The sequence below is a fragment of the uncultured Pigmentiphaga sp. genome, from assembly GCF_937950555.1.
In the GTDB taxonomy this organism is placed as follows: Bacteria; Pseudomonadota; Gammaproteobacteria; order Burkholderiales; family Burkholderiaceae_B; genus Pigmentiphaga.
Genome location: NZ_CALFCW010000065.1, coordinates 1 through 56736 on the forward strand (window position 1 = coordinate 1; position 56736 = coordinate 56736).

A 56736-nucleotide genomic window follows, 5' to 3' on the forward strand; every position below is an offset into this window, starting at 1 on the left:
GCGGCTGACGGCGCGCAAGTCCATCAAGGGGCGCGAAGATGCGACCCAGGCCGAACGCCGTTTGGCCGCGCATACGCGATGTTCGCGCCCAAGGGCACGCCCCAAGCCGTGGTCGACCGCATCAACCAGGCCGTCGCCCAGGCCGTGGTCGAACCCGACGTACGCAAGCAGTTCGATACCTTCGGCTTCGAGGCTTGGCCGGCGTCAGCCTCGGACCTCGCCCAGGCCATGCAAGGCGATACGCTGCGTTTCGACTCAGTGGTTAAGCAGGCAGCCATTTCTCTCGACTAGCCCCAAACAGGAAATGCCATGATGTCTCGTCCCTATCGCATCGGCCAGATCGTCCCAAGCTCCAATACCACCATGGAGACGGAAATCCCCGCCATGCTGCGCGCCCGCGAAGCCGTCCGGCCTGAGCGCTTCACCTTCCATTCGAGCCGGATGCGCATGCACAAGGTCGTCAAGGAAGAACTCGAGGCCATGAACCGCGAAGGCCTGCGTTGCGCGGCAGAGCTGGCTGATGCGCGGGTCGACGTCATGAGCACCGCCTGCCTTGTCGCCATCATGGCGATGGGCCCGGGCTACCACCGCCAGACCGAAAGCGAGCTGGCGGAGGTGGCCCGCGCCAATGGCTGCAGTGCGCCGGTCATGACCTCGGCCGGCGCGCTGATCGAGGGGTTGCAGGAGCTGGGGGCCCGGCGCATCTCGTTGATGGCGCCGTACATGCGGCCTCTGACGGAGCTCGTGGTTCAATACATTGAAAGCGAGGGCATTGAGGTCGTGGATGCCATGAGCTTTGAGATCCCGGACAACCTCGAAGTGGGGCTGCGCGACCCCATGCAATTGGTGCGGGACGTCGAGCGCCTGGATACTCGCAACGTCGATGCCGTCGTGCTATCGGCGTGCGTGCAAATGCCTTCCTTGCCTGCGATCCAGCCGGTGCAGGATCGCCTCGGCATCCCCGTCATATCGACCGCCGTCTGTACGGTTCGCGCCATGCTCGATCGCTTGGGGCTGGAGCCGGTCGTGCCGGGTGCCGGCGCGCTATTGGGCGGGATTTCTCGCTGACGCAAGCGGGGCTCTACCCTGCAACTTCGCAAGTTTGTGAGCGCCAACTTCCCCGCGACAAATTGAATGCGAATTCAACCGAATATTTCAGGCGCGTGACGCCGGCGCGGTTTTGACACTGCCCATGGCCACTGCCATAATCGACCGTTGATCCAAGACTTGGGCGCACCCCCCTCGGGGGAGGGGCCGCTCTTCATAATCCTTAGGGCTTCAAGCACTGGTTTGAAGCCCTTTTGCTTTCCTGCGGGGGAGTTTACATTTGCACACCTCCGTGGCTACTTTGAGCAGATGTGTCCTTGCCATGGGGCTAGAATTCGTCAACGGACCGGCGTCCCCGCAGGGCGTCGAGTGAAACGGTGTTCCTGGTGAATTTATCTGAAGCAATCGTCGACATAACCGCTGCTTTTCGCGATCGTTATTTCTGGACCGCCTTGGGGTGGCAGGATATCCGCACCCGATACAGGCGGTCGTCCCTAGGCCCCCTTTGGATTACCATCAGCACGGCCGTCACGGTGGCCGCGATGGGGCCCTTGTATGGGGCGCTGTTCGCACGTTCCCCGGGTGAGTTCATTCCCCATCTCGCGTTGGGGCTGATATTTTGGGCATTCATGTCGGGAAGCATCAACGAGTTTTGCGATGCCTTCTCCGGGTCGGCCCATTATCTGAAGCAGGTCAAATTACCGCTGACGATTTTCGTGCTGAGGGTAATTTATCGTCAGTTCATTATCCTCGGGCACAACATATTGATTTATCCGGTGGTCATGGTGCTCCTGGGTAAATCCGTCAACCTCAATATATTTTGGGCGATTCCTGGGTTGTTATTGGTATCGGTGAATTTATTGTGGATCGGATTGGTGGTCGCGATATTCTGCACGCGATATCGCGACATGCATCCCGTCGTGGGCAGCGTCATGTCCCTGATGTTTTTCATCACCCCGATTGTCTGGCAGGTCGACCAATTGCCGCCCGGCCGGGCCCATTTGGCGGACTTGAATCCCTTGACCATTTTGCTCGAGTTAATGCGCCAGCCCATCCTCGGAGGCGTTCCCGCCCCCATGTATTGGGCGGTGGCCGCGATCGCAGCCGTGGCGGGAAGTGTGTTCGCCGTCGCGTTGCTGGCCCGGTTCCGGCACCGCGTGGCTTATTGGCTGTAACTGCTATGCATATTCGCCTGAACAACGTATCGGTGCGCTTCCCCATCTATGACGCCAAGCAGCGTTCATTCAAGCAAACGGTCTTGAACGTGGCGACGGGCGGGCGCATCCTCGAGTCCTCGCGGGGCCCCGCCCAAGTCGAGGCCCTCAAGGACATCAGCCTGGATATCAAGGAGGGCGATCGCGTCGCCCTGCTGGGGCACAACGGCTCGGGCAAGACGACGCTGTTGCGCGTGCTTGCGGGTGTCTATGCACCCGTCCAGGGAACGATTTCCGTGCGCGGGAAGGTGACGAGCCTGCTCGACTCCATGCTCGGGATGGACGGAGACGCCACCGGTTTCGAGAACATCAAGCTTCGCGCCCTATTCCTAGGGATTAAGCCAAACGAGATCAACCGCTTGGTCGACGACATCGTCGAGTTCAGTGAGTTGGGCGATTTCCTCAACCTTCCCGTCCGGGCATACTCCAGCGGAATGGTGCTGCGGCTCGCCTTCGCAATTTCGACCAGCGTGCGTCCGGAGATCCTGCTCATGGACGAATGGATTAGCGTCGGCGACGAGCGCTTCAGGCAGAAAGCCGCGGAGCGGCTCGAGAGCTTCGTCAATGATGCGGGCATTCTCGTCATGGCGACGCATGACATGGAGCTGGCCAATAAGATCTGCGACAAAGTCGTCCGCCTGGAGCATGGCCGTATCGTAGAGGCGCCCGAGAGTATCGTGCCCCGTCAGATGGACGCCGTTTCATGAAGCATTTTCTCATCGTAGGGGCCGGATTTTCCGGAGCCGTCATTGCGCGGGAACTGGCGCAGGCCGGGCACCGTGCCACCGTCATCGACCAGCGCGATCACGTGGCGGGTAACTGTCACTCCGCCCGGGACGAGGAAACCGGGGTGATGGTGCACGTCTATGGACCCCATATTTTTCATACGGACAACGAGCGCGTATGGCAATACATCAACCGTTATGGCGAGATGATGCCCTACGTCAACCGTGTAAAGGCCATCTCCCAGGGCCGGGTGTATCTGCTGCCCATCAACCTGCACACGATCAATCAATTCTTCGGCAAGACGCTGTCGCCGCGCGAAGCCAAGGTGTTCCTGGAGAGCCAGGCCGATCTATCCATCGAATCGCCCCAAACCTTCGAGGAGCAGGCCTTGCGCTTCGTTGGGCGGGAACTGTACGAGGCCTTTTTCAAAGGCTATACGCTCAAGCAATGGGGCGTGCCGCCTTCCGAGCTGCCGGCCAGCATCCTCAAGCGCCTGCCCGTGCGTTTCAATTACGACGACAATTACTTCTCGCATCGCTACCAGGGCATGCCGAGGAATGGCTACACGGAAATCGTCCAGGCCATCCTCGACCATCCCGGCATCGAGGTTCGCTTGAAGACGCCCTTCGAGCCGTCGATGCGGCAGGACGCCGACCACGTGTTCTGGACCGGGCCGCTGGATGCATGGTTCGGCTTCAGCCTGGGGCGGCTGGGCTACCGTACGCTGGATTTCGAAGTGATTCGGGGCGAAGGCGATCTCCAGGGGACTGCCGTCATCAACTACTGTGATGCCGAGGTCCCCTATACGAGGATTTCCGAGCACAAGCACTTCTCGCCCTGGGAGCAACACGAAAAAAGCATCGCTTATCGCGAGTACAGCCGGTCTTGCTCGGAGCGCGACATCCCCTATTATCCGATCCGCCTGGTCAAGGACAAGGCGCTGCTCGAACGGTATGTGCAACGCGCGCGCATGGAACGGGGCGTGACCTTCGTTGGTCGGCTCGGGACGTATCGCTACCTCGACATGGACGTCACGATAAAAGAGGCGCTCGAAGTCGCCGAAGCCGCCAAGGCGGCGCTGCATGAAGGACGCACCCCCGAAGCCTTCTACGTCAACCCTCTCGATTGATCCATGCGAGTCTGCGCGGTAGTCGTCACCTATAACCGAAAGACCCTCCTGCTGCGCTGCCTGCGGGCCTTGCTGGAGCAGAGCGTGCCGCCGCAAGAGATAGTCGTCATCGATAACGCGAGCACCGACGGCACGCGCGCCGCGCTCGAGGAAAGCGGCCTGTTGGACCGTCCCGGCTTCGAGCTCATCACGCTGCCCAGCAATGAGGGTGGGGCTGGTGGCTTCCATCACGGCATGGCCGCCGCGCTGGCCAGGAAAAGCGATCTTGCATGGCTGATGGACGATGACGGCCATCCTGCGGCGGACTGCCTGGAGAAGCTGCTCCAGGCCGCGCCCTCCCATGACCTCTGGGGCCCCGTGGTCATCGACGAAGCGCAGCCGGAGCGCCTGTGTTTCCCCCTGCGCATGCCGGGCTCTGCCAAGGTCCTGCGCTCGGCGGAGAGCGTCCGGGAGGCCGCCGCCGGCGGGCTCTTGCCCGGCGTGGTGATGCCCTTCAACGGGGTCCTGGTCCGGCGGGAATTGGTCGAACGCATCGGGCTGCCCCGCAAGGAGTTCTTCATCTGGGGCGACGATATCGAATACGTGATGCGCGCCTCCCGAGCCGGGGCGCGCATTGCCACGGTAGCGCAGGCGCAGTTTTTCCACCCCAGGCAGGATGAGCTGGGCGCGCCCATGTTCTTCGGCCTCCTGCATTTCAACAACACCCGGTCGGCGCTCAAACATTACTGCCTGTGCCGGAACAATACCGTTAACCTGTTGACGTACCGGGGGCCGCTGCACGCGCTCGCCTTCGCTGCGAAAACGATCTGGTTCTACACCTTTTCCCGCCCCAGCCTAGCCCGGCTGCGCCTTAGCTTCCGGGCCATGGCCGACGGCTGGCGTGGGGATTTCTCGGGTCATCGTCGTTTTATCGAGTGATTGCATTGAAAAGCCTCGCTGTCGTTGTCGTTACGCATAACCGCCAGGAACTCCTGGCACGCTGCCTGGACGGGCTGGCGCGCCAGACCGTGCCGCCGGGCGCCGTTTACGTGATCGACAATGCGTCGACGGACGGGACGGCGCAACTGCTGTCCGGGCGGTCTGACCTGCCGCTCCATGTCACGCGCAGCGCCGAGAACCTGGGCGGGGCGGGCGGGTTTGCGCTCGGCGTCCAGCTGGCGCACGAAGCCGGGTGGGAATGGATCTGGCTGATGGACGACGACGTCGTTCCGGAGCCAGAGTGCGCCCAGCGGCTGATCGAGCGCGGGGATCCCGCGATGATCGCCGTGCGCACGAGGCCGAACGGAGACCTGGTCGAGCGTTCCGCCATCAAGTTCGATTTGAGAAACCCGTTCGTGGTCCACAGCAAGACGCGTTCGGTCGAGCAGGCCTTCCGCGTGCGCTCGCAGATGCCGCCCGTGCTCGAGGTGGAGAACGTCGCATTCGAGGGGTTCATGGTGCACCGTTCCGTCGTCGACGTCGTGGGGTATCCGGATGCGCGCTATTTCATCTTCTACGACGACGTCGATTATGCGCTCCGCATCCGGCGTGCTGGTTATCGGATCTTCGCGGTGCGCGACGCAGTGATGGTCCGGCAGCTCGAGTTCGTGCAGCAGCATGCCTTGGATTCCTGGAAGGGTTTTTATATGTTCCGGAACCTGTTCGTCGTGTATTTCCGGTACGGCGAGAACGCCCTGGTGCGGCTCAAGCCCTATCTGCTTACGTCCGCCTTGATGTTGATCGGTCTAGCGACGCGCAAGGGGCGAGCGCGGTGCAGCATGTTGCTGTCCGCGTTGAAATCCGCGCGCCTGTTCGACCGCCAACCGCCCCCCGGTGTGTTCCTGTAGGAATGCACATCGTCCATCCGCTCATCGCCGACAGCTTCCAATGAAAACCTCTGTACTCGTCACTGGAGGGGCTGGCTACATCGGCTCCCATACGCTCGTGGAATTTCTCGCGGCCGGGTACCACCCGATCGTGCTGGACAATTTTTGCAATAGTTCGCCCGGAGTGCTGCGCCGGGTCGAAGCGTTGACTGGGCGTTCCGTCACTTGGCGCGAGGGCGATGTCCGAGACGCAAGTGTGCTCGATGCCCTGTTCTCGCTCGCGCGGGAGCAGGGGGCGCCAGTGGAGTGCGTCGTGCATTTCGCGGGCCTGAAGGCTGTCGGAGAGTCGGTGGCCAAGCCCCTGGACTACTACGACAATAACGTATACGGAAGCATCGTCCTGCTGCAGGCGATGGAGCGGGCCCAGGTCAGGCGCATCGTGTTCAGCTCGTCTGCCACGGTGTACGGGGAACCCAGGTCCTTGCCGTACACGGAGGACCATCCGCTGGCCCCCACCAATCCGTACGGGCGGACCAAGGCCATGGTCGAAGCGATGCTCGCCGATTGGTGCGCGGCGGACCCAGGCAGGACGGCCGTAAACCTGCGCTATTTCAACCCCATCGGCGCCCACGCCAGCGGGCAGATAGGGGAGTCGCCGCGTGGCACGCCCAATAACCTCTTCCCGTACATCACCCAGGTTGCCATAGGAAAGCGCGAGAAGCTGTTGGTGTTCGGGAATGACTATCCGACGCCTGACGGAACCGGGGTCCGGGATTATCTGCACGTGTCGGACCTGGCGGATGGCCACGTGAAGGCCGTCGAATACGCGCGCCGGGCGAGGCCGGGGTGTTTTGCCTTCAACCTGGGGACAGGCAGGGGGACGAGCGTGCTCGAACTGGTCAAGGCGTTCGAATCGACCACGGGCCGGACCGTGCCGTACGAAATCCTCGGCCGCCGGCCCGGGGACGTCGCGCAAATGTGGGCCGATCCCTCGGCTGCGAACGAGCTGCTCGGCTGGCGTGCCAGCCGCAGTATTGAAGATATGTGTCGTGATGGGTGGCGCTGGCAGTCGCAGAATCCCGACGGTTATGTGTAACGCGCCTTGCCCGAAATCTGGAGAATCATGAGCGAACAAGTAGTCAATGACAGGCGTCCGTCCGGTCGCGCAGACCCGCCTCTCATTTCGTGGATCGTTCCCGTATTCAATACGGAGAACCTGCTAGTCGAGACGCTCGACTCCATCGCCGCGGATGGGCAGCCAGACATTGAAATCATCATCGTCGACGACGGCAGCACGGACGCAAGCCCGGCCAGGATCGCCGACTGGATGCGGAACAGTACCGTGCCGACCCTGCACGTCCGGCAGGAGAACGCCGGCTTGTCCGCCGCCCGCATGACGGGCGTGAAGTACGCCAGCGGCAAATTCATCGGGTTTTGCGACAGCGACGATCTGGTCGAGGCGTCCTGCTACAGAAAGCTGGCGCTGTTGGCCGAGCGCGCGGGATGCGACGTGGCCGTGTGCCGCTCAATGGTTTTCGACAGCGTATCGCACGTGGTGCACGACTTTTACGACGCGCCCATATGGGACCAGGTCTTACAAGGACGCTCGTGCGTCGTCACCAGCGCGCGGCGCGATCCCCAAGTGTTCCGCTTCGAACCGAATGCAAATACCCGGTTGCTGCGGCGCGAGTTCATGCTCGAGAAACGCATCGAGTTTCCCCTCGGGTTGCATTTCGAGGATTTTCCCGTGCACGTCGAAGTCCTGGCCGCAGCCGGAAAAATCCTGTTGCTGGATTCCACCGGTTACTTCTACCGCGTCAACCGGCCGGGAAAAATCACGGACCAAAAAAGCGAGCGGCGCTTTGACATCCTCAAGGCGGTAGCGCTGGGCTTTGAGGCCATGGAGAAGTACCGCGTCGACGAAGCGGGCCGGGCGTACATCGCGATCATGGCGGCCCGCATGACCTACTGGTGCGGAAAAAATACGCTGAACAAGGCGCGCCGGCGCTTTTTCCGGGCGGCATGCGAGCAAATGGCCGCGGCCATCGATGCCAGTGCGGCGCGCTATTGCATGAAGAATGGCATCGACCGCAGGGAGGCGATACTCGTCTCCGCTTTCCGCGCGAAAGCGGCCCGCTTCCTCACTGCGTATTCGTCCGAACGGCCCACGGCCAAGTTTTGGGCGCTGGGACTCCTGTTCAGCTGGAGGCACGGCCGGAAGCTTAGGCGTACCCTCGCGCGCGCCGTCCTCGCCAGGGTCGCCCGCCGCACGGGGCGCTTGAGCCCTGCATTTTGAGCCGGAGGACGGACTATGTTGCGATCCGCTGAATCGAACAGGCTCAAAGCCTTGTTGAATGGCCCCTTGCTATCCAAGTATCTGGAGGAAGACCTCTCTCGCCTGCATTCCGGCCATCACGGCGTGGGTTTTCGCGTCGCGCGGCCTGGTGCCGCCATTTTGCTGGTCGGCGCCCGGTCCGGCGCGGAGATCGTGCATCTGCTGACGGCTTCGCCCACCGCCACGATCGTGGTGGTCGAGCCGAACGGATACCTGAAAAATGAGCTCGATGCCTGCCTGGCAAACGTCAAGGGGCTCCGCTGGCGCGAGCGGGTGATGTTTTACCCATCGACGGACGAACTCGAGGCATCGCCCTTGCAGGCGTTTTCCTTGGTCCGGGTCGACGCCGCGCTGTTCGATGCCGCCGGCCTGGTGCGCTTGCTCGGGCGGTTCCGCATTGATCACTTGTGCGGCGATTTCGATCCTCTGGACGCAGATCCGCTCGATGTGTACCGGCAGTGCCGCGGCCGGGTCGGGAGCCTGCACTGGCGCGTCGCCGGCCGGGCCGATCCCATTGCCTGGTGCGGGGACGCACCGGCATACGAGGTCTCGGTGGTCGTGCCTGCCTACAAGGTGTTGCCCTGGATCGATCGATGCCTGCAGTCGCTCGTGGACCAGACATTGGCGTCTTTGGAAATCATCGCCGTCGATGACGGATCGCCTGACGCGACCGGCGCCCGCCTGGACGAGTGGGCAGAGAAATACCCTGGCCGGGTCAAGGTATTGCACAAACCCAATGGGGGTTGCGCCAGCGCTCGCAATGCCGGTGCCCGCATCGCCCAGGGCGAATACGTTGCCTTCGTCGACGGCGACGACTGGGTCGATACGGAAATGTTCGAGGCGCTTTACCGCTCGGCGGTGCTCAATGCCGCCGACGTCGCGCAGTGCGGCTATATCGAGGCGTACGAAGATTCCGGGCGCCAGGAGCTGTATTCCACTGCCTGGGGGGGGAGGTCAGGCGGCGGGACCCATGGCTTGGTGGACGACGTCACTTCCTACCTGGCGGTCAAGCCGACCATCTGGCGCCGGATCTACCGCAGGGAATTCCTGGCCGGGAACGGCATCGAGTTCCCCGAGCACATCCCGCGGTTCGACGATTTGCCGTTCCAGTTCGAGGTGTTGTCGCGCGTCAAGCGCATGTCGGTGATCCCGGAGTGCTATTACTACTATAGGCAGGAGCGCGACGGGCAGGACATCGCCGTCAGGGACGAACGGCTGTTCGTGCATTTCCCGATCTTCGAGTGGCTGAACGACAAGGTCGGCGCCTGGGCGGACGCCAAGGTGGAGCGGCAGCTCCTGAGGTGCAAGATCAACACCCACCTGTGGGCCTTGAGCCGCATCGACCGAAAATTGTTCCTGCGGTACTTCGCCGCGGCGCTCAAGGACATCTACCGCCACGGCGTGCATTTCAGGATGTCGGGCGTCGCGCGCTTCCTGAAGGGCTTCGTCCTAGCATGCATGCGGGCCGTCGCGCAGATGGCAGGCGCCGGTGGGCGCCCCGCGCGGGGCTGAGCGCATCATCGGGGCAGGCATCAACCGGATTCGCCTGCCTGCGGCTTCTCCCGCCTAACCAGGCGTACCGCCCACTGGGTGAAATCGTCGACGAACAGGAACACCACTGGTATCACCAGGAGGCTCAGGAAGGTCGAGGTGATCAAGCCGCCCAACACCGCGATCGCCATGGGCGAGCGGAAGCTCGGGTCGGCCGCGCCGTAGCCGATGGCGATGGGCAGCATGCCGGCGCCCATCGCCATGGTCGTCATGATGATGGGGCGTGCCCGCTTGTGGCACGCGTCCAGCAGCGCATCCCAACGGCTCATCCCAGGCACTGCGGGTCGGGCGTCGGTGGCAGGGTGGCCGCGGCGTGCGAGCAGCGCATATTCCACCAAGAGAATGGAGTTCTTCGTGGCGATGCCCATCAACATCACCAGGCCGATCAGCGACGGCATGGAGAAGCTTTTGTTGGCGATCAGCAGGCCGACGAAGGCGCCCCCGAGCGATAGCGGCAGGGCGGCGAGGATGGTCACGGGGTGCAGGAAGTGCTTGAAGAGCAGGACCAGCACGATATAAATGCACAGCACGCCCGTGAGCATGGCCAGGCCGAAGCTTTGGAACAGCTCGCCCATGATTTCGGCGTCGCCCACGGTGGCTTGGCGCACGCCGGCGGGTAGGTTCCGGATGGCAGGTAGCTCCGCGACACGCTTGGCGACCTCGCCGAGGTCGATGCCCGCGAGTTCGATCTCGAAATTGATGTTGCGCGAGCGGTCGTAGCGGTCGATGACGGCGGGGCCTGCGGAGAATGATAGGTCGGCCACTTGCCCTAGCATGACGGGGCCGCGCGCGCCTGGAACGGAGAGGCGCTCCAGCACGGAAAGGTCGGTGCGCGCCGCCTCGTCGAGGCGGACCACGATGGGCACCTGGCGTTGCGAGAGGTTGAGCTTGGGCAGCGAGATGTCGTAGTCGCCCACCGTGGCGATGCGCAAGGTGTCGGCAATGGCGCTGCTTGTGATGCCCAAGTCCGCGGCGCGCGCGAAATCGGGCCGGACCGCGATCTCCGGCCGGATCAGGCTGGCTGTGGAGGCGATGTTGCCGACACCGGGGATGGTGCGCAGCTCTTTGGCGACGGCGAGGGCGGCTTCATTCAGCGCGTCGGGGTCATCGCCAGTCAAGACCAGTACGTATTTGTTATGGCCGCCTCCGAGGCCGACGCGGGTGCGGATGCCAGGGACTTCCTGCAGCGTCGCGCGGATCTGCTCTTCGATCTGCTGTTTCTCGGGGCGTTCGGAGCGCGGATCGAGTTGAATCGTGAGCGTGGCCTTGCGGACTTCGGCCGCTCCGCTCATCGCGAAGGGGTCGCCGCCCGCGGCGCCACCGCCGATGGTGGTGTAGACGCTGCGCACGTGGGGGACGCGGACCAGGCGTTGCCGAACCAGTTCGGCGGCTTCCAGGGTCTGGGCCAGCGTCGAGCCGGGCGTCAGCTCGATGGCGACCTGGGTCTGCGAGTTGTCGTCGGCGGGCATGAACCCCGCAGGCAACAGCGGAATCATGGCGACGGACAAGATGAAGAACAGCGCGGCGCCCAGCATGGTGAGCCAGCGGTGCCGCATGCAGGCGGCCACCCAGCGCATGTAGGTCTTCAGCCAGCGCGGCTCCTTGCCCGGCTCGACTGCGGGCTTGAGCAGGTAGGCCGCCATCATGGGGGTGAGGACCCGGGCGACGACGAGCGAGGCGAACACCGCCAGTGCAGCCGTCCATCCGAATTGCTTGAAGAACCGCCCGGCAATGCCACTCATGAAGGCCGTGGGCAGGAATACCGCGATGAGGGTGAAGGTAGTGGCGATCACGGCGAGCCCGATTTCGTCCGCCGCCTCCATGGCGGCCTGGAACGGGGTCTTGCCCATGCGCAGGTGGCGCACGATGTTTTCGACTTCAACGATGGCATCGTCCACCAAAATGCCAACCACCAGCGACAAGGCAAGCAGCGTGACCAGGTTGATCGAGAACCCGAAGAAATACATGCCGGCGAAGGCGGGTATGACCGACAGGGGCAGCGCGATGGCGGAGATCAGCGTGGCGCGCCAGTCGCGCAGGAACAGCCAGACGACCAATACCGCCAGCAGCGCACCCTCATAGAGCAGGCGCATGGAGCCTTCGTAATCTTCTTCTACGGGCGTGACGAAGTTGAAGGACTCATTGATCTCCAGGTCAGCGCGTTGGGCCTTGAGTTCGTCGAGCGCCCGGTACACGCCTTCGGCCACGTCCAGTTCGCTTGCCCCGCGGCTGCGGGAGACTTCGAAGCCCACCACGGGTTTGCCGTCGAGCAGCGCGGCGGAACGGCGCTCGGCGATGGTGTCGCTGACGGTCGCGACGTCGGCCAGGCGGATGGCGCGGCCGTCGCTCAGTACCAGGCGCAGGTCGGCCAGCTCTTCCGCGCTGCGGACGTTCGCGAGCGTACGCACGGGCTGTTCGGCATCGCCAATGTCCGTGCGTCCGCCCGAGCTCTCGAGCTGTACTTGCCGCAATTGGCGCGAGATGTCGGCGGCCGAGGCGCCCAGCGCTTGCAGGCGTTGCGGATCGAGGGAGACTCGCACTTCGCGCGTGACCCCGCCCACCCGGTTGACGGCGCCGACGCCGGGGACGGCCAACAGCCTGCGCGCGACCTCGTTGTCGACGAACCAGGAAAGCGCCTCGTCGTCCATGCTGGCAGCGCGCACCGTGAAGGCGAGGACGGGTTGTCCGGCGAGGTCGACCTTGTTGATGACGGGATCGCGCAGGTCGGCGGGCATGTCGGCCCGCACGCGGGAAACGGCCGAGCGGACATCATCGACCGCTTCCTGTAGCGGCTTTTCCAACTGAAACTCGGCGGTGAGGGTGACGGTGCCGTCTTGGATCTTCGTGTAGAGGTGCTTGAGGCCCTGCAGTGTCGCGATGGAGTTTTCCAGCTTGCGTGCGACGTCGTTTTCCAACTGCCCGGGAGAGGCGCCCGGCAGGGCGGCCGTGACCATCACCATGGGCAGGTCGATGTCGGGGAAGTTCTGCACCTTCATGGCATGAAAAGACATCATGCCGGCAAAGGTGAGCAACACGAACAGCATGACCGCTGGGATGGGGTTGCGGATGGACCAGGTCGATACATTCATCGCGGCGTTCCCTCTTTCAGCGGGCGAGGGAGGGTGCTGGCGGGGCGGGCGCATCGACCACGCGCACCAAGTCTCCGTCGGTCAAGAAGCCAGCGCCGCGCACGACGATGCGTGCATCGGGCTGCAAGCCCTCCAGGATCTCGACGCGGTCGCCATCGCGCCGGCCGGTGCGGACCTTGCGTTGGGCGACCCGGTTGTCCGGGCCCACCACGAATACGTAGTTGAATGCCTCCCGCATGACCACGGACTGCTGAGGTACGGTCAACGCCGGCGCGCTGCCGAGATCGAAGTCGCCCCGCGCGAACATGCCGGCCTTGGCCGCGGAGCGGGCGGCATCAGTACCGGGCAGGTCGACGTAGACCAGGGTATTGCGGGTCTGGGGATCGACGGTGGGGCCGATCGCCCTGACTTTGCCTTGCAGTCGTTCGCCGCTGGCCGCCATGACGCTCACGGGGCCGCCCACGCGGATGCGCCCGACTTCGGCAGACGTGACCTCGGCGCGCCACTCGAGGCGGCCCTGCCGGATCATGCGGAAGAGTTCGGTGCCCGGGGTCACGACAGCGCCGACCGTGGCGGTGCGGGCAGAGATCACCCCGTGGTCCGGCGCCCGCACTTCGGTGAACTTCAGCCGCAGTTCCTGCGCGGCAAGCGCGGCGCGCGCCGATTCCACGCGCGCTTGGGCCGTCTGGCCGGCGGTCAGGTATTGCTGGATCTGGGCTTCGCTCAGTGCGCCGGACGATTGCAGCGAGCGCGCGCGCTCGGCATTGGCCTGCGCTTCGGCGGCACTGGCCCTCGCCTCCTCGAGCGCCGCCCGCGCTTGCGCGATGTCGGCTCTCACAGTCTCGGCGGCGAACGTTGCGAGCACTTGTCCCGCCTTGACCGTGTCGCCCACGTTCACCCTGACCTCCTGCAGCCGCAGCCCACCGATCTCGGCGCCTATGCTGGCTTCCTGCCATGCCATGATGTTGCCGTTGGCGTGCAAGGAGATGCGCAGCGGCTGCGTGACGGGCGTTTCGACGGTGACGGTCAGCGCCGGGCGGGGCGTCGGCGCCTCGGCCTTGTCGGCAGCTCGCGGGGCGAGCGCGACGCCGGTCAAGCCGGCGCCGAGCAGGGCGGCGGCGATCAGGATGCGTAGCGGCATGGACAGGGTCATGGTCTTGGTCTTGCTGGTCTTGGCCTCGGGCGCCGTCGGCAGCCCGGGCGGGTTATCGTCGTCGGTGGATCGGGTCGGGATGCGTCAGGATGGGTCGGCGGCCGGGGCGGAGGTGGTGGGCGCGGCATCCTGCAGAACAGGATCACCTTGCCGCCATCCGCCGCCTGCCGCCCGGTAGAGGGTGATCCAGGCCGCCATCCGCTCGCGTTCGAGCGCCGACAGCGCCATGCGGGCGTTCAACAGCATGCGGCGCGACTCCTCGAGCTCCAGCAGGCTCGCGAATCCGCTGCGGTGTCGTTGCTCCATCGCTTCGAACGAAGCCTGATAGCCTTCCACCGCTACCTGGGCGTCGGCGGCGCGAGCGGCCGTGCCGTGCAGATTGACCAGGGCCTCCTCCACTTCGCGTATCGCCTGGCGGGCGGTGGCGCGGTACTGCATGACCGCCTCTTCGTAGCGCGCGTGCGCCGATTCGACGTCGGCGCGCAGGCGGCCGCCATCGAGCAGGGGGAGCGTCACGCCCAGCGGCCCGATGGACCAGGTGTTGACGTCCATTTCTATGCCCCGGGCCGCGAACGATGCGACGCCGATGCTGCCGTTCAAGGTCAGCCGCGGATAGCGCCTGGCCTGGGTACTTCCGACTTCGGCCGCGGCGGCGGCCACGTTGCGATCGGCATTGAACAAGTCTGGCCGTTGCGCCAGCACGGCTGCCGGGAGGCGGTCGATGGCGAACAGGGTGTCGGGCGGGCGCCGCGTCGGCTGCTGCGCGACCCGGGAGCGAACCTCGTCCTCGTCGAGGGCAGTGAGCGCGACCAGCGCCTTGATGCTGATGTCGCATACGGCCCGCTGCTGCACGACCCGCGCGGCTGCCTCGGCGCTGCTGGCGCGCGTCAGCGCGGCGTTGGCGCTCGACTGGAAACCCGCGCGCAGTGCAAGCTCAGTCAGGCGGTGGGTCTGCGCGCGCGAGGCGGCGTCCTGTTCCAGGATGGCAAGGTCGCGCTGGCACGCACGCAAATTGTTCAATTCGTGCGCTACCTCCGCCGCGACCGAAATGCGAGCTTCATGCCATTGCGCCTGCGCGCCCTCGAGCCTTGCCTGGGCGGCGTCGCGGGCGGCACGGTTGGCTCCGAACAAGTCGATTTCCCACGATGCCTGCACCGCAGCCTGGTGTTGCGTGGCGACCCCGCCCGCGATCTGGGAGAACCCGCGGCTGCTCTGGGCATTGGCTTCGACGGCAGGGCCTAGCGCCGCCGCGGCCGCAGTGCGGGCCGCCCGCGCCTGTACGAAGCGAGAGCGGGCGGCCGCGAGAGTCGGACTGGCGGCTTGGGCGGCGTCGATCAAGCCAGGCAATGCCGGGTCCCCGGTCTGCCGCCACCAGTCGAGCAGTTGGTGGGCATCTGATTGATGTGGCAAGGTTTGACGGGTTTCTGCCGCCGTCGGCAGCGGGGCCTTCCAACTTGGCGGAGCCGTCAGAGGCACCGTCGCTGCTGGAGACTGCAAAGCGCAGCCGGTCGGCAGCAGCACCGCGAGGATCGGACCTGTCACGGCATGAAGGAGGAAACGCGGGGCACGGTGGTCAAGCATGCTGAAGGGGGCGGTTGGATCGCTAACTTTTGCCCACGCAGGTGACAGCCGTGGACGATCCGTTAGCGTAATCGAAAATCTTCATTACGCTGTGCTCCGGCATCGCTACCTTACTAATAGGGATGTTTATTGCGTAACAGATGTTCTGGATGACGAGGCACCGAGGCTCGCATGCGGGTGAGCCGGCCAATCGCTAACTAGTCGGGCGGTCTGGAAAGTACGCTGCGACGACTTTCTGTGTTTCATGCAATGGGACGCGTGCTGCCTCTTATTATGAGGAACGGGTCCAATAGCTGGTCTGCGGTCAGGTGTGAAGTTGAATGCTCCCCAGCGTTGAGCCGCTCGAGCAGGTGAAGCCCTACGCCCTTTCCCAATTCTCGAACTGGAAGCCCGATGGTTGTTAGTCCGGGGCCCCACCAGGAGTGCCACGCATGATCGCCAAAGCCGACGACCGACAAATCGTTCGGTACGTCTACTCCCATTTTGGACAGCGCTGAGACGGCATGGGCAGTTATTCTTGATCCACCCAATACGAGAGCGGAGGGCTTCCTCTCGCTAATTAAGTTCGCAACCAAGGTGTCTACTTCCTTCGCGTCAGGCGTCGTCGTAAACATTAGAGAATTGTCGGGTGCCAAGCCAAAGTCAGCATATGCCCGTCGATAACCAGCCAGGCGACCCTGGCCCGTAGTGAGGTGCGGACTACTTCCGAGGTACGCAATGTGTCGGTGCCCCAACGACAATAGATGGGTGACCGCAATTCTTATGCCGTCAAAGTCGTTGAAGCACAGGCGACTTCCTGGGATGGAATCGATCCTTCGGATTGCCTGAACGACCGGTTGGTGGCGCAGGAGTGCCAGCGATTCCGGTAGCGGGTTGGCTGTGGGAACGATCACCACCCCCGCTACTTTTGCCCCTACCAAGGCGCGCAGCTGGGCGCGCTCACGCTCAGGGTCGTCCTGAGACAAAGCCAGTACGAGCTGAAGTCCCTGTTGATTGCAGCAGTCTGCCACCTCCTGCGCGATGGTGATTAAGTCATTGTCTTCCACGTTGGGTACGACGAACCCTACGAGACGACTCTTATTCGTTCTCATCGCTTGGGCGTTGGAGTTGGGCACGTAGCCCAACTCCAACGCCACTCTCTTAATCCGCTCGCGCATTTCCGTGCTTATGCGGGGATTGTCTTCGAGAGCGCGGGTAACGGTCGAGTGCGCGACTCCGACGATTCGGGCTATGTCCTTAATAGTGATACGCATTCGACGTCCTCCCTATCCCTCCTATCTTAATTGATCAGGTGCACGCCATAGTTTTTTTTCATGTGCAAACGTTTGCGCAAAAACTAGAATGAGACGGGAATCGAAGGGAAGGGGGAAAACGTGTCGACAATAAATATCAGAGGGGTTGAGCTGAGCTACGCAGTCTTCGGGGACCAGGGCAGATGGCTGGCTTTGTCCCCGGGAGGGCGCCGGGGCATGACAGAGCTCATCCCCTTGGCCGAAAGACTTGCCGAGCAGCAACTGAGGGTATTGCTCCACGATAGGCGAAACTGCGGCGGTTCCGAGGTAGAGATCTCCGGGGACGACGCTGAATATGAAATATGGGCTGATGATCTCTACCAGCTTCTCAACGAACTCGAAATCGGCCCGGTAGCCGTGGGGGGGAGTTCGTCGGGAGCGAGGCTCGCGATCTCGTTAGCGTTACGGCATCCCGAGGTTGTCTCCGCATTAGTCTTGTGGCGGCTGACCGGAGGTCGGCATGCGTGTAAGAGACTCGGGGAGAAGTACTACAGAAAATATATAGATCTTGCCCGGACCGGGGGCATGATTGCCGTGTGCGAAAGCGAAGATTTTGCCGAAACCATTGCGTCTCGGCCATTAAATCGCTCCAAGCTCCTTGGCATGCCGGTTGGGCGGTTCATCGAGATTATGGAGAAGTGGGCAGCGTATTTCGATGCGGCAATCGACCATCCGCTGATTGGAGCCACCGATAGCGAGCTCAAACGGCTTCGAATGCCAGCGCTCATAGTGCCGGGAAATGACGAAACCCATCCTAGATGGGTGGGGGAAAAAGTCGCCGGCCTTCTCCCTTGTGCCACGTTAAGGACTTTGTCTCTCCCGGACCGAAGCGTGGATGTCAGCCCCGAGGAGGAGTGGCAAGAGCAAGAGGCAGAGATCGCGCGACTTATCACCACCTTTCTCAGGAGTGGAGAGGGCAATAACAGTCATACAAAGTGAGGAGATTCGAATGCATCACACTTATAGACGGGTGGTCACAGGCCACGATGTGGATGGCCGCGCGGTAGTCATGATCGACGAGTTAAAGCACGAAATCCCGGACAGACGACCAGGAGTCGGGGCGCAAGTGATTTGGTCGACGGTCGGGTTCCCCGTCGACAACGAAGAGAGCGGAGACCTCGCGTTGCGAGAAGTGGCCACGAGTGAAACCAATGGAACGATCTTTAGATTGGTTTCGTATGCGCCGGGAGCCGCACCGCGGAATCATCGAACCGAGAGTATCGACTATGCGGTCGTATTGTCGGGAGAAATTGACATGGAACTGGACGGCGTCACGGTCCATTTATCAGCAGGGGATTTACTTGTTCAAAGGGGGACGATTCATAACTGGGTCAATCGCGGAAAAGAAAATTGCGTGATCGCTTTCGTGCTAATCGGGGCGAAGCCGGTAAACGCTGGTGGAAAATCATTGACCGCGATCGGTTGAAAGCTATGGGGGAGAGGGGCAATGAACATAAAAAATATTCGTACGGCATTGGCATTCGTGGCAGTCGTGATCGGTTTCCCCGGTTTGGTTAATGCAAACCCGTATCCCGAACGGCCAGTTCGAATCGTCGTTCCTTTTGGCACCGGGGCACCGGATACTGTGGCCCGCATGGTGGCACAGCAGCTCAGCGTCCAGATGAAGCAACCGTTCGTGGTAGAAAATCGACCTGGCGCTAACGGAATCGTTGGAAGTGAGGCGGTCGCGAGAGCGGTCCCCGACGGTTATACGCTCATGGTCATTTCAGCGGCGTTTACCATTAATCCGAGCGTCTATAAGAAGCTGCCGTTCGACACGAAGCGCGATTTCGTCCCGGTTAGCCAACTTTTTTCGACCGAAGCCCTCATCCTAGCTGTGCGGTCTACTTTACCGGTCAATAGTGTGGCCGAGCTGATTAAGCTGGCCAAACAACCCGACAGCCGCTTGTCATATGGTACGCCTGGCGTGGGAAATTCTTTGCACTTGGTGGGAGAGCTGTTCAACCAGCGGGCAGGCACGAACATCGTCGCTGTGCCGTACAAAGGATTGGGACCGGCGATGAACGATTTGATTAGCGGTCAGATCGATGTAATGTTCTTGACGCCTCCTCTCGCGGTACCGCATATACGCGCAGGCAAACTCAAAGCGCTGGCTTACACTCATCCGACCCGGGCTTCCTTCTTGCCCGACGTTCCTACCATGGCCGAGTCCGGATTGTCTGGGATGGAATACAACGGCGGTTGGTATGGGTTGGTTGCTCCTGCCGGTACACCGAAAGAGGTCATCGAGCGCTTGAACAAAGAGATAAGTACAGCACTGGCAAACCCGGCTATTGTTCACCAGGCCGAGAAGCTGAACATGACTCCGGTAGGCAGCACCGCCGTGGAGTTTGGGGCATTCATGAAAAGCCAGTTCGGCAAGTTCGAAGAGATTGCAAGGAAGGCCAATATTCAGGTCGATTAACGACGGTGGGGCGAGACACCGCAACGCCCTCCTGAAACAAAAAACCGGACCGTTGCCGGTCCGGTGCTGCAAGGCGCCCAGGGGGTTCCAGGCGCCGTTGCGGGGTGCGTCAGGTGCGACGCTTTAGAACATGTGGCGCAGGCCTACGCCGAATTGGCGCGTCGTCCGGTCATTCGCGGCGGAGGTGCCGTAGTTGCCGACGTTGTCCACGTTGCTAAAGAACGCGTAAGCGTTGGTGCGACGCGACAAGGGGTAGGTGTAGCCGACGCTAAAGCCTTCGATGTCCCAGTCTTTGGCTTTCTGGTACGAACCGAACAGCGAGCCGGGTCCGACGGGAGCCGAGGCGCCGACCATGTACGAGAGGGTCTTCTCCGCCAGGACGCCGTTCCAGCCCGGGACGTCGCCCACGTTGACGGCGACCTTGCGCTGGTCGGCGACCGCAGCGTGCAGCTTGACGACGCCGAAGTCGTAGGTGCCGCCCAGCTGGGTCGAGCGCCCGACGCCGCCGCCGGTAGCCGGTTCGACCTGGTCATAGGTCAGGGCGACTTCGACCGGGCCGTTGGCGTAGCGCAGGCCCGAGGTGATGGCGCGGTTGTTGGTGCCGGCGACCGGGGTTTCGCTGGACGAGCGGTTGAAGCTGTATCCGACCGCAGCCTGGAAGCCGTTCCAGGTCGGCGTGAAGTACATCACGCTATTGCTGTTGCGGACTTGGTTGGCTGCGATGAAGGTCGAGCCCATGCCCGCTTGGCGGAAGGTCGTGCCGAAGGGGTCGATGTTGGTGAAGAATTGCGACCCGAGGATGAATTGGCGGCCGAAGCGGATTTCACCCAAGGTGGCGGACGACAGTCCTACCCACGATTGGCGGTTGAACAGGCCGGATTGGCTGGTGGTGCCGTCGTCGGCGTTGATGCCGGCTTCCAGCAGGAAATTGGCTTTCAGCCCGTTGCCGAGGTCTTCCGAGCCGCGCAGGCCAAAGCGCGAATCGCTTTGCAGCCCGCTGTCGAGGGCGTTACGGGCTTTCAGTCCTTCCGTCTTGGTGTACAGATAGCCCATGTCCATGACGCCATACAGGGTGACGGAGCTTTGAGCGTGCGCAGCGCTCGTCATTCCAGCCGTGCCAGCCAGGATGGCGGCAGTGATCAACGTTTTTTTCATTGATACATCTCCAAGAATGAGCTGGCGTCCGCAGCAAGCGGTTGGGTGCGAAGGCGCGGATGGAATGCGCGGGTCCATCGTCGGGTCCCGCTGGCTGCGGGGAAGCCAGTGCTTCCCGGTGGGAAGGTGACCCTATTGCAGCAGAAACTAGGGTTAACACCAATAGTTTGCCCAGGTTAATACTCGGGTTTTTACTAATTCTTACCTGAATTGTTGCTTTTATGCAAAAGTCCCGGCTCCCAAGTGAGTGAGGCGGGACTTTGACGCGGAAACGAGGGCAATGACCCCCGGGCCTGGCATGGCCTAGAACTTATGCTGCAGGCCGAGGGCGAATTCACGCTTGTCGCCCGTCGCCGTGGAGCCCGGGCGGGCAACGACATCGTTGTACTGGTTCAGGAGGGCGTATAGCGTGGTGCGCTTGGAGACCTGATAGTTGTAGCCGAGCGCATACCCGTCGATTGCCGTGTCCCGGCGGCCGTTGTTGACGTTGGCGTGGTCGTTGCGCTGGTACGCGGCAAAGAGTTTGTGCGCGCCGAAGGGGACGGTTACGCCGACCAGGTAGGAGTTCTCTTTCTTGGCTGCTGAGAGGAAGCCGGAGTTCTGCAGGCGTCCATAGCCGGCATGGAGTTTGGCTGGACCGAAGTCGTAGGTGGCGCCGACCTGGAGGTTCTTGATGTCCGCGCCGGCGGCACCGGCCCCCGGAGGCTGGTCGGCAGCGTTCTTTTGTTCATAGGTCAGCACGGCGAGCAAGGGTCCGCTCTGGTAGCGCATGCCCAGCGAGTAGACCGGATTGTCGGCGTCGTTGCCTGCGGTTTCGGCGCCCGATGCGTGGAAGCTGTACCCCGCTCCGAACTGAAATCCGCCGAAGGAGGGTGAAAGATAGAAGGCGCTGTTGCTGACGCGGTCGTCGATGCCACCGACGTTGAAAATGGTTTTGCTCTGGGCCTGGGAATAGGCATTGCCGAAGGGGTTGATTGCGCCGCGGAACCAGTTGAAGCCCAGCGTCTCCTGGCGGCCCAAGCGGATTTCGCCGAAGCTGCCCGACAGGCCCGCCCAGGCCGCCCGGTCAAAGAGTTGGCCGGATGCACTTTGGATGCCGGTGTCGGCCTTGAAGCCGCTTTCCAGCTGGAAGTTGGTTTTCAGTCCGTTGCCGAGATCTTCCACGCCACGTAGGCCAAAGCGAGAACTGCCGGCTACGCCGCTTTCCAAGCCGTTGGTGGAGGATTGCCCGTCTTGCTTGCTGTGCATGAACCCCATGTCGACGATGCCGTACAGGGTGACGCTCTGGGCATGAGCGGTGCCGGTGAAGGCAGCCAGCGCCGCAGCTGCGAAGAGTGGGTATTTCAATTGCGTACTCCAAAGGGGAAGGGGAATGGGCACGCAAGAGTGCTTGGTGCCCGGGCGAGAGGATGCCGGTCCAAGATGAGAGGAAAATGACAGCGCCGGCCCGGCGTTGCAGCCGCGCAATGGGCGGATTGCCTATACTTGAAGGCTGTCCTGAGTCGTTGTCCGGTTCCGTGCCGGATCGGAGGTTGTATGTCGGAAACGGTGTCCTTTCGTCGCGCTTCGTTGCTGGACCGGGTGCTCTCCGAGGCTGACCGCGCACTGCGCGTGCTTGCCGGCTCGGTCTCGGCGCGGCGCCCCAATCCTGCGGGGCCAGCGCCCGTAGCCGAAGAGGGCGCGGGGGAGGGCGGGCTGACCGAAGGTGAACGCCGGCATGCCGCAGGCTTGATGCGAGTCAATCACGTGGGGGAGATCTGTGCCCAGGCCTTGTATCGCGGCCAGGCGCTGGTGGCCGACAAGCCCGGTACGCGGGAGGTGTTCTTGAGGGCGGCGACGGAGGAAACGGATCACCTCGCCTGGCTCGACGAGCGCCTCAAGGAACTGCGCTCGCGCCCCAGCCTGCTGAATCCCTTGTGGTACGCCGGCGCTTTCGGCTTGGGCGTCCTGGCCGGCAAGGCTGGTGACGCGTGGAATTTGGGCTTCATGGCCGAAACCGAAAGGCAGGTGGAGCGCCACCTGGACGGTCACCTGGGAACATTGCCCGCCAATGATGTGCGCTCGCGCGCCATCGTCGAGCAGATGGCCGAAGATGAGCGGCAACATCGCGTGACGGCGGAGCAGCATGGCGGGAAGTCGCTTCCGGCGCCGGTGCGCGCTGCCATGCGGTGTGGCGCCAAGGTCATGACGTCCACCGCCTATTACATTTGAGGTGGTCAGGCGGCCTCGACGATCTCCACTGACCAACTGAGCTCGGCCGTTTTTTCCAGCATCGCCGATGCCGAGCAGTACTTTTCATGGGAAAGCTTCACCGCCCGTTCCACCGCCGCCGGCGGGAGATTCTTGCCGGTCACGGTGAAAGCGAAATGAATCTTGGTGAAGACTTTGGGGTCGGTTTCCGCGCGTTCGGCCTGTAATTTGACGGTGCAGCCCTGCACGGCGTGGCGGCCCCGCTTGAGGATGAGCACCACGTCGTAGGCCGTGCAGCCCCCGGTGCCGGCGAGGACGAGCTCCATGGGGCGCGGCGCCAGGTTATTGCCGCCCCCTTCAGGTGCGCCATCCATGACGGCCACGTGGCCGCTGCCGGTTTGGGCAGTGAAGAGCATGCCTTGGGGGCCGCCCCAGCTTACGGTGCATTCCATCTCGTTCCTCGTGCTGCGAAAGTGTCCAATCCCGCGATGATAGCGGGAAGCCAGGGAGGGCATGTACCCGGCTTTGCGATGCTGCGATCGCAAAAGAACAGCCCGGAAATACGGTCGAGCTTGCCGCAGCGGGCGAGCCCAGCTGCTTCCTGGCCGAATTCGGGACTAGGGGCGGCGAATGGTAGAAGGCAAGTGCTTGATTCATATGAATATTTTTTTCTGGCCGAGCATCCGTTTTTGTACCTAAGCAACAACCCTTAGAGTTCTTGCGACGCACAAAAGAAGATTGCTATAATTCACTTAACGGATGCCGCTTTGTATGCCGACACGGCCTCGGGCCCCTCGGCATCGTCGGATAGCACCGCAAAGCGCATCTACCGGTGTCTCCTCCACCCTCCTCCTTTGGTGGATTTGCCCGAAGCCTACAAGGCTTCGGGCTTTTTTTTGCCCATTTCCTGGCAGGTCGCCAGCGTGAGGCGTCCGGCGCGCCAGCGTCTTCGCGTGCCAGGCGGCGCACACCCACCCAAGTGGCATCGGCCCACCATGGGCCTGGGGATATGTGTTTCGCCGTTCCCCGGGGGAGGCGACGTCGCGTTCGCATGTTGCTATGCGTCAAATCGGGCGATAAACCCGCTTTAGTTCTTGAGAAACTCGCCGGGCGGTTGGCTGGTTTGCGGGCCTAGGTGTCTCTTTCAAGCAACGAAACGGAGGTAACTTACTGATCGGTAATGAATTTTGTCTGTTGAAATTCATCACCACATTGTGGTGTTTTTCGGCAAAAAGTTCTTGCAACGCACAAAACGCCTGTCTATAATTCACTCAACGGATGTCGCTTTGTATGTCGACACGGCCCCGGGCCCCTCGGCATCGTCGGATAGCACCGCAAAGCGCATCTACTGGTGTCTCCTCCACCCTCCTCCTTTGGTGGATTTGCCCGAAGCCTACAGGCTTCGGGCTTTTTTTTGCCTCGGCGGCCTGGCCGGGCGGCCTATTGCAGCCATCGGCCGGACGGCGCTAGCGCATCATCGTTCCGCCTCCGGAGGGGCTGCCCATCCCCCCGGCGCTTCCTCCCTGCATGAGTTCCCCATAGCGCTGCATCAGCGCGGGGTCTTGTTGGATGGCGGCATTGATGGAGTTGAATTCCTGGACGGTCAGGCCTTCGCTCCAAATAGCCTGGGCCTTGCGGCCGTTGGATTCGTCGAAGGTGGCCAGGGTGGCCTGCCCAGATGCGGCGCTCATGCCCGAACTCGCACCGGAAGTCGCGGCACCTCCGGATGCCTGGGGCGAGATGGCATTCACTTTTTTCGCTGCATTGGCGAAGCGCTGCAGTTGATCGGGCGTGACCGACTGGGGAGTGGCGCTCGCCTGCGGGCTGGGGGCGACGTCGCGTTGAGGGGTGCCGCATGCAGCCAGGCCGGCGGCCAGGGCGGCGGCGCTCACTATCGACTTAATGGTGGCGTTCATGGTGATGATCTCCCTATTTAGGCGTAATGCCAGGACGGCTTAGTGTCTCTCACCACCGCTATTCGAGTTTTTTCTTATGTGTTCATGTTTATCAAAGCTTGAGGCGGGCGCCCGGTGGTGGGCGTTTCGGCGGCGGGAGCCAGGAATTTGGTTACAGCTGCGCGGTCGGGTGGAGGCGAGCGCCCAGCCGGCGTCAGCCAGCATGTCGCAGGAAGCCTTTGACTGGCTCGCGGGTTTCGGGCTAACATAGCAGGCTGACCCTTTCACACGGGCAAGTGACAATGCTTAGGTGAAGGGCAGAACGCTGCCAGGAGAGCGCGTACTAGGAAGCATCCGATGGCGATTGATGCCCAATCGGTCGGTGCGCATGGCATTTCCGGCATTTGCAAATTTTGCGCCGTCAGCTTTTTTGCGGCGCGCCGTCACAGAGATCCCTCATGAAGACCTTCGTTGCGAAACCGCAAGAAGTGACGCGTGACTGGTACGTGATTGACGCCAAGGGCAAAGTCCTAGGTCGTGTGGCCAGCGAAGTCGCACGCCGTTTGCGCGGTAAACACAAGCCTGAATTCACGCCTCACGTCGATACCGGCGATTACATCGTCATCATCAATGCCGCCGACATCGTCGTCACCGGCAACAAGGCGCAGGACAAGCGCTACTACCGTCACTCGGGCTATCCCGGCGGTATCACCGAAACCACGTTCCTGAAGATGCAGCAGCGTTTTCCTGGTCGTGCGCTCCAGAAGGCCGTCAAGGGCATGCTGCCCAAGGGTCCGCTGGGCTACGCCATGATCAAGAAGCTGAAGGTGTATGCGGGACCGGAACATCCCCACACCGCTCAGCAGCCCAAGCTGCTGGAAATCTGAGGAGCCGCGCATGATCGGTAACTGGAATTACGGAACCGGCCGCCGCAAGACTTCGGTGGCCCGTGTGTTCCTGAAAAAAGGCTCGGGCAAGATCATCGTCAACGGCAAGCCCGTGGACGAGTACTTCGCGCGCGAAACGGGTCGCATGATCGTTCGCCAGCCGCTGGAACTGACCGGCCATCTGGAGTCCTTCGACTTTCACATCAACGTCCACGGCGGCGGTGTGAACGGACAAGCCGGCGCCGTGCGCCATGGCATTACCCGCGCGTTGATCGACTATGATCCGACGCTCAAGCCTGCACTGTCGCAAGCTGGCTTCGTCACCCGCGATGCCCGCGAAGTCGAACGCAAGAAGGTCGGTCTGCACAAGGCGCGTCGTCGCAAGCAGTTCAGCAAGCGCTGATCGGCTTCGATCTTCCTCGTCCCCGGTTGCCCCGGGGAAGGGCAAAAAAGGCCGCAGCGATGCGGCCTTTTTTTCGTCCCCGCTTTCCATTTTCGGTCGGAGTTCGCCTGACCGGCGGCGCCGAGCGGGGGTAACATCAACGGGTTATATTTTCGAACGGACAATTTTTCCCTGGCCGGGCGGCCGGAAGCGGCGCGTGTCACCGCCTACCGGTCGATACGCACCGCACCAGGGAGGAGATTCTGATGAGCAAGACAGAGGCGGGTTCCGCCAAGATCAAGATAGGCATCGTCGGCGGCACGGGCTATACGGGCGTGGAACTCCTGCGCCTCCTGTCGCAGCATCCGAACGCGGAGCTGGTCGCCATCACCTCCCGCAAGGAAGACGGCATGCCCGTGGCCGACATGTTCTCTAACCTCCGCGGCAAGGTGGATTTGGCGTTTTCGTCGCCGGACAAGGCGCCGCTCGCGGACTGCGACGTGGTGTTCTTCGCCACGCCCCACGGCGTGGCCATGGCGCAGGCTCGAGAGTTGCTCGCCGCGGGCGCCAAGATCATCGACCTGGCAGCGGATTTTCGCCTTCAGGACACCGCTGCGTTCGAGAAGTGGTATCGCATGCCGCATGCTTGCCCGGACGTGCTGCGCGAGTCGGTGTACGGCCTGCCCGAGCTCAACCGCGAGAAGATCCGCGGCGCACGCGTGGTCGGCAACCCCGGGTGCTATCCCACCACCGTGCTTCTCGGACTGGCGCCCCTGCTCGAAGGCAAGGCCGGCTCGTCGTCGCCGCTCATTGACGCCAGCACGCTGATTGCCGATTGCAAGTCCGGCGTCACGGGCGCGGGCCGCAAGGCGGAGCTGCACATCCTGTTTTCGGAAGCGAGCGACAATTTCAAGGCGTACGGCGTGTCGGGCCACCGGCATCATCCGGAGATCGTGGAGCACCTGCAGGCGCTGCATGGCGGGCCCGTGGGCCTGACCTTCGTGCCGCACCTCACGCCCATGGTGCGCGGCATGCATTCGACGCTCTACGCCCGCATCGACCCCAAGGCGCGAGAGGTCGACTTCCAGAAACTGTACGAAGAGCGCTACGCCAATGAGCCCTTCGTCGACGTCATGCCTGCCGGCAGCACCCCGGAAACCCGCTCCGTGCGGGCCTCCAACATGATCCGCATCGCCGTGCACCGGCCTGGCAACGGCGACCAGCTCGTCATCCTCGTGGCGCAGGACAACTTGGTCAAGGGGGCGTCCGGCCAGGCCGTGCAGAACATGAACATCATGTTCGGGTTGCCCGAGGATGCGGGCCTCGGGCATGTCGCCGTGCTGCCTTGATGAAGCGCCGGCCAATTTTTCCCGCCCTCGTGCCGCGTCGGCTGCGGCGCGACACGACCTCCGATGTGACGCGGCTGGCCCGCGGCTCGCCGGGGCGCCTGGCGGGATTGTTGTTGCTCCTCGCCCTCGGCGCGGCGTTGGGTACCAGCCTGTACGAGTCGGCCCGGCGACTCATCGGCGGCGCCCCGCCAGTGTCGGCGTCGGAGGTGGCCCAACTGCGTGCGGAGAACCAGCGGCTGATCGCGGACAACGAGCGCCTGCAGGGCAGCTTGGCCGCAGCGGAGAGCCGCCTGGCGATTGAGCGGGCGGCCAAGGACCAACTGGCGGCCGATTTGAGGGCGGCGCACAAGGAAATGGGGGACTTGCGCAATGACCTGGCCTTTTTCGACCAGCTCATCCCCATGGACCCCCGCCAAGCCCAAGTCAGTATCCGGTCGGCCGAGCTCGAACGCCAAGGCGACGGACTGCGTTACCGCGTCTTGTTGATGCGCGCGGGCAGGCCGTCCGGCGAATTCAAGGGGCGGTTGCAGTTCTCCGCATCGGGCACGCGTGGCGGCGTGGAGACGACCATGGACCTGCGGCCCTTCGTGATGACGGACGACGGGGAGGCGGGCGAGGCCGCGTCTCCCAGGCCGGATCCTCTCGCGCTGCGGTTCCGCCAGTACCAGAGGGCCGAAGGGACGCTCGAAGTGCCCGACGGCTTCGAGGTGCGCAGCGTCACGGTGCGCGTGGTCGAGGGCGGCGTGGTACGCTCGCAAAGCACGGTCAAATTGCCGGCATGACGTGCAGGCCGAGGCCTTGAACGTTTGCGGATTACCGCCATCTAACCCCTAGAGCCTGCCGGCTCCGCCCGCGAGTATCCCTGTCACCGCCAGGGTTGAAATCGAGCGCCAACGGCGGTTGAATTACCTATTAACCCAAGATCTACAGTCAATCGGCGCATACGCGGTGCCAGGCCACCAGCCGGCGCGTATGCAAGGAGCAGTCATGAACGCAGCAGTCGAACAAGCCACCCTCGAAGCCCCTCCCACCCCGCTCGTGTTTACCGATGCGGCGGCCGCCAAGGTCAAGGAGCTGATCGACGAGGAGGGCAATCCAGCGCTCAAGTTGCGCGTTTTCGTACAGGGCGGCGGCTGTTCCGGCTTCCAGTACGGGTTCACCTTCGACGAAGAAGTGAACGAGGACGACACCCAACTGGAGAAGAACGGCGTACAGCTGTTGATCGACGCCATGAGCTACCAGTACCTGGTGGGCGCGGAAATCGACTACAAGGAAGGCCTGGAAGGCGCCCAGTTCGTCATCAAGAACCCGAACGCCACCGCCACGTGCGGCTGCGGCTCGTCGTTCTCGGTCTAAACGCCGAACCGTCGTCTTTTCTTTACTCCGAGCGCCCTCGCGCAAGCCAGGGCGCTTTTCGTTTGTCCACGGCCGTCGGCCGGCATTCGTTTCATGGCTCTCATCGCACTGACCGACATCGAACTGGCATATGGCCACGTTCCCCTGCTCCACCAGGCCAACTTCTCCGTCGAGGCTGGCGAGCGGGTGGGATTGATCGGCCGCAACGGTACCGGCAAGTCGTCCCTGCTCAAATTGCTCGACGGGCGCATCCAGCCCGACGATGGACTGATCTCGCGCCAGGACGGCCTGAAAATCGCCACCGTGGAGCAGGAGCCCATCTTCGATGAGTCGGGCACGGTGTTCGACGCGGTCAGCGAAGGGTTGGCCAAGGGGCGCGACCTGTTGCGCGCCTACCAGCGGTTGACCCACGAGCTGGCGGAGAACCCGGCAGGACCCCGGCACGACGCCCTGATGGCCCGCTTGCAAGGCCTTCAGGCGGAGCTGGAGGCGCACGACGGCTGGACTGTGCAGGCTAGGGTAGAGGCTACCCTAGCCAAGCTGAACCTGCCGGCCGATGCACCGGTGGCAGGGCTATCGGGCGGCACGCGCAAGCGGGTCGCTCTGGCGCGCGCATTACTCGGCGATCCCGATCTCCTGTTGTTGGACGAACCGACGAACCATCTCGATTTCGAAGCCATCGCGTGGCTCGAAGAGCTGCTCAAGGCGTTCCCCGGCAGCGTGGTCTTCATTACCCACGATCGCCGCTTCCTGGACGCGGTGGCCACGCGCATCGTAGAACTGGACCGCGGCGCATTGACGAGTTTTCCGGGATCGTTCTCCGCTTACCAGGCGCGCAAGGCGGAGATGCTGGAGGCCGAGCGCCTCGAGCACGCGCGTTTCGACAAGCTGCTCGCGCAGGAGGAGGCGTGGATACGCAAGGGGGTCGAAGCGCGCCGCACGCGCAGCGTCGGACGCGTCAAGCGGCTGGAGCAGCTGCGCCTGCAGCGCGCCGAACGCCGCGAGCGAATGGGCAAGGTCACGATAGATGTGGCCGAGGGGCAGCGTTCGGGCAAGCTGGTCGCTGAGTTGACGAATGTCTCGAAATCCTTTGGCGAAAAGACCGTGATCCGCTCGTTCTCGACCACCGTACTCCGGGGCGACCGCATCGGCATCATCGGCCCCAACGGCGCGGGCAAGACCACGCTGCTCAAATTGATCCTGGGCGAGCTGGCCCCCGACTCCGGCACGGTGCGGCAGGGGACCAACCTGGCCGTGGCCTACTTTGACCAAATGCGCAGCCAATTGGACGACGACATGGCCTTGGCCGACGTCATCAGCCCTGGCAGCGAATGGATCGAGATCAGCGGCCAGCGCAAGCACGTGATGAGCTATTTGGGAGACTTCCTGTTTCCGCCCGAGCGAGCCCGTTCGCCCGTCAAGAGCCTCTCCGGCGGCGAACGGGCTCGCCTGCTGCTGGCGCGATTGTTCGCCCGCCCTGCAAACGTCCTGGTGCTCGACGAGCCGACCAACGACCTGGACATCGAAACCTTGGAACTGCTCGAAGAGCTGCTCCAGGACTACCCGGGCACGGTGTTTCTCGTGAGCCACGACCGCATGTTCCTCGACAACGTCGTGACGCAGACCATCGCCTACGAGGGAAATGCGCAATGGCGCGACTACGTCGGGGGCTACGAGGATTGGGCCGCGCAGCGTGCGCGGGCGCAGGAGGCGCAGTTGCGCGCGGGCGCAGCCAAGTCGCGCGAACCGGCCAAGGGAAAAAAGGAAGCGCCAGGCGAGGCCGCGGCGGGAAATGCCGGCGGTGCGGCGGCGCCGGCCAAGCCTGCCGGCCGATCTCGCCTCAGCTCCTGGGAAGCGAGGGAGCTCGAAGGGCTGCCCGACGTCATTGCCGCGCTCGAGGCTGAACAACAGAAGCTTACTGATCGTCTCGCCGATGGCCGCATCTATCGCGACAACCCGGAAGAGGCGATCGCCGTCCAGCAGCGCATCGCCGAAATCGAAGAAGAATTGATGGCCAAGCTGGAGCGTTGGGAGCTGCTGGAAAGCAAGCGTAGTTGACCGCGGTGTGGCACAGCAACTGCCGGGGCCCGTGCCACGGCGGACGGTGCTCAGGCGGGGTAGTAAGCGCCTAATACCCGGGGGCCGGCGGCCCCCGTCACGGCCGGAAGATTGCCGGCCAGGCCTTCCACGTGCCGGTATGCGAGCCAGGCGAAGGCCAGCGCTTCCATTTGCTGGGCCGGCACGTTCGCATCGTCCGTGGGGGCGACCGGGCAGGGAAGCGCCGCCGCCAGCGCACGCATCAATCCCACGTTGCGGGCGCCGCCACCGCATACCCATACCTTCTCGCAGCCGGGCTGTTGCCTGCGGATTTCCCGGGCGACCGTTTCGACCGTCAATGACTGGAGGGTGGCTTGCACGTCGGCAGCCAGCAGCGGGCCATGCGCCGCCTGCCAGGCATCCAGGCGGCTGTCCAGCCAAGCCTCGTTGAACAGGTCCCGGCCGGTCGACTTGGGAGGCGGAGCGGCCAGCCACGGTTCGGAGGCGATGAGCTCCGACAGCAAGGCGGGTTGGGGGGTGCCGGAGGCGGCGAACCGCCCGTCGCGGTCGTACGGCTGTCCGGTATGGCGCGCGCACCACGCATCCAGCAGCAGGTTGGCCGGCCCGGTGTCGTAACCGACGACGCCGTCGGGCGACAGGAAGGTCACGTTGGCGATGCCCCCCAGGTTGAGGACGGCTTGAGGCGTTGCGGTGCCGAACACTGCCGCGTGGAAGGCGGGGGCGAGCGGCGCGCCTTGGCCCCCGGCGGCCAGGTCGCGGCTGCGCAGGTCGGCGACGACAGCGATGCCCGTCAATTCGGCAAGCCGGGCGGGAGCGTTCAATTGCACGGTATAGCCCGCGTCAGGCCGGTGCCGCACGGTCTGGCCGTGGGCGCCGATGGCGCGTATCTGGGCTGCCGCCAGGCCGGTCTGGGCAAGGAGTTCTGCCACCACCTTGGCGTAGAGTTCCGCCAGTTCGAGGGCCGCCAGGGACATGCGGTGGACTTCGTCGAAGCCCGGCCGGTTGAGCGCCAGCAGGCTCGCCCTCAGTTCGGCGGGCATGCCGACGTCCGCATGCCCGAGGATGCGGGGCGCGGTGCCGGAAAAGTCCGCCGCCACGCCGTCCACGCCATCCAGACTGGTGCCCGACATCAGTCCGATGTAGAGGCCCGTCCGGGGCATGGCTGCTACTGGCTCGCGAGCGCGACGTCGTCGGAAGGCGCGTCGTCGTTCGCCAGTCGGGCCAGGAGCTCCATCTGGTGGCGCAGCGGTTCGGTGTGCTTCTTGAACAGCGCGAGGCCGCGGGCGTTGAGGTCCGGCGCCGGGGGCAGGGCGACGGTGAGCGGATCCACCGGCTTGCCGGCGATGCGGAACTCATAGTGCAGGTGGGGGCCGGTGGCCCAGCCGGTCGAGCCCACGCGCCCGATGAATTGGCCCTGCGAGACGCGCGAACCCTTGGTGAGGCCAGGAGCGAAGGAGCTCATGTGCGCGTAAAGCGTGGAATATTGGCCGTGGTGGCGGATGATCACGACGTTGCCGTAGCCGTTTTGGCGGCCGATGAACTCGATCGTGCCATCTGCGGTGCTGCGGATGGGCGTGCCGTGCGGCGCGCCATAATCCACGCCCTTGTGCTCGCGCCAGGTCTTGAAGATGGGATGCAGGCGGCGGGAGAAGCCGGACGTGACGCGGGTGAACTCCATGGGCGAGCGCAGGAACGCCTTGCGCAGGCTCTTGCCCTCGAACGTGTAGTAGCCGCCTTCCGTGCCGGGCTGCTGGTCGAACCACACGGCCTGGTGGGCCGTTCCTTTGTTGACGAATTCGAGCGCGAGCACCCGGCCGGCCTGCACGTAGTTGCCTTGGTGGGTATAAACCTCGTAGACCACGTTGAAATAGTCGCCGCGCCGCAGGTCGCGATGGAAATCGATCTCGCCCGAAAGAATCTCGGCAATTTGGGTGGCGACGCTGTCGGGGATGTTGGCGGCGTCGGTGGCGCCGAACAGCGAGCTGTGGATCTGGCCGTGGGCGACCCGGGTCTGGCGCTCCGTGTCGAGTTGAACTTCCTTCGCGGAGATGCCTTCCGCCGTGCGTTCGATCTGCAGCAGGCGCGAAACCACCTTGCCATTGACTTCGGCGCCCGGGGTGTGGACATAGCGCAGCCAGCGGACTTCGCCCTGCGCGTTGGTCGATGCCTGGACGATGCGGCCGGGATAGAGCTGGTAGAGGCTGCGGGCGTCAGGCGACTTGCGTACGAAGGCCTCGAACTCGGGATCGTCCACGCCCAGCCGGTTCAGGAGGGATGCGACGGAGTCGCCCCGCTGCACGCGCTCTTCGCGGATGAAATCGGGGGCTTCGGCTTCCTGTTGGGTGACTTGCTCGGCGAGGTCCGGCAATTCCAGCGACTCGACTATCCGGGATGTCGGTAGCAGGGCCGCGTCCGGCGCCAGGGGCGCCACGCCGATCGCGCCGGCAGTCACGAACAGCCCGGCGGCACCGACGCCGATGACGATGCGGCGCTTGAGCGGAGACGAGGTGAGGGTGTAGGTGGCGGGATGGGAGGTGATGCGGGAGAGTACTTGGTGCACCGCTGCGGCAATGCGCTTGAGCATCGCCCCGGCGATGCCGGAAAACTTACGATTCATGCGTCCTGGCCCCTGGGGTCGGTTGGGCTAGAATTGCTCCAGGGCACGGCCCCGAAGCGCGGCGTGTTCCAGCCCTGATTCGTTGTACTGCCGCAACGCGATAAGCGCGGCACGAAGAAAACCCTCAGTTCGATACGCGCGAACCGCAACTCTCTTTGTAACAACGGGATGGGCCGGAGATTGGCCGAGTATATAGAAAGTCCCGCGGCCCTGCCAATACGATTATTTACAATCTACATACTTTTCCGAACAGTTCCCGCCATGGCTGAAACGAAATCGAGCGACCCGTCCGTATCTCTCCCCAGTGCGCCGGAGTCGAGGCAGACATATCCGGTTACACCCGAGGTCGAGCGGGATCTCGCCATCGTCAAGCGTGGCTGTGATGAACTGCTGGTGGAAGCAGAGTTCGCGCAAAAGCTGGCGCGCAGCCGCGCAACGGGTGTTCCGCTGCGCATCAAGCTGGGCCTGGATCCGACGGCACCCGACATCCACCTCGGCCATACGGTGGTGCTGAACAAGATGCGCCAGTTGCAGGAGCTCGGCCATACCGTCATCTTCCTGATCGGCGATTTCACGTCCATGATCGGGGACCCGAGCGGGCGCAATGCCACCCGCCCGCCGCTCACGCGCGAGCAGATCGAGGCCAATGCGCAGACCTACTACGCCCAGGCCAGCCTGGTATTGGATCCGGCCCGCACCGAAGTCCGCTATAACTCGGAGTGGTGCGACCCCCTCGGGGCGCGCGGCATGATCCAGCTGGCCTCGCGCTATACCGTCGCCCGCATGCTCGAGCGGGAAGATTTCACCAAGCGCTTCAAGAACGGCGTGCCGATCTCCGTCCACGAGTTTCTCTATCCGCTGATGCAGGGCTACGACTCCGTGGCGCTGCGGGCGGACCTCGAGCTGGGTGGCACGGACCAGAAATTCAACCTCCTGGTGGGGCGCGAGCTGCAGAAAGAATACGGCCAGGAGCCCCAGTGCATCCTGACCATGCCGTTGCTGGAGGGGACGGACGGCGTCGAGAAGATGTCCAAGTCCAAGAACAACTACATCGGCATTTCGGAATCGCCCGAATCCATGTTCGGCAAGCTGATGTCCATTTCGGACACCTTGATGTGGCGTTACTACGAGCTGCTCTCCTTCAAGTCGATGGAGGAGATCGCGCAGTTGAAGCAGGATGCCGAAAACGGCCGCAATCCGCGCGACATCAAGGTCTTGCTGGCGAAGGAGATCGTGACCCGCTTTCACTCCGCGACGGCGGCCGACCAGGCACTGGCGGATTTCGAGGCACGCTTCAAGCAAAAAGCCATTCCCGACCAAATGCCGGAGGTGACGGTGGCGGGTGCTCCGCTCGGCATTCTGCAGCTATTGCGCGAGTCCGGCCTGTGCGCGTCGGCTTCCGAGGCGCAGCGCAACATCGAACAGGGTGGGGTGCGCGTCGATTCCGTCAAGATCGAGAACAAAGGCCTCAAACTGGAAGCCGGCACCTACGTCGTGCAAGTGGGTAAGCGGAAATTCGCCCGGGTCACGGTACGATGACGGTACGCCGGCCGCCTTTCGGCGCGGGAAGCCGCGCCGGCAGGCTGCGCCCGGGCCCTAGGCACATCATTGCCGTGGTGAACGATTTTTAGGAGTATCGCGATGAAGCTCTGGAGCAATTCCTTCCTGGATGGCCAACCCATCCCCGCGCGTTATGCCTTCGGCAAGATCGATCCCAAGACGCAGGTGACGCTGTCGGACAACGTCAACCCGCACCTGGCGTGGGACGATGTGCCGCAGGGCACGCAATCGTTCGCGCTCATCTGCCACGACTACGACGTGCCCAGCAAGGGCGACGACGTGAACCAGGCAGGCCGGCAGGTGCCCGCCGATTTGCCGCGCGTGGATTTTTTCCATTGGGTGCTGGTGGACATCCCCGCCTCCAAGACCGAGATCGAAGAGGGCGAGTTCAGCACCGGCGTCACGCCGCGGGGCAAGGCCGGCCCGCATGCGCCGGGCGGTACCCGCCAGGGCATCAATGACTACACCGGGTGGTTCGCGGCCGACCACGACATGAGCGGCGATTACTACGGCTACGACGGACCGTGCCCGCCGTGGAACGATTCCATCGTGCACCACTACGTCTTCACCGTCTACGCGCTGGACGTACCCAAGGTTGACGTGGAGGGCAAGTTCACCGGGGCCGACGTGCGGCGTGCGATCGAAAAACACGTGCTCGCCCACGCGACGCTTACCGGGACCTATACCCTGAATCCCGCGCTGGCTCCGACGCAGATCGCTGCCCATGACTGAGGTTTGGCTGGTCCGCCATGGCGAAACCGAGTGGAACCGGTTGCGTCGCGTCCAGGGCACCCTCGACATCGGCCTGAACGCGCTGGGCCGTGTCCAGGCCGAGAAGGTGGCGTCTCGCTTTCATCCGGAGCGCGACCGGGTGGCGGCGATCTACAGCAGCGACCTCGCCCGGGCGCACGACACCGCCCGGCCAACCGCGGCACGCCTCGGGCTGTCGGTCCGCTTGGATCCGGGGTTGCGTGAGCGTAAATACGGCATTTTCGAAGGGCTCAGCTTTGACGAGCTGGCCGCGCGCCATCCCGAGGCCGCCGTGGCCGTGCGCGAGCGCCACCCCGATTACGAGCTGCAGGGGGGGGAGTCGCTGCGCCAGTTTCACCAGCGCGTGGTGGCGACGCTGGATCGCATCGCCGCCGCGCACGTTGGAGAGCGCATATTGGTATTTACGCACAGCGGCGTGCTGGATACCGCCTATCGGCATGCCCAAGGGCTGTCGCTGCGGGCCGAGCGCCGCCATACGCTGCACAACGTCAGCATCAATCGCCTGGTGATCGATGCAGGCGCGTGGCGGGTGGAAGCTTGGGGCGACGTGGCCCACCTGGAAGGCGGCCAGCAGGACGCGTGGGAAGAACCGGCCGACGCCGCCTAGCGTGGCTTGCCGCGCGGCGCGGCGCTGGGGCGATGCGGAGCCGGGAAGCCCCGGCCCGCGCCATACAGGGGCGTGCGCCGTGGACCTGAAGCAACTCGAATATTTCGTGCGGGTGGCTGAACTGGGCGGATTCACCCGGGCATCCATCGCCCTTCACATCGCCCAGCCGGCACTGAGCCGGCAGGTGCGCCAACTCGAGATCGAGTTGGGCCAGAGCCTGCTGACTCGCAATGGGCGCGGGGTGGTGCCTACCGAGGCCGGAAAAGTCTTGCTCGAACATGGGCGCGGCATTTTGCACCAGGTGGCGCGCACGCGCGAGGAGCTGGGCCGCGTGCGGGGGGCGCTGGCCGGCCGGGTTGCGATAGGCTTGCCGCCACGCTTTGCCAAGATGCTGACCGTGCCGCTGACCCGCACCGTCAGGGAGCGCTTCCCGGAAGTGGCCCTCTCCATTTCGGAGAACTTGTCGACGAGCCTGCAGGAGTCGCTCGTGAGCGGGCGACTGGACATCGCGTTGCTCTACAACCCCGTGCCTTCTCCAGACGTCGACAGCGTCGTGCTGCTGGAAGAAGATTTCTTCCTGGTCACCCGGCGCGGCGGCTTCGCGCGCAAGTCCATCAGCCTGCGCGAGCTGGCGGACGAGCCGCTCATCCTGCCGACCCGTCCGAATACGATACGCATGTTGGTCGAGGCCGAGCTCGCGAACATTGGCAGGCATCCCAAGATCGCGATGGAAGTCGATGGTGTCGCGGCCATGCTAGACGTCGTCGCGGAAGGGGTCGGAGCCGCCGTGCTGTCGGTCAATGCGGTCCGCACTTCCGGCCGGGCGCGCGCGTTCCAGGCCGTTCCGATCGTCAAGCCGCGGTTGCGCACCAAGCTCGCGCTGGCCGTGAGTGCCCAGCGTCCCGCGACGCGCACGCAGCAAGCCCTGCAGGAGCTCATCGTCGAGCTTGTGCGCGGGTTGAAAGTGTAGGCCCGCCGGCGCGTCGCAGCCACTCCAGGCCGGCGGAGGTACCGCCCGGTTCGTTTCCCCGCTTGGGGTGGTATTCGCAGCCTATCCACCCCGCATAGCCCAGGGCGTCGATCAACTCGAAGAGGTAAGGGAAATTCACTTCACCCGAGTCGGGTTCGTGGCGATCGGGCACGCCGGCGATCTGCAGGTGCCCGACTGCCCCCGTCGGCAGGTAGCGCCGCAAGCGGGCCGAGAGGTCGCCCTCCACGATCTGGCAATGATAAAGGTCCATCTGCACTGCAACGTGCGGCGAGCCGACCTCGCGCACTAGGGTGTGCGCGTCTTCCTGGTGCGTCAGGAAAAAGCCGGGCACATCGCGGGGATTGATGGGCTCGATCAAGACGCGCCGCCCGCAGCGGCCGGCTTGCTCGGCCGCCCACGCCAGATTCTCCAGGTAGGTGGTGCGCAAGGCGCTGCGATCGGCGCCCCGCGGCGCGATGCCGGACATGACGTGCAGGCATTCGCAGTCGAGCGCGAGGGCGTAATCGAGCGCCAATAGAAAGGCCTCCCGGAATTCACGCTCGCGTCCGGGCAGGCAGGCGATGCCACGCTCCGCCGGGTCGCGCCGGGGCGTGGCGTTGAAGAATACGAGGCTCAGGCCGTTGTCCTTGAGGCGCGCCGCCAGCTCTGCAGGCCGGTAGTCGTAGGGGAAGAAGAACTCGACCGCTTCGAACCCGTCGCGGGCCGCACAGGCAAACCGGTCGAGGAAGGACCGGTCCGGATAGAGCATTGCCAGATTGGCGGCAAAGCGCGGCATGGTGTCCGTTGCCTCAAATCGGCGTCAGTACCTGGCCCGTGCGGAAAAAGGCGTCGAGGTTGTCGCATACCAGCGCTTCCATGTCGGCGCGGGTCTCGCGGGTGAAGCCGGCGATGTGGGACTGGACGACCACGTTGTCCATTGCGAGCATCGCTTCGGGCACGTTGGGTTCGTTCTCGAACACGTCGAGCCCTGCACCGCCCAGGCGTCCTTCCTGAAGCGCACGCACCAGCGCTGCCTCGTCCACCACGCTGCCGCGTGCGATATTGACGAGAATCCCCTGGGGGCCGAGCGCATCCAGCACTTCGGCATTGACGAGATGCCGCGTCTCGGGGCCGCCGGGGCACGCGACGACGAGGAAGTCCGCCCATTTTGCCAGTTCGACGAGCGAGGTCTCGTGCTGCTCGGCATAGCCTGCCACGGGGCGGCGCGTGTGGTAGCGCACGGGCATGTCGAAACCCGCGGCGCGGCGTGCCACGGCTTGGCCAATGCCACCGAAACCCAGCAAGCCCATGTTCTTGCCATAGACGCGGGTCATCAAGGGGCGTTGTCCGGTCTTCCAGCCTCCCGCCCGGACGAAGCGGTCCGTGGCGGAAATCCCGCGTGCCACGTCGATCGCAAGCCCCATCGCGAGGTCGGCCACGCAGCCGTCCAGCACCTTGGGGGTATTGCTGATCTGCATGCCGCGGCGCTTGGCGGCGGCGACGTCGATCTTGTCGTAACCCACCCCGAAGTTGACGATGGCCTTGGCGTTGGGCAGGCGCTCGATCAGTGCAGCATCGCACGCGTCGCGCACATGGATGGCCACGGCCTCGAACTCCGCCCCGTGCGCGGCGAGAAATGCGTCTTTGTCCGGTTGTTTCCACAAGGGCGCGACGTCATAATCGCGCGCCAGGCGGGCGTCGACCGGTCCAGTAATGGGGCCAATCTGCAGTACGCGGTGTTTCATCGTGGCTGTCCTTCTTCTTGGATGGGAATGCAAGGCGCGAAGCTCATCATGTCGATGTCAGCCTAATCACGATAGCTCATGTCGCGTCGATCCAGCATCCGCAGAAGCGCGGGCCACTCGCGCTCGCCGTGAGGCGGGTGGGTGCCGTCCGGGTTGGGCGTGGGCGCGAGCCGCAATTGCTGGTACGCCTTGTCCACTACTTCCGGCGCGGGCATGTGCAGCGGGCTGCCGGCCGACATCGTCAGCAGCTGGGTTTGGCAGGCACGCTCCAGGCGCTGCATGTTCACGAAAGCTTCCGCGACGGTGCGTCCCACCGACAGCAGGCCGTGGTTGCGCAGGATCATCACGTCCTTGTCGCCCAGGTCGCGGGCGAGGCGCTCGCGTTCGTCGACGTCCACCGCCACCCCTTCGAAATCGTGATACGCCACCGCAGAGGCGAACCGCATTGCCGTCTGGTTCAAGGGAAGCAGCCCGCATTCCAATGCCGAAATGGCCATGCCGGCCGGCGTATGGGTGTGCAGTACGCACCCGACGTCGGGGCGGGCGGCGTGGATCGCGCTGTGGATGACGAAGCCGGGCAGGTTGATGGTGTATTCGGTGTTCGGGTTGTAGATCACGTTGCCGTCGAGGTCTACCTTGATCAGGGAGGACGCTGTGATCTCCTCGTACATCATGCCGAACGGGTTGATCAGAAAGTGCTCTTCATCCCCGGGCACACGCGCCGAGATGTGGTTGAGGATCATGTCGCTCATGCCGAACAGGTCGACCAGGCGGTAGCACGCCGCGAGATCGATGCGGACCTGCCGCTCGGCCTCGGAGATGGACGGATGGAAAGCGGTTTGCGTGCGGACGGGGAGTCGTTGAGTCGTGCTCATGAGTGTTCCGGTGCGGTCTCATTGTTTCTCGATGCCGGCTTCTTCGATGACGACCCGCCATTTGGCGGCGTCCTTGATGAAGACCTCCTTGAGTTCCTCCGGCGTGCTGCCCTTGGGTTCGATGCCCAGGCCGTTGAAGCGCTCGCGAATGTCGGGCGACCGGAGCGCCTTGGCGATCTCCTGGTTGAGCCGGGTAACGACCGCTGCAGGCGTATTGGCCGGGGCCACGATGCCATTCCAGGATTCGGAAACGTATTTGGCCAGGGCCGGGATGCCGCTCTCGGCGATGGTCGGCACGTCGGGCAAGAAGCCGATCCGCGTCGGCGCCGTGGTCGCGATGGCCCGCAGGGATCCGCCGCGGACCTGGCCCAGCGCGCCGGTCGTGGTTTCCATCGCGACTTGTATGTTGCGGCCACGCAGGGCGCCGATCACGTCGCCGGTGGACTTGAATGGGACGATGGGCACTTCGAGCCCGGCCATGGTCGCGAACAGCCGTGCCGATAGATGCTGGGCGCTCCCCACGCTGATTGTCCCGATGTTGAAGTGGGCCGGATCCCGGCGCGCGGCGGCGACCACGTCCTGCACCGACTTGAGGGGGCTGTCTTTGTCGGCGACGAGCAGGAAGTGGAAGGTCCCGATGGTGGAGATCATCGAGAAGTCCTTGACCGGATCGTAGGGCAGGGACTTGAAGAGATAGGGGCTAAAGGCGTTCTGTCCGCTGACCAGCAGCAGCGTGTAGCCGTCTGGCGCGGCGCGGGCGACCATGGACGCAGCCGTGATGCCGCCGGCTCCCGGGGCGTTCTCGACGACCACGCTCTGGCCCAGGGACTCCGACATTTTCTGGCCCAGTGCCCGGACGACCGTGTCGCCGAGCCCGCCGGGGGCGAAACCGACGACGATCTTGATGGGCTTGCTGGGAAAGCCCTGCTGCGCCCAGGCGGAAGACGAGCCGGCGAGCGTGAACGCGGCGAACAGCAGGGCGAGGCGTGGCCCGCGGCGCGAGCGACGGGGTTGTCGGTCCATTCGTGTCTCCTGGTTGTTTGGCCCGAGGGGGCTATGTGCGGTGTCGTCCCGTTTGCGCGGATTGTGCAGCCGCGGGCCTGGGCGCGATACGGCTTTTCCAGGAGATCTGTTATGCCGATTTGATATGGGAGGGCAGTATCCCGGTTCTACGGCGCCGGCTTTTTCTCCGGCATGGGCGCGGTGATATAGGTGCCCCGGCCGCTGGCGATGAGGGTGCCGTCCTGCAGGACCTCGGCTTCGCAGGTGGAAACTTGGCGGCCGAAGCGGACGATCCGTCCTTTGGCGACGAGGTCGCCTGCCTTGGCCAGCCGGTGGTAGTCCACGCGCAGGTCTATGGTCGGCACCCCGTGGCCGATGCGTTGCACGAGCGCATAGTCGGCCGCAAAGTCGATCAGGGCGGCGAGGATGCCGCCGTGTGTCTGCATCAGGCGCGTACTGGCGATCCATTCCTCTCGCCATTTGGCGCGCACTTCAATGCTGTTCTCGTCCAGCGCGAGGACTTCCAGGCCCAGCCAGTTCAGGTACGGGCTGCGCGCGATGAGATCCTGCAGTTCGGTTATGGTCATGCGCACCTCGATGCAAGGGGGAATTCGGCGTGGTCAGGCATCTACTTTCTTGGTTTGCTCGGCCAATTCCCGGGCGCGGGTTTCGAGCGCCTTGCGATCGATCTTGCCCACGCCGTTCAAGGGCAGGGCGTCGACGAAGATCACGCGGCGGGGATGCTGGTAGGGCGGGGCATTCTCCAGGGCGTAGGCTTTGACGTCTTCTGCGGTGAGCGAGGATCCGGCGCGCTTGACGATGAAGGCGTACGGGATCCTGTGCTTGATTTCGTCCGGCACCGGCACCACGATGGCTTGGTCGATGTCCGGATGGCGTTCGAGCATGAGCTCCACTTCACCCGGATAGATGTTGTGGCCGCTCGATACGAACATGTCATCGGCCCGGCCCACGAAGTAATACCAACCTTCCGCATCGCGCCTTAGGACGTCGCCCGTGTCGAACCAGCCGTCCTTCATCCGGCGGGCCATTTCTTCCGGATTGTTGTAGTAGCCGTTCATCATGCCCGGGCCTTTGACGTAGAGCGTACCGAAGTTTCCGTCGCCGCCTACCAGCCGGAAACTGTTGCCGGCGACCGGCCAGCCCACCGAGTGCCGCGGGCGCGGCTTGCCTTCGGGATGCGGGCCGAACAGGGCGGCGCTGGTTTCGGTGGTGCCGAAGATGGTGATGATTTCCGCCCGTGGAAAGACGCGTGCCACTTCGTCGATGAGCACATCCGAGGCGGGGGCGCCGCCCATCGTGGCCAGGCGTACGAAGTCATAGTCCTGCCCCTGGAGCAGGTCGCGCTGCTGCAGGATCATCGCGAAAATGGTCGGAACGCCTGAGAGCACGGTCACGCGATGGCGGGTGATGGCCTCGATGTAGCGGCGTGCGTCGAACTTGCGCATCAATATCACGGTCGATCCGCCCACCAGCACGCATTTGATGGAGTTCATCGCGTGCTTGTGGTAGAGCGGCGCCGCGACGATCATGCGGTCGGTCGGGCAGAATCCGCGGTCGCGCGAGATGGTCTCGGCCACCCAGGAGTGCGCGCGATGAGAGAGCAGTACCCCTTTCGGTCTTCCCGTCGAGCCTGACGTGTAGGGCTGGAATGCCACGTCGTCGTAGCCCGGCACGTAGGGGTCGAAGGGCCCTGGGTCTTTGAACGATTCGTACGTGCGCCGGTCGTTTTCGTCTATGTCGATGTGTGGCACGTCGGCGGGCAGGTTGCCCTTGAGCGCCCCGTCGCAAAAAACGAGGCGCAATTGCGCGTCGCGCACCACCCATTCGACCGTGGCCTTGGGCTGCAGAATCCCGATGGGAACGGGGATGATGCCGGCCCGCATCGCGCCGAAGAAGATCTCCAGGAATTCGACCCGGTTCGAGCACAGGATGCCCATGCGCTCGCCGGGATGCAGGCCGTAGCGCAGCAAGCCGCGCGCCACGGCGTCGCACGAAGCGTGAAAGGTTGGATAGTCGATTTCGCGCGGGTGATCCGGATCCCACAGGTCGATGACCGCGGGGCGCGCTTCGTTCCGGAATTCGGTGCCGATGCAGCCGAGGTTCTTGATGGGAGCGTTCATGGGTTGACGATCACCTTTCCGAAGATGCGACGGTTCTCGAGCAGCCCGACTCCTTCGGCCGCGCGTTCGAGGGGCAGGACGGTTTCGATGACGGGTGCGATGCGGCGCGCCGCCACATGGTCCAGGCAAGCTTCGATATCGCTCGGGAGGTAGGCGCGCGAGCCGATGATCTCGATCTCGCGATGCCAGACGTAGCGGACGTCGATGGGACAGATATGGCCCGCCGTGGAGCCGCAGGTCAGGATCCGGCCGTTGACGGCCATGCAGCGCTGCGTGGGAATCCATGTGTCGCCGCCCGTGAAATTGACGGCGACGTTCACCCCTTTCTTGCCCGTGGCGGCCCAGACGAGCTTGGAGAAGTCCGGATGCTCGGCGTAATTGACGATATGGTCGGCACCGAGTTCGCGCAGCTTGCGGCCTTTCTCTTCGCTGCTGGTGCAGGCGATGACTTCCGCACCTGCCATTTTTGCGAACTGCACGCAGGAGACGCCGACGCCGCCGCTCGCGCCGAGGACGAGCACTTTTTCTCCCTCCTGGATGCGGCCGCGGGTGAACAGCATGCGATGCGACGTGCCGTAGGCGATGGGTAGTGCCGCCGCTTCATTGAAGTCGACGCCGTCCGGAATGGCAATCAACTGGCGTTGGTCGACCGCGATGTACTCGCAGAGTCCGCCGTTGCCGTGCTCGCCGAGCACGCCGCCTTCGGGAAAGCGCGGAAAGAGGACGACGCGCTTGCCGATCCAGTGCTTGGGCACGCCCTCGCCCACGTCCGTGACGATGCCCGCGACGTCGCCGCCGGGAATACGGGGCATGGTGGTGGGCAGGTCCGGCATGCCATGAAGCACGAATACGTCCATGTAGTTCAGTCCGCAGGCCTTGACTTGCACCAGCGCCTGGCCAGCAGCCGGCTGCGGCACGGGCCATTGCTCCAGCTTCAGTTGGTCCAGGCCTCCGTGCTCGCGCAGCGCGATCACTCTCATCGTCGTGGTCATAGATCCCTTGCCTAGTGAGTCAGCCGCCAAGATGCGCGCCGAGTGCGCGCAAGCGGTCGCGGTATGTACCCGTGCTATGCCCGATTGGCGGGCGGCGAAGGAATCGTAAGAGCCAAATTTGATCAATACAAATTAGTAGTTTTGGTGGATTGATCGTCCGACTCGATAGATGCGCGAGGGGATCGTGGAGTAAAGACTGCGGCCTTCATCTATCGTCAAAAACGAAGAATGGACAAAAACGAATTGTTTGTGTTGATGAAAACGCGATCTTAGGATGCCCCCTGCCTGGCCAAGCTTTGCACGGCCGGGGCGGTGATTGCCCGTGCCTCGCCGCACGCGGCACCTCGTTCATCGAATCAGACAGGGAGTATCCATGCCGGCCGACTCATCCGCCGAAACCTGGTACGAGATCGTGGTGAGAGCGCTCAAGGCCAATGAGGTCAAGCTCGTGACCTATGTTCCGGACAACGTCCTCGCGCCCCTGATCCGACTGGTCCACGACGATCCGTTTTTCACCGTGATCTGTCCCGCCCGGGAAGAAGAGGCCGTGGGCATCGCGGCGGGCGCCTACATGGCGGGGATGCGCGGCATCGTGCTGATGCAGACCAGCGGATTCGCGACCTTGCCGAATGTGCTGGCCTCGCTGCTGAGCCCCTATCGCATCCCCGTGCCCATGATGATTTCCGAGCGAGGTGCGGTGGGCGATTTCCAGCTCGGGCAGGCCATGGTGTGCCGCACCATGCGTCCCGTGCTCACCGCACTCGGCATTCCCCATTTCGCCATCGAACGCCACGAGGACGTCGAGTTCGTCGTGGACAAGATGATTAGCCAGGCGTACGCCACGCAGGAGCCGGCTGCCCTGATCTTGTCGCCGTTGCTGACCAAGCGGCCGCCTGTGTCCGCCATCGCGCGTTGAAGGAGCGCTCATGTCGAACAGCGAACGAAAACCGATTTCCCGCTCGGACGCCAAAGTCATGAACCGGTCGGACCTCACCCGCCGCCTGGTGGCGCGGCTCGAGCGCGAGGAAGCCGTCATCGGCGGCATCGGCAACAGCAATTTCGATCTCTGGGCGAGCGGCCAACGCTCACTGAATTTCTACATGTTGGGGAGCATGGGGCTGGCGATGCCCATCGCATTGGGCGTGGCGCTGGCGCAGCCGGATCGCCGCGTCTTTGCGTTGGAAGGCGACGGCTCGCTGCTGATGCAGCTGGGAGCGTTCGGCACCGTGGCATCGGTCGCGCCGCGCAATCTGGCCGTCGTGATCTGGGACAACGGCATGTACCAAATCACCGGTTCGCAGAAAACGTTGACGTCTTCCACCGTGGACCTGGTCGGCATGGCGATCGCCGCAGGCGTGAAACAGAGTGCATGGGCGGCGGACGAGGCGCATTTCGAAGCGCTGGTCGACCGGGCGCTCGGCGCCGACGGTCCATGGGTAATCGGCGTGCGGATTGATGGCGAGAAGCCGGCCGGGGTCACTGATCGCGATCCCGCCAAGATACGCCTGCGCTTCATGCAGGGTTTGGGCGTGACGTCCTGAAGGAGAGCAGATCGTGTCCAGACTATTGATCGATGGTCGTTGGGTGGACGGCGAATCGACCGACCAGCTCACCGACAAATATGCAGGCCGGGTCTACGGCCAGATGGCAGTGGCGTCTAGCGCCCAGGTGGACGAAGCCGTTGGGGCCGCACAGCGCGCGGCGCACCGCATCCGGATGGAACCCTACGCGCGCTACCAGGCTTTGACAGGCGCGGCGCGCATCATAGAGAGCCGCATGCGCCAGCTCGTCGACCTCCTGCGGGATGAAGCGGGCTTCACGCGGGCGGACAGTGAAAACGAAGTACGCCGCTGTGCCCAGACGCTGGAATTGTCGGGTGAAGAAGCCAAGCGCCTGACCGGCGAAATGGTGCCCATGGAAGCCGGCCGGGGAGTCAAGGACAGGCTGGGCTTCACGGTGCGCGTCCCGTTGGGCGTCATTTGCGCCATCACGCCGTTCAACTCCCCGCTCAATACCCTGGCCCACAAAGTCGGGCCTGCCCTTGCTGGCGGAAATGCGGTGCTCATCAAGCCGTCGGCTTATACCCCGCTCTCGGCGGTGGAGCTGTGCAAGGCGCTGATCGACGCCGGCGTGCCAGCGGAGTTGCTGACGTTGTTGCATGGTCCGGGCGCTTCGCTGGGGCGGCAGCTCTTGGCTGACCAGCGCATCGCCTACTACGCCTTTACCGGCAGCACGCAGGTCGGGCGCGAGATCCAGCAGGCCGCGGGGCTGCGCGGAACGCAGCTCGAACTCGGCAGCATCGCCAGCACGATTGTCTGCCACGATGCCGACATCGACATGGCCATTCCCAAGATCCTCAACGCGGGCTTTCGCAAGGCTGGCCAGGTCTGCACGTCGGTACAGCGCCTGTATGTGGACCGGCGCATCGTGCCAGCCTTCGTGCCGAAGCTGGTCAAGGCGGTGCAGGCAACGCCCGTCGGGGATCCCGGAGATCCCCGCACCGTCATCGGGCCGATGATCAGCGAACACCATGCACGCCGGGCGGAGTCGTGGGTGCAGGAAGCGATCGCCCAGGGCGCCCGGCTGCTGACCGGCGGCACGCGCCGCGGCTGCGTGCTCGAGCCAACGATCCTCTCGGGCGTGCGCAACGACATGCGCGTCGTGTGCGAAGAAATTTTTGCGCCCGTGCTTTCGATCATCGAATTCGACGACCTCGACGAAGCGATATCCGGCGCCAACGGCACCGATTTTGGCCTCTCGGCCGGGCTGTTCACCTCCAATTTGCACGCCGCGTTGCGCACCGCCCAGGCGCTGCGTTTCGGCGGCGTGCACATCAACGAGGCTTCCAGCGCGCGGGTCGACGCCATGCCTTTCGGAGGCGTCAAGGCGAGCGGGCACGGCCGGGAAGGGCCCGCCTACGCCATCCGGGAAATGACGGAAGAGCGACTGATCACCATTGCGTACTGACCGGTAGAGCACCGGTCCCGTTTCACACTGAATGGAATAGAGAGCGTGAACACATCTGCTGCAGGCTCCAGTACTTTGCGCGTCGCCGTGGATATCGGCGGGACCTTCACCGACGGTGTGGCGACTTTGCATCCCCAAGGCCGGATATGGGTCGGAAAAACCCCGACCACGCCTTCGGACCCCGGCGAAGCCGTGTCTACCGTCATTGGCGACCTGCTGCGGCAAGTTGCCGAATCCATGGGAGACGCGGCGCCGCCGCTGGGCGAGGTGCTGCACGGCACGACCTTGGTCACCAATACGCTGATCGAGCGCAAAGGCGCGCCGACCGGCTTGATTACGACGGTCGGCATGCGCGACGCGCTCGATATCGGGCGCGAGTGGAGGTACGACCCCTACGACCTGGACATCGTATTGCCACAGCCGCTCGTGCCGGCCCCATGGCGGGTGGAGGTCAATGAACGCATAGGCGCGCACGGCGAGGTGCTCGAACCGCTCCAGGACGCAGACGTCGAGGCGGCGATCCAGGCGCTGGCCGATGCCGGGGTGACCTCGGTCGCGGTGTCGCTCTTGCATGCGTACATGGATGACCGCCATGAGCGGCGCATCGAAGCGGCGATCAAGGAGCGGCTGCCGAACATGGCGGTGTCCGTTTCTTCGTCGTTGGCCCGGGAGATAGGGGAGTTCGAGCGTACCTCTACGACCACCGCCAATGCGTACGTCAAGCCCATCGTGACCGATTACCTGCGCCAGCTCGAGGCTCGCATCGGAGACATACGGCGCGGCATTCCCCTGCGCGTGATGGTCTCGAGCGGCGGATTCACCTCGGCCCAGGCCGGCGCCGATTCACCCATCATGCTGCTCGAGTCGGGGCCGGCGGCGGGCGTGCTCTCCGCGCTCAACACGGCGCGGCAGAACGATGTGCGCCAGGTGCTCGCCTTTGACATGGGTGGCACGACGGCCAAGGCATGCGTGGCGGTAGATGGCGAAGCGCCCATCGCGCACAGCTTCGAATGCGCGCGCGTAGAGCGGTTCAAGCGCGGTTCCGGGTTGCCCATCTTGATTCCCAGCATCGAGTTGATCGAAATCGGGGCCGGCGGCGGCTCGATTGCGTACTGCAACAGGCTGGGGCTGCTCAACGTCGGTCCGGAGTCATCAGGTTCCGTGCCGGGCCCGGTGTGTTATGGCCGCGGCGGCAAGCGGCCGACCGTGACCGATGCGGACTTGATGCTGGGCTATCTGAATCCGGCCAACTTCCTCGGCGGGGAAATGCGCCTGGACATCGAGGCCACCCGGGCATGCATGGCCCGGCTCGGGGAGGAGCTGGGCATGTCGGCCGAGGCGGCGGCCTGGGGCATCTGCAACGTCGTGAACGAGAACATGGCCAGCGCCGCCCGCATCCATATTGCCGAGCGCGGATACGACCCGCGCGATCTTTCCATGGTCGCGACCGGCGGTGCCGGTCCGGTCCATGCGGTGGACGTGGCGCGCAAGCTCCGCATCCCGCGCGTATTGGTGCCCATCGCCGCAGGCGCCGGATCGTGCCTGGGCATGCTCGCCGCACCAGCGCGCGTTGATCGCGCCTGGTCCAACCCGCAGCTCTTGTCGGAGACGGATTGGAACCAGGTTGCCCGGGTCCTGAGCGAGCTGAAGCGGGAAGGCGAGGCAGAGCTGGCTTCGGTGGGCGCATGCGACGTTGAATGGCGCATCGGCGCGGAGATGCGGTACTACGGCCAGGGCGCAGAAGTACCCGTCTCCATTCCCTATGCAGATGTCGATGCCGGGACCGGCGCAGCGATCCTGGCTGCATTCGAAGCGCAATACCAGCGCTTGTATGGGAGGCTGGTTCCCAATGCCCGCCCGCAGGTCACGACCTGGCGCCTCGTCGGCAAGGCCCGCACGGAAGGTTGCCATTTTGAATGGGGCGACATGCGTGCCACCGGAGGCGCCAAGCCCGCGGGCTCGCGCTCGATCTATTTGCCGTTGCGCGGTGCGTACGGAGACGTGCCGGTGCACGACCGCTATTCGCTGCCGCCGGGAGCGCGCTTGCATGGCCCGCTGATCCTGGAAGAGCGCGAGTCCACCATCGTCGTGGCCGTCGACGCCGACGTGGAAATCCTCCCTGACCTGACCGTCTCCGTGACCATCAAGGAATTCGAATGATGGAAAAAAACTCTGCCTCATCACGTTCGGGCACCCGGCAAACGCAGTTCGACGCCGTCGAGCTCGAAATCCTCTGGAAGCGGTTGATCAGCGTCGTGGACGAGGCGGCAGCGGCATTCGTCCGCACGTGCTTTTCCACGCTGGTGCGGGACGGCAACGACTTCGCCATCGTCCTGACCGATGCGCAGGGGCGTTCGCTCGCTCAGTCAGCCATGAGCCTGCCCGGGTTCATCGGCTGCCTGCCCGCGACGGTGCGTCATTTCTTGGCCAAATATCCCCCCGAGACGATCAAACCGGGAGACGTCTTCATCACCAACGACCCGTGGAAGGGGTCGGGCCACGTGCACGACGTCACCACCGTGACGCCCATTTTCTTTGAAGGGAAGCTGGTCGCGTTCGGCGCCGTGGTATCGCATTTACCCGACATCGGCGGAAAGCTGCGCAGCAACAGCAGCCGCGAGATTTATGAGGAGGGCCTGCAAATCCCGCTGATGAAGCTGCTGGACGACGGCAAGCCGAACGAGGTGCTGATCGACATGATCACCCAGAACATCCGCGTGCCAGAGCAGGGCATGGGGGATATCTGGGCCCAGGTCGCAGCGTGCCGCATGATGGCCGACCGGTTGCGGGCACCGCTCGAGAAAGTCGATCTCGCGGCATTGGGCGCCGAGGTGCGCAGGCGTTCCGAGCAGGCCATGCGCGAGGCCATCCGCGCGCTTCCCGATGGCGTGTACACGTCCACGGTACAGCACGACGGCTTCGAGGAGCCCATCATCATCCGCTGCAAGCTGACGGTCGACGGCGACAGGATCGACATCGACTACACGGGCACCTCCCCGCAATTGCCGCGCGCGCTGAATGTCGTGCCCATTTATACCTTCGCCTATACCGTGTATGGCCTGAAGGCATTGCTGTGCCCGGACATTCCCAACAATGAGGGCAGCTTCCTTCCCATCACGACCAGCGCGCCGCCAGGGTCCCTGCTCAATCCTACCTATCCCGCCGCATCAGGGGGGCGCAGTGCCATCGGCCACCTGTTGCCGGGGGCCGTATTCAAGGCGCTCGCGAATGTGCTGCCGGAAAAAGTCTGGGCATCGGGCTCACCCAATTCCTCGATGACCATGTCGGGCGAGTACCGGGGCAAGCGTTATGCAGTCGTGAATTTCCTCAACGCCGGCCAGGGCGCGACCGCGCACAGGCCCGGCTTTTCGGCGCTCAGCTTTCCCGCGAATCTAGGCAATACGCCGGTCGAGATCATGGAGTCACTCGCTCCCATACGCGTGCTGCGCCGGGAGATCCGCCGCGGCAGCGGCGGAAAGGGGCGCCAGCCGGGAGGCTGCGGCATCAGCTTCGAATTCGAGCTGCTGCCCGATGCGCCCGATGCGACGGCGTCGTTCCTCATGACGCAGCTGAAGTCTCCCACGGAAGGGCTGGCCGGGGGCGGGTCCGGCCAGCCGGGACGCCTGCTCATCAATGGGAATGCCGTGGATCCTACAGAACCGCGCGTGCTGCGCGCGGGAGATCGAGTCTTGATGGAAACCGCAGGAGGCGGCGCCTATGGAGCGCCGGAATAGGAGATGAGCGAAATCGAGCGCATAGACCAGAACGCGCGCCGGAGCCGGGCGCTGATCCACAACGGGATCGTCTATCTCTCGGGACAGGTGCCTGACGACCGCACACAGGATGTCGCCGGACAGACCCGGCAGGTACTGGCCAAGATCGACGAGTTGCTGGCCCTGGCCGGCACCGACAAGAGCCGGATCCTGAGCGCGCAAATCTGGCTGAAAACCATGGACGACTTCGCCGCGATGAATGCGGTGTGGGATGCCTGGGTGACACCCGGGCAGGCCCCCACCCGTTGCTGCGGCAAGGTCGAACTGAACGACCCGGCATGCCGGGTCGAGATCGTGGTGGTGGCCGCTGTCTGACGTCCCTCGCACGTCGATGCATTTTTTCGGGGGCAGCACTCGTGGATCATCCCAAAGAGATTCACGATGCCTGATGGGCCGCGGCATTTTCGTCTATCCGTAAGGCGCGTGGCGCCGTGGAGCACAGAAATGATCGAGAGAAGCGCTGTCGGGTGTTGCAAGGTGGAATTGCCGATCACGAAGGATCACGAGCAGCAAAGGTGGTCTCTCTCGCGAATGCGGTGGGTCGCAGTGGGGTTGGCCATGGCGTACGCAGCCTGGGCCGCCCCCTTTGCGACGGCTGCCGAATCGGCGGACCAGTATCCCAGTAAACCCATTCGCCTCGTGATCCCTTATGCCACCGGCGGGGTGTCGGACGCCATAGGCAGGATGCTCGCGAAGTCCATGGGCGACGTGTTGGGACAGCCCGTCGTGGCGGAGAACCGGGGCGGGGGAGGGGGCACCATAGGCGCAGCGGTGGTGGCGGCTTCGCCCCCGGACGGCTACACCATTCTCCTGACGAGCCCGCCCATGGTCACGGTCGCGCCGCTGCTGCTCAAGAACCTGCCCTATCACGCGATCAATGACTTCACCGCGATCGGTACCTTGGTCACGACGCCGAACATCCTCGTCGTCAACAATGACATTCCCGTCAAGACGCTGGCCGAGCTCGGAACCTATGCCAAGGGGGAAGGCAGGAACAAATTGAGCTTCGCTTCCGCCGGCCCGGGAAGCACGGGCCACCTGTCGGGCCAGATACTCCAGAATGCGATGGGATTCGTCATGACGCACGTGCCGTATAAGTCGTCGGGCCTGGCGTTCCCGGATGTGATCTCGGGACGGGTTTCCATGGTGTTCGATTCGCTGCCTTCTACGATCGGCTATGTGCGCGCCGGCCAGGTGCGTCCGGTGGTGGTGATGTCCAGCGAGCGCTCGTCAGTATTGCCCGACGTGCCGACTGCGATCGAAGCCGGCTATCCGGCTGCGACCATGAATTTTTGGATGGGTATCGAAGGCCCCGCCAATATGCCGCCCCGGATCGTCGAAAAGCTCAACGCGGCCATCCGCAAAGCGGTTGAGTCGCCAGAGCTGCGCAAGCACTTCACCTCGGTGGGCGCGGAACCGTTCCTGATCAGTTCGGCCGAGTTCACGGAACTGCGGAAGAAGGATGCCGAACGCTACCGAAAACTCGTCCGTGAAATGGGATTGGAGCGCGAGTGATGGGCCATACAGATAACAGCGGGCTTGCCGCGACGAAGAAGGGCGTAGGTGCGCGCCTGCGACGCAAAGAGGACTGGCGGCACTTGCGTGGGCGCGGGCGGTTCGTAGGGGACATCCGCATGCCGGGGATGCTCGAGGTGGCCTTTGTGCGCAGTCCATGCGCCCATGGCAAGTTGCGCGAGATCGTCGTGCCGGATGAATATCGCGACCAAGTCTTCACCGCGCGGGATTTTCCCTCGGTCAAGCCTATCGTCGCAGTGCCCAAGATCGACGGCTTCAAGTATTCCGAGCATCCGCCGCTGGCGACAGACCGCGTGCGCTTTGCCGGAGAGCCTGTCGCGATGGTGGTGGCGCCGACCCGGGCGATGGCCGAGGACATCGCCGATTCGGTCATGCTCGACATCGAGGAGCTGCCTGCCGTGGTCGATGCCGAAGCGGCCACCCGGCCGGGCGCGCCACTGATCTGGGAAGCGTGGGGCGATAACGTCTATGTTGCCCGCAGCACGGAAGTCGGCGATCTGGAAGAGGCCCGGCGCAAGGCCGCGGTGGTCATCGAACGAGAGTACCGAATGAACCGCCAGTCGGCCGTCCCGCTCGAAGGCCGGGCGATCCTGGCCGCGTGGGACGATCGCCTGGACGAGCTGTGCATCTATACGGGCAGCCAGTCGCCGCACCAGCTGCGCGTCGGCATGGCGCAGACGCTGGGCATCGACGAGCGCCAGCTGCACCTGATCGCGCCCGACATGGGCGGTGGGTTCGGCGCCAAGCGAGTCCTTTATCCCGAGGAGCTGATGGTGGCGGCGCTGGCGCTCAAGCTCAAGCGGCCGGTGCGCTGGCTCGAGGACAAGCGCGAACATCTGCTGAGCGCCATCCATTGCCGGGAACACCACCACAAGGTCAAGGCCTATGCCGACGAGCGTGGGCGCATCCTGGGCCTCGACGTCGAAGTGTACGTGGACGCAGGCGCGTACTCCCATTGGCCCAACAGTCCGTTCATGGAAACGGGCATGGTGGTCAAGAACATTCCCGGTCCCTACGTCGTGCCGAGCTACCGCTGTCGCAGCTATACCGTGGCTACCAACAAGTCGCCCATCGGTGCCTATCGGGGCGTGGCCCGGCCCGCCGCCTGCTTCACCATCGAGCGGACCATCGATGAGATCGCCCATGCGGTCGGGCGCGAGCCGTGGGAGGTGAGGATGGAGAACATGGTTCCTGCCGAGGCCATGCCCTACCGCACCATCACCCAGCTGCTCTTCGACAGTGGCAATTACGGTGAGTCGGTGCGGCGCGTGGTCGAACTCATCGATTTGCCCGGCATCCGCGCGCGCCAGAAGCAGGGCGAGCCCGACGGCCGCCTCGTCGGCGTGGGGCTGGCCTCGTTCACCGAGCAGACGGCGCATGGCTGTGGCGAGTGGGTGTCGCGCGGTACGCCGGTGATCCCGGGCTATGAAACCGCCACCGCACGGATGATGCCAGACGGCTCCCTCATGCTCATGGTGGGCATCGTGTCGCACGGGCAGGGGCTGGAGACGGCATTGTCCCAGGTCGCCCATGAGGAGCTGGGCATTGATCCCGAGCGGGTGTCCGTGCGGCACGGCGACACCCAGATCTCGGCCTTCGGCATGGGAACTTTCGCTTCGCGCAGCATGGTCATGTCGGGCGGGGCCGTCGCACGCGCATGCCGGCTGCTGCGCGCCAAGATGGCGGCGATCGCCGCCCATGCCCTCAAGTGCGAGGTCGAGTCGCTTCGCTTCGAGGATGGGCGCGTCCACGGCCCGAACGGCTCCATGGGGTTCGAGGAGATCGGGCGCATCGCCCACCTGCGGCAGGAAGCGTTGCCTCCGGGCATGGAGCCATTGCTCGAGGTGACGACGACCTACGAGCCGCAAATCGACACGGGCGTGTTCACCTATGCCACACATGCCGCCGTGGTGGCCGTGGATCCGGACACCGGAAAAGTCGACGTCCTGGATTACGCCTGCGTCGAAGATTGCGGCACCGTGGTCAATCCCATGATCGTCGACGGCCAGATCATCGGGGGCATCGTGCAAGGCATCGGCACGGCGCTCTATGAAGAGATTCCGTTCGACGAAAACGGCCAGCCCTTGGCCACCACCCTGGCCGATTACCTGATGCCCGGGGCACCCGAGGCACCGTCCATCCGGATCGGCCACATGGTGACGCCCACCCCCCACACGGAGTACGGCATGAAGGGGATGGGGGAGGGAGGCGCCATTCCGCCTCCCGCTGCCATCGCCAACGCCGTGCGCGACGCGCTGCGCGGCATCGGCGCCGAGCTGAACGAAACCCCCATGACGCCTCAACGGGTGCGCGCCGCAGTCGTCGCGGCACGTGCGCGCGCAGCGCAGGCGGCCGGGGTTCCGAGCGCGCAGGAGGTGGTGCAATGAAAGCGGCGCCATTTTCTTATCGGCGGGCACAGACGCTGGAGGAAGCCTTGCTCGCCGGCGGAGAGAACGCCCGGTTCCTCGCCGGGGGGCAGTCCCTGCTGCCGATGATGAACCTGCGCGTCACCTGGGCCGATACCGTCGTCGACTTGTCTACGCTGGAGGAGCTCAGGCGCTGCAGGCGTGAAGGCGACCGGGCGTTCATCGGCGCAGGCGTGACGCACGCCATGATCGAAGACGTCCGGATCGACGATCCGTCGCGCGGCTATCTGCCGCACGTGGCGGCGGGCATCGCCTATCGGTCGGTGCGCAACCGCGGGACGCTCGGGGGAAGCCTCGTCCATGCCGATCCCGCTGCCGACTGGCCCACGGCGCTGCTGGCGCTTGGCGCGGAGGTGGCAGTAAAGGGGGCCGGCGGCGAGCGCCGCATGCCGCTGGCGGAGTTCCAGCGGGGGCTGATGGAGACGGCGCTCGAGGAAGGAGAGATCTTGACGGGGGTATCGGTGCCGGTGCTGTCGAGCCGCGCTCGCTGGAGCTACCTGAAGTTTTGCCGCAAATCGGGCGAGTTCGCCCATTCCATCGCCGCCATGGTGTGCGATCCCGAGCGTGGCCTGGGAGAGGCGGTATTGGGCGCCGCCGCCGACAAACCGCGCCGGCTACCGCGGCTCTCGGCGCTGCTTGCGGCCGGCGAACGCCCGGGAGGCACCGAGCTCACCCAGGCGGCGGACGATGACGTGCAGGAGGTCACCGGCCTGGAGCGCGCTTCCTACCCCTTCCATTTGCATCGGACCATGATCTTGCGCGCGTGGGCGCGGTTAAAGGAGCTCGCATGAAACTTGCTTTGACAGTCAACAGGGCGCCAGTGACAGCAGAAGTCGAAGATCGGCTGTCGCTGGCGGATTTCCTGCGCGACCACTGCGGGCTGACGGGCACGCACCTGGGATGCGAGCACGGCGTATGCGGCGCGTGCTCAGTATTGCTGGACGGCGAGCCGGTGCGGGCATGCATCACGTTGGCGGCTGCGGTCGATGGGCGGGAAGTAACCACGATCGAGGGGCTCGACGACGATGCGTCAATGGCTGTCATCCGTGAGTGTTTTTCTGAGGCGCATGGACTCCAGTGCGGTTTCTGCACGCCCGGCATGGTCATCATGGTGCGCGATGCACTCGCCCGGGGCAGGTGCGAATCGGAAAGCCAGGTCCGCCAGGAACTGGCGGGCAATTTGTGCCGCTGTACTGGATATGCCGGAATCGTCAAGGCCGCGCTCCTGGCACGAGATCGTCTGAACGCCGCGGGCGCTCCGGCGCCTTCTTCCCAACAGAAGGAAGCGTCGTTGCCATGAATATCACGGGGGAACGTTTATTGGCGGTCGAGGAGCGGATCGTCTGGGACAGCCTTTTCGATCCATCCGTTCTGCAGCAGTGCATACCGGGTTGCGAGTCCGTGGAGCGCGCAGGCGAGGCCTGCTATAAAGCGGTGGTAGTCATGTCCATCGGGCCGGTCAAGGCGCGGTTTTCCGGCTCTGTATCCATTGCGGATGCGCAGGCGCCCGCGCGCTGCCGCTTGCTGTTCGAAGGCAGCGGCGGCGCGGCGGGGTTGGCCAAGGGGAGCGCCGATGTCGCGCTGGAGCAGGCTGACGGCGGGACCCGCTTAACCTATGATGCCCAGGCCCAGGTCGCCGGTAAGCTCGCCCAGGTGGGCGCCCGGCTTATCGAAGGCGTGGCGAGGAAGCTCGCGGGTGAGTTTTTCGACCGTTTCGAGGCGGTCGTCACGGCAAGGTAGACCTGACCCGCCCACGCCGCCAGGCGGGGGCTTGGCCCCGCCTTGCGTTTACGAGTCCAGGCCGGCATGCGGTGTCTTCCGGGAGTTCGCCGTCATGAGAAAGCTGTCTCTGCGTCACCTGCGATGTTTCGTCGCCATTGCCGACACCGGCTCGTTCACGTTGGCGGCGGCGCGGCTTTTCCATACGCAATCGTCGCTGACCGCCACCATCCAGCAGTTCGAGGAGGCGGTCGGGCTCAAGCTCTTCGACCGCACCACGCGCCGCGTCGTGATGACGGAGGACGCGGCGCGGTTCAAGCCCGTGGCCGAGCGCATCCTGCGCGATTTCGACAACGCCATCGGCGATCTGCAGGCGATTGCCAAGAGCCAGCGCGGGCATGTCCGCATCGCCGCGG

Annotated in this window: 53 protein-coding genes (1 of these 53 only partly in view); 36 read left to right on the plus strand and 17 right to left on the minus strand. The window is 64.1% G+C overall.

What is annotated here, in order from left to right:
* The 10 genes from Q0319_RS14835 to Q0319_RS14880 form a co-directional block, all read left to right on the plus strand.
* Positions 1-291 (plus strand): tripartite tricarboxylate transporter substrate-binding protein (locus Q0319_RS14835; RefSeq protein ID WP_299453890.1); only part of this gene is annotated, 291 nt, incomplete at its 5' end.
* 21 nt (positions 292-312) lie between these two features.
* Complete coding sequence (locus Q0319_RS14840; protein ID WP_299454039.1) at positions 313-1068, plus strand: Asp/Glu racemase; 756 nt, start codon at positions 313-315, stop codon at positions 1066-1068.
* A gap of 365 nt (positions 1069-1433) precedes the next feature.
* Complete coding sequence (locus Q0319_RS14845; protein ID WP_299453893.1) at positions 1434-2222, plus strand: ABC transporter permease; 789 nt, start codon at positions 1434-1436, stop codon at positions 2220-2222.
* A gap of 5 nt (positions 2223-2227) precedes the next feature.
* Positions 2228-2968, plus strand: a complete 741-nt coding sequence (locus tag Q0319_RS14850) for an ABC transporter ATP-binding protein (RefSeq protein WP_299453896.1) — start codon at positions 2228-2230, stop codon at positions 2966-2968.
* Positions 2965-4116, plus strand: a complete 1152-nt coding sequence (gene glf, locus Q0319_RS14855) for a UDP-galactopyranose mutase (protein ID WP_296470944.1) — start codon at positions 2965-2967, stop codon at positions 4114-4116. Before Q0319_RS14850 ends, glf begins: the two co-directional genes overlap by 4 nt.
* Positions 4117-4119: 3 nt before the next feature.
* Entirely contained in the window at positions 4120-5034 is a 915-nt protein-coding gene (locus tag Q0319_RS14860) for a glycosyltransferase family 2 protein (protein WP_296470943.1), read from the plus strand.
* A gap of 5 nt (positions 5035-5039) precedes the next feature.
* A complete protein-coding gene (locus Q0319_RS14865) occupies positions 5040-5942 on the plus strand; it encodes a glycosyltransferase (protein ID WP_299453901.1) in 903 nt (300 codons plus the stop codon).
* A 40-nt stretch (positions 5943-5982) separates the two neighbouring features.
* On the plus strand, positions 5983-7017 hold the full coding sequence (galE, locus tag Q0319_RS14870) for a UDP-glucose 4-epimerase GalE (protein WP_296469074.1): 1035 nt from the start codon (positions 5983-5985) through the stop codon (positions 7015-7017).
* A 27-nt stretch (positions 7018-7044) separates the two neighbouring features.
* Entirely contained in the window at positions 7045-8217 is a 1173-nt protein-coding gene (locus Q0319_RS14875) for a glycosyltransferase family 2 protein (protein WP_296469076.1), read from the plus strand.
* Positions 8218-8232: 15 nt separating this feature from the next.
* Complete coding sequence (locus Q0319_RS14880; RefSeq protein ID WP_296469078.1) at positions 8233-9768, plus strand: glycosyltransferase; 1536 nt, start codon at positions 8233-8235, stop codon at positions 9766-9768.
* A 20-nt stretch (positions 9769-9788) separates the two neighbouring features.
* On the opposite strand, the gene Q0319_RS14885 is transcribed toward Q0319_RS14880, so the two are convergent.
* The 4 genes from Q0319_RS14885 to Q0319_RS19375 all read right to left on the minus strand — a co-directional run bounded on the left by Q0319_RS14885 (position 9789) and on the right by Q0319_RS19375 (position 16883).
* Complete coding sequence (locus Q0319_RS14885; RefSeq protein ID WP_296469079.1) at positions 9789-12896, minus strand: efflux RND transporter permease subunit; 3108 nt, start codon at positions 12894-12896, stop codon at positions 9789-9791.
* Between the two features lie 16 nt (positions 12897-12912).
* Positions 12913-14049: an efflux RND transporter periplasmic adaptor subunit gene (locus Q0319_RS14890; protein ID WP_299453905.1), complete on the minus strand. Its 1137-nt coding sequence runs from the start codon at positions 14047-14049 to the stop codon at positions 12913-12915.
* Positions 14050-14133: 84 nt separating this feature from the next.
* Complete coding sequence (locus Q0319_RS14895) at positions 14134-15630, minus strand: efflux transporter outer membrane subunit (protein ID WP_363322288.1); 1497 nt, start codon at positions 15628-15630, stop codon at positions 14134-14136.
* 242 nt (positions 15631-15872) lie between these two features.
* Positions 15873-16883, minus strand: a complete 1011-nt coding sequence (locus tag Q0319_RS19375; protein ID WP_363322289.1) for a LacI family DNA-binding transcriptional regulator — start codon at positions 16881-16883, stop codon at positions 15873-15875.
* Between the two features lie 216 nt (positions 16884-17099).
* Between Q0319_RS19375 and Q0319_RS14900 the strand changes: the two genes are divergently transcribed.
* From Q0319_RS14900 to Q0319_RS14910, 3 genes are read left to right on the plus strand one after another with little or no spacing between them, the layout of a single operon-like run.
* A complete protein-coding gene (locus Q0319_RS14900; protein ID WP_299453906.1) occupies positions 17100-17861 on the plus strand; it encodes an alpha/beta hydrolase in 762 nt (253 codons plus the stop codon).
* Positions 17862-17871: 10 nt separating this feature from the next.
* The gene (locus tag Q0319_RS14905) at positions 17872-18348 is read left to right on the plus strand and encodes a cupin domain-containing protein (RefSeq protein ID WP_299453907.1); all 477 of its coding nucleotides are present in this window, start codon (positions 17872-17874) and stop codon (positions 18346-18348) included.
* 21 nt (positions 18349-18369) lie between these two features.
* Positions 18370-19347, plus strand: a complete 978-nt coding sequence (locus Q0319_RS14910) for a tripartite tricarboxylate transporter substrate binding protein (RefSeq protein ID WP_299453909.1) — start codon at positions 18370-18372, stop codon at positions 19345-19347.
* 123 nt (positions 19348-19470) lie between these two features.
* Here Q0319_RS14910 and Q0319_RS14915 read toward each other — a convergent pair whose 3' ends face one another.
* Both Q0319_RS14915 and Q0319_RS14920 read right to left on the minus strand, forming a co-directional pair.
* On the minus strand, positions 19471-20502 hold the full coding sequence (locus Q0319_RS14915) for a porin (protein WP_296470455.1): 1032 nt from the start codon (positions 20500-20502) through the stop codon (positions 19471-19473).
* Between the two features lie 303 nt (positions 20503-20805).
* Positions 20806-21849 (minus strand): porin, encoded by a 1044-nt coding sequence (locus Q0319_RS14920; protein ID WP_296470458.1) that lies wholly within the window; start codon positions 21847-21849, stop codon positions 20806-20808.
* A 189-nt stretch (positions 21850-22038) separates the two neighbouring features.
* On the opposite strand from Q0319_RS14920, the gene coq7 reads away from it, so the two are divergent.
* Complete coding sequence (coq7, locus tag Q0319_RS14925) at positions 22039-22713, plus strand: 2-polyprenyl-3-methyl-6-methoxy-1,4-benzoquinone monooxygenase (protein ID WP_299453913.1); 675 nt, start codon at positions 22039-22041, stop codon at positions 22711-22713.
* A 5-nt stretch (positions 22714-22718) separates the two neighbouring features.
* Here the strand turns inward: coq7 and Q0319_RS14930 are convergent, their stop codons facing one another.
* On the minus strand, positions 22719-23144 hold the full coding sequence (locus tag Q0319_RS14930) for an OsmC family protein (protein WP_299453915.1): 426 nt from the start codon (positions 23142-23144) through the stop codon (positions 22719-22721).
* Positions 23145-24158: 1014 nt separating this feature from the next.
* Positions 24159-24608 (minus strand): DUF4168 domain-containing protein, encoded by a 450-nt coding sequence (locus Q0319_RS14935; RefSeq protein ID WP_299453917.1) that lies wholly within the window; start codon positions 24606-24608, stop codon positions 24159-24161.
* A gap of 437 nt (positions 24609-25045) precedes the next feature.
* On the opposite strand from Q0319_RS14935, the gene rplM reads away from it, so the two are divergent.
* The 6 genes from rplM to Q0319_RS14965 all read left to right on the plus strand — a co-directional run bounded on the left by rplM (position 25046) and on the right by Q0319_RS14965 (position 30619).
* A complete protein-coding gene (rplM, locus tag Q0319_RS14940; RefSeq protein WP_299453919.1) occupies positions 25046-25474 on the plus strand; it encodes a 50S ribosomal protein L13 in 429 nt (142 codons plus the stop codon).
* 10 nt (positions 25475-25484) lie between these two features.
* Positions 25485-25877 (plus strand): 30S ribosomal protein S9, encoded by a 393-nt coding sequence (gene rpsI, locus Q0319_RS14945; protein WP_296471129.1) that lies wholly within the window; start codon positions 25485-25487, stop codon positions 25875-25877.
* A gap of 245 nt (positions 25878-26122) precedes the next feature.
* A complete protein-coding gene (gene argC, locus Q0319_RS14950; RefSeq protein WP_296471127.1) occupies positions 26123-27205 on the plus strand; it encodes an N-acetyl-gamma-glutamyl-phosphate reductase in 1083 nt (360 codons plus the stop codon).
* The gene (locus Q0319_RS14955; protein ID WP_299453924.1) at positions 27205-27987 is read left to right on the plus strand and encodes a DUF6776 family protein; all 783 of its coding nucleotides are present in this window, start codon (positions 27205-27207) and stop codon (positions 27985-27987) included. Before argC ends, Q0319_RS14955 begins: the two co-directional genes overlap by 1 nt.
* 205 nt (positions 27988-28192) lie before the next feature.
* Positions 28193-28561, plus strand: coding sequence for an iron-sulfur cluster insertion protein ErpA (erpA, locus tag Q0319_RS14960; protein ID WP_299453928.1), 369 nt, complete (start codon positions 28193-28195; stop codon positions 28559-28561).
* Positions 28562-28654: 93 nt separating this feature from the next.
* Entirely contained in the window at positions 28655-30619 is a 1965-nt protein-coding gene (locus Q0319_RS14965; protein ID WP_296465074.1) for an ATP-binding cassette domain-containing protein, read from the plus strand.
* A gap of 50 nt (positions 30620-30669) precedes the next feature.
* On the opposite strand, the gene Q0319_RS14970 is transcribed toward Q0319_RS14965, so the two are convergent.
* Both Q0319_RS14970 and Q0319_RS14975 read right to left on the minus strand, forming a co-directional pair.
* On the minus strand, positions 30670-31779 hold the full coding sequence (locus tag Q0319_RS14970) for an anhydro-N-acetylmuramic acid kinase (RefSeq protein WP_296465077.1): 1110 nt from the start codon (positions 31777-31779) through the stop codon (positions 30670-30672).
* A gap of 5 nt (positions 31780-31784) precedes the next feature.
* Complete coding sequence (locus Q0319_RS14975) at positions 31785-33236, minus strand: M23 family metallopeptidase (RefSeq protein WP_296465080.1); 1452 nt, start codon at positions 33234-33236, stop codon at positions 31785-31787.
* Positions 33237-33497: 261 nt separating this feature from the next.
* On the opposite strand from Q0319_RS14975, the gene tyrS reads away from it, so the two are divergent.
* The 4 genes from tyrS to Q0319_RS14995 all read left to right on the plus strand — a co-directional run bounded on the left by tyrS (position 33498) and on the right by Q0319_RS14995 (position 37144).
* A complete protein-coding gene (gene tyrS / locus Q0319_RS14980; protein ID WP_296465083.1) occupies positions 33498-34775 on the plus strand; it encodes a tyrosine--tRNA ligase in 1278 nt (425 codons plus the stop codon).
* Between the two features lie 102 nt (positions 34776-34877).
* Positions 34878-35528 (plus strand): YbhB/YbcL family Raf kinase inhibitor-like protein, encoded by a 651-nt coding sequence (locus Q0319_RS14985; RefSeq protein ID WP_296465085.1) that lies wholly within the window; start codon positions 34878-34880, stop codon positions 35526-35528.
* Complete coding sequence (locus tag Q0319_RS14990; RefSeq protein WP_296465087.1) at positions 35521-36174, plus strand: histidine phosphatase family protein; 654 nt, start codon at positions 35521-35523, stop codon at positions 36172-36174. The genes Q0319_RS14985 and Q0319_RS14990 overlap by 8 nt, the downstream gene beginning before the upstream one ends.
* A 79-nt stretch (positions 36175-36253) precedes the next feature.
* Positions 36254-37144, plus strand: a complete 891-nt coding sequence (locus tag Q0319_RS14995; RefSeq protein WP_296465090.1) for a LysR substrate-binding domain-containing protein — start codon at positions 36254-36256, stop codon at positions 37142-37144.
* Here Q0319_RS14995 and otnI read toward each other — a convergent pair.
* The 7 genes from otnI to Q0319_RS15030 all read right to left on the minus strand — a co-directional run bounded on the left by otnI (position 37110) and on the right by Q0319_RS15030 (position 43899).
* Complete coding sequence (gene otnI, locus Q0319_RS15000; protein ID WP_296465094.1) at positions 37110-37940, minus strand: 2-oxo-tetronate isomerase; 831 nt, start codon at positions 37938-37940, stop codon at positions 37110-37112. The two genes, Q0319_RS14995 and otnI, sit on opposite strands and share 35 nt — an antisense overlap.
* A 13-nt stretch (positions 37941-37953) precedes the next feature.
* The gene (locus tag Q0319_RS15005) at positions 37954-38889 is read right to left on the minus strand and encodes a 2-hydroxyacid dehydrogenase (RefSeq protein WP_299453937.1); all 936 of its coding nucleotides are present in this window, start codon (positions 38887-38889) and stop codon (positions 37954-37956) included.
* Between the two features lie 62 nt (positions 38890-38951).
* On the minus strand, positions 38952-39764 hold the full coding sequence (locus Q0319_RS15010) for a class II aldolase/adducin family protein (RefSeq protein WP_296465100.1): 813 nt from the start codon (positions 39762-39764) through the stop codon (positions 38952-38954).
* Between the two features lie 18 nt (positions 39765-39782).
* Positions 39783-40787: a tripartite tricarboxylate transporter substrate binding protein gene (locus Q0319_RS15015; protein ID WP_299453941.1), complete on the minus strand. Its 1005-nt coding sequence runs from the start codon at positions 40785-40787 to the stop codon at positions 39783-39785.
* A 146-nt stretch (positions 40788-40933) separates the two neighbouring features.
* Positions 40934-41353, minus strand: a complete 420-nt coding sequence (locus tag Q0319_RS15020) for a PaaI family thioesterase (RefSeq protein WP_296465106.1) — start codon at positions 41351-41353, stop codon at positions 40934-40936.
* Between the two features lie 33 nt (positions 41354-41386).
* On the minus strand, positions 41387-42907 hold the full coding sequence (locus Q0319_RS15025; RefSeq protein WP_296465109.1) for a class I adenylate-forming enzyme family protein: 1521 nt from the start codon (positions 42905-42907) through the stop codon (positions 41387-41389).
* Positions 42904-43899: a zinc-binding dehydrogenase gene (locus tag Q0319_RS15030; RefSeq protein ID WP_299453946.1), complete on the minus strand. Its 996-nt coding sequence runs from the start codon at positions 43897-43899 to the stop codon at positions 42904-42906. Before Q0319_RS15030 ends, Q0319_RS15025 begins: the two co-directional genes overlap by 4 nt.
* A 373-nt stretch (positions 43900-44272) precedes the next feature.
* Here Q0319_RS15030 and Q0319_RS15035 point away from each other — a divergent pair, with 373 nt between their 5' ends.
* From Q0319_RS15035 to Q0319_RS15090, 12 genes are all read left to right on the plus strand, one after another.
* Positions 44273-44815, plus strand: coding sequence for a thiamine pyrophosphate-binding protein (locus tag Q0319_RS15035; protein ID WP_296465115.1), 543 nt, complete (start codon positions 44273-44275; stop codon positions 44813-44815).
* A 10-nt stretch (positions 44816-44825) separates the two neighbouring features.
* Positions 44826-45440, plus strand: a complete 615-nt coding sequence (locus Q0319_RS15040) for a thiamine pyrophosphate-dependent enzyme (protein ID WP_296465118.1) — start codon at positions 44826-44828, stop codon at positions 45438-45440.
* Between the two features lie 13 nt (positions 45441-45453).
* On the plus strand, positions 45454-46866 hold the full coding sequence (locus tag Q0319_RS15045; RefSeq protein ID WP_296465121.1) for an aldehyde dehydrogenase family protein: 1413 nt from the start codon (positions 45454-45456) through the stop codon (positions 46864-46866).
* Positions 46867-46911: 45 nt separating this feature from the next.
* Positions 46912-49026 (plus strand): hydantoinase/oxoprolinase family protein, encoded by a 2115-nt coding sequence (locus Q0319_RS15050; protein WP_296465124.1) that lies wholly within the window; start codon positions 46912-46914, stop codon positions 49024-49026.
* Positions 49023-50600, plus strand: a complete 1578-nt coding sequence (locus Q0319_RS15055) for a hydantoinase B/oxoprolinase family protein (RefSeq protein WP_299453952.1) — start codon at positions 49023-49025, stop codon at positions 50598-50600. The genes Q0319_RS15050 and Q0319_RS15055 overlap by 4 nt, the downstream gene beginning before the upstream one ends.
* A gap of 3 nt (positions 50601-50603) precedes the next feature.
* On the plus strand, positions 50604-50954 hold the full coding sequence (locus Q0319_RS15060) for a RidA family protein (protein ID WP_296465128.1): 351 nt from the start codon (positions 50604-50606) through the stop codon (positions 50952-50954).
* 243 nt (positions 50955-51197) lie between these two features.
* Entirely contained in the window at positions 51198-52154 is a 957-nt protein-coding gene (locus tag Q0319_RS15065; RefSeq protein WP_299453953.1) for a tripartite tricarboxylate transporter substrate binding protein, read from the plus strand.
* On the plus strand, positions 52154-54562 hold the full coding sequence (locus Q0319_RS15070) for a xanthine dehydrogenase family protein molybdopterin-binding subunit (protein WP_299453955.1): 2409 nt from the start codon (positions 52154-52156) through the stop codon (positions 54560-54562). The genes Q0319_RS15065 and Q0319_RS15070 overlap by 1 nt, the downstream gene beginning before the upstream one ends.
* Positions 54559-55392 carry an FAD binding domain-containing protein gene (locus Q0319_RS15075; protein ID WP_296468468.1) on the plus strand — a complete coding sequence of 278 codons (834 nt, stop codon included), beginning with the start codon at positions 54559-54561 and terminating at the stop codon, positions 55390-55392. The genes Q0319_RS15070 and Q0319_RS15075 overlap by 4 nt, the downstream gene beginning before the upstream one ends.
* A complete protein-coding gene (locus tag Q0319_RS15080; protein ID WP_296468466.1) occupies positions 55389-55901 on the plus strand; it encodes a (2Fe-2S)-binding protein in 513 nt (170 codons plus the stop codon). The genes Q0319_RS15075 and Q0319_RS15080 overlap by 4 nt, the downstream gene beginning before the upstream one ends.
* Entirely contained in the window at positions 55898-56341 is a 444-nt protein-coding gene (locus Q0319_RS15085) for a carbon monoxide dehydrogenase subunit G (protein ID WP_296468464.1), read from the plus strand. Before Q0319_RS15080 ends, Q0319_RS15085 begins: the two co-directional genes overlap by 4 nt.
* Positions 56342-56435: 94 nt before the next feature.
* On the plus strand, positions 56436-56736 hold the 5' portion of the coding sequence (locus tag Q0319_RS15090) for a LysR family transcriptional regulator (protein WP_299453958.1). Its footprint extends 725 nt past the window's final position; only the first 301 of its 1026 coding nucleotides appear in the window; its start codon is at positions 56436-56438; its stop codon lies off the right edge, out of view.

Excerpts from the sequence above, each read along its gene's own strand:
- Q0319_RS14840 (WP_299454039.1), top strand. The coding sequence starts at position 313 with ATGTCTCGTCCCTATCGCATCGGCCAGATCGTCCCAAGCTCCAATACC.
- Q0319_RS14850 (WP_299453896.1), top strand. The coding sequence starts at position 2,228 with ATGCATATTCGCCTGAACAACGTATCGGTGCGCTTCCCCATCTATGAC.
- glf (WP_296470944.1), top strand. The coding sequence starts at position 2,965 with ATGAAGCATTTTCTCATCGTAGGGGCCGGATTTTCCGGAGCCGTCATT.
- Q0319_RS14860 (WP_296470943.1), top strand. The coding sequence starts at position 4,120 with ATGCGAGTCTGCGCGGTAGTCGTCACCTATAACCGAAAGACCCTCCTG.
- galE (WP_296469074.1), top strand. The coding sequence starts at position 5,983 with ATGAAAACCTCTGTACTCGTCACTGGAGGGGCTGGCTACATCGGCTCC.
- Q0319_RS14875 (WP_296469076.1), top strand. The coding sequence starts at position 7,045 with ATGAGCGAACAAGTAGTCAATGACAGGCGTCCGTCCGGTCGCGCAGAC.
- Q0319_RS14880 (WP_296469078.1), top strand. The coding sequence starts at position 8,233 with ATGTTGCGATCCGCTGAATCGAACAGGCTCAAAGCCTTGTTGAATGGC.
- Q0319_RS14885 (WP_296469079.1), bottom strand. The coding sequence starts at position 12,896 with ATGAATGTATCGACCTGGTCCATCCGCAACCCCATCCCAGCGGTCATG.
- Q0319_RS14890 (WP_299453905.1), bottom strand. The coding sequence starts at position 14,049 with ATGACCCTGTCCATGCCGCTACGCATCCTGATCGCCGCCGCCCTGCTC.
- Q0319_RS14895 (WP_363322288.1), bottom strand. The coding sequence starts at position 15,630 with ATGCTTGACCACCGTGCCCCGCGTTTCCTCCTTCATGCCGTGACAGGT.
- Q0319_RS19375 (WP_363322289.1), bottom strand. The coding sequence starts at position 16,883 with ATGCGTATCACTATTAAGGACATAGCCCGAATCGTCGGAGTCGCGCAC.
- Q0319_RS14900 (WP_299453906.1), top strand. The coding sequence starts at position 17,100 with ATGACAGAGCTCATCCCCTTGGCCGAAAGACTTGCCGAGCAGCAACTG.
- Q0319_RS14905 (WP_299453907.1), top strand. The coding sequence starts at position 17,872 with ATGCATCACACTTATAGACGGGTGGTCACAGGCCACGATGTGGATGGC.
- Q0319_RS14910 (WP_299453909.1), top strand. The coding sequence starts at position 18,370 with ATGAACATAAAAAATATTCGTACGGCATTGGCATTCGTGGCAGTCGTG.
- Q0319_RS14915 (WP_296470455.1), bottom strand. The coding sequence starts at position 20,502 with ATGAAAAAAACGTTGATCACTGCCGCCATCCTGGCTGGCACGGCTGGA.
- coq7 (WP_299453913.1), top strand. The coding sequence starts at position 22,039 with ATGTCGGAAACGGTGTCCTTTCGTCGCGCTTCGTTGCTGGACCGGGTG.
- Q0319_RS14930 (WP_299453915.1), bottom strand. The coding sequence starts at position 23,144 with ATGGAATGCACCGTAAGCTGGGGCGGCCCCCAAGGCATGCTCTTCACT.
- Q0319_RS14935 (WP_299453917.1), bottom strand. The coding sequence starts at position 24,608 with ATGAACGCCACCATTAAGTCGATAGTGAGCGCCGCCGCCCTGGCCGCC.
- rplM (WP_299453919.1), top strand. The coding sequence starts at position 25,046 with ATGAAGACCTTCGTTGCGAAACCGCAAGAAGTGACGCGTGACTGGTAC.
- rpsI (WP_296471129.1), top strand. The coding sequence starts at position 25,485 with ATGATCGGTAACTGGAATTACGGAACCGGCCGCCGCAAGACTTCGGTG.
- argC (WP_296471127.1), top strand. The coding sequence starts at position 26,123 with ATGAGCAAGACAGAGGCGGGTTCCGCCAAGATCAAGATAGGCATCGTC.
- Q0319_RS14955 (WP_299453924.1), top strand. The coding sequence starts at position 27,205 with ATGAAGCGCCGGCCAATTTTTCCCGCCCTCGTGCCGCGTCGGCTGCGG.
- erpA (WP_299453928.1), top strand. The coding sequence starts at position 28,193 with ATGAACGCAGCAGTCGAACAAGCCACCCTCGAAGCCCCTCCCACCCCG.
- Q0319_RS14965 (WP_296465074.1), top strand. The coding sequence starts at position 28,655 with ATGGCTCTCATCGCACTGACCGACATCGAACTGGCATATGGCCACGTT.
- Q0319_RS14970 (WP_296465077.1), bottom strand. The coding sequence starts at position 31,779 with ATGCCCCGGACGGGCCTCTACATCGGACTGATGTCGGGCACCAGTCTG.
- Q0319_RS14975 (WP_296465080.1), bottom strand. The coding sequence starts at position 33,236 with ATGAATCGTAAGTTTTCCGGCATCGCCGGGGCGATGCTCAAGCGCATT.
- tyrS (WP_296465083.1), top strand. The coding sequence starts at position 33,498 with ATGGCTGAAACGAAATCGAGCGACCCGTCCGTATCTCTCCCCAGTGCG.
- Q0319_RS14985 (WP_296465085.1), top strand. The coding sequence starts at position 34,878 with ATGAAGCTCTGGAGCAATTCCTTCCTGGATGGCCAACCCATCCCCGCG.
- Q0319_RS14990 (WP_296465087.1), top strand. The coding sequence starts at position 35,521 with ATGACTGAGGTTTGGCTGGTCCGCCATGGCGAAACCGAGTGGAACCGG.
- otnI (WP_296465094.1), bottom strand. The coding sequence starts at position 37,940 with ATGCCGCGCTTTGCCGCCAATCTGGCAATGCTCTATCCGGACCGGTCC.
- Q0319_RS15005 (WP_299453937.1), bottom strand. The coding sequence starts at position 38,889 with ATGAAACACCGCGTACTGCAGATTGGCCCCATTACTGGACCGGTCGAC.
- Q0319_RS15010 (WP_296465100.1), bottom strand. The coding sequence starts at position 39,764 with ATGAGCACGACTCAACGACTCCCCGTCCGCACGCAAACCGCTTTCCAT.
- Q0319_RS15015 (WP_299453941.1), bottom strand. The coding sequence starts at position 40,787 with ATGGACCGACAACCCCGTCGCTCGCGCCGCGGGCCACGCCTCGCCCTG.
- Q0319_RS15020 (WP_296465106.1), bottom strand. The coding sequence starts at position 41,353 with ATGACCATAACCGAACTGCAGGATCTCATCGCGCGCAGCCCGTACCTG.
- Q0319_RS15025 (WP_296465109.1), bottom strand. The coding sequence starts at position 42,907 with ATGAACGCTCCCATCAAGAACCTCGGCTGCATCGGCACCGAATTCCGG.
- Q0319_RS15030 (WP_299453946.1), bottom strand. The coding sequence starts at position 43,899 with ATGACCACGACGATGAGAGTGATCGCGCTGCGCGAGCACGGAGGCCTG.
- Q0319_RS15035 (WP_296465115.1), top strand. The coding sequence starts at position 44,273 with ATGCCGGCCGACTCATCCGCCGAAACCTGGTACGAGATCGTGGTGAGA.
- Q0319_RS15040 (WP_296465118.1), top strand. The coding sequence starts at position 44,826 with ATGTCGAACAGCGAACGAAAACCGATTTCCCGCTCGGACGCCAAAGTC.
- Q0319_RS15055 (WP_299453952.1), top strand. The coding sequence starts at position 49,023 with ATGATGGAAAAAAACTCTGCCTCATCACGTTCGGGCACCCGGCAAACG.
- Q0319_RS15060 (WP_296465128.1), top strand. The coding sequence starts at position 50,604 with ATGAGCGAAATCGAGCGCATAGACCAGAACGCGCGCCGGAGCCGGGCG.
- Q0319_RS15065 (WP_299453953.1), top strand. The coding sequence starts at position 51,198 with ATGGCGTACGCAGCCTGGGCCGCCCCCTTTGCGACGGCTGCCGAATCG.
- Q0319_RS15070 (WP_299453955.1), top strand. The coding sequence starts at position 52,154 with ATGGGCCATACAGATAACAGCGGGCTTGCCGCGACGAAGAAGGGCGTA.
- Q0319_RS15075 (WP_296468468.1), top strand. The coding sequence starts at position 54,559 with ATGAAAGCGGCGCCATTTTCTTATCGGCGGGCACAGACGCTGGAGGAA.
- Q0319_RS15080 (WP_296468466.1), top strand. The coding sequence starts at position 55,389 with ATGAAACTTGCTTTGACAGTCAACAGGGCGCCAGTGACAGCAGAAGTC.
- Q0319_RS15085 (WP_296468464.1), top strand. The coding sequence starts at position 55,898 with ATGAATATCACGGGGGAACGTTTATTGGCGGTCGAGGAGCGGATCGTC.